The following is a 57,671-nucleotide window of genomic DNA, read 5'->3' on the forward strand; positions in this document are numbered from 1 at the left end:
CAGGGCGCTGACATCGCGGCGCTGCTGGTCTTCCTCGCGGTGGCGGGGGTGATCTCCCATCTGATCGACGGTCTGCAGGAGGAACGTTCCTCCTGAGCCGCCGCGGCAGCCTTTCCGGGGCCCGCGACGCCTCCACCCACCCGGTCTGACCAGTCCGACAACACTCCCGGCCGCGAGGACCGTCGTACCCTTGGTGGGTGACCGACGCCGTAGCAGCCATCCCAGAAGAAGCAGCCCCGGTCCCGCTCCTCGAGCCGAAGGAGGGGATCCCGCCCGTCGTGGCGGACGAGCAGGCGCTGGCCGCCACCGTCGCCGCCTTCGCGGCGGGCACCGGGCCGGTCGCCGTCGACGCCGAGCGGGCCTCCGGCTACCGCTACGGGCAGCGCGCGTACCTCATCCAGCTGCGCCGCGCCGGCGCCGGCACCGCGCTGATCGACCCGATCGCCTGCCCCGACCTCAGCGCCCTGGGCGACGCCCTCGCCGACACCGAATGGGTGGTGCACGCCGCCACCCAGGACCTGCCGTGCCTGGCCGAGGTCGGCATGAGACCGCGACTGCTGTTCGACACCGAGCTGGCCGGCCGCATCGCGGGCTTCGCCCGGGTCGGCCTCGGGCCGATGACCGAGAGCGTGCTCGGGCTGAGCCTGGCCAAGGAGCACTCGGCGGTCGACTGGTCGACCCGGCCGCTGCCCGAGCCGTGGCTGCGCTACGCCGCCCTGGACGTCGAGGTGCTGGTCGAGCTGCGCGACGCGCTCGAACAGGAGCTGGACGCCCAGGGCAAGCTCGGCTGGGCGACGGAGGAGTTCGCGGCGATCGCCGCCGCGCCCCGCCCGGCCCCGCGCACCGACCCCTGGCGGCGCACCTCGCAGCTGCACAAGGTCCGCCGGCGCCGCCAGCTGGTCGTGGTACGCGAGCTGTGGCTGGCCCGGGACCGGATCGCGCAGGAGCGCGACGTCTCACCCGGCCGGGTGCTGTCGGACGCCGCGATCGTCAACGCCGCGCTGGCCATGCCGCTGAACATCGCCGCCCTGCAGGCCGTCCAGGGCTTCGGGCCGCGGGTGCACCGGCGCCAGCTGGAGCAGTGGCTGGCCGCCGTGCAGCGGGGCCGGGAGGTCCCGGAGAACCAGCTGCCGCCGGCCGCCGCGCCGCACGACGGGCCGCCGCCGCCGCGGGCCTGGGCGGAGAAGGACCCGGTGGCCGCCGCCCGGCTGTCCGGGGCTCGCGCCGCCGTGACCGAACTGGCCGAGCGGCACCACCTGCCGGCCGAGAACCTGATCACCCCGGACCTGGTCCGCCGGGTCTCCTGGGAGCCCCCGGCCGATCCGGGCGCGGACGGCGTGGCCGCCGCGCTGCGCCGGCTCGGCGCCCGGCAGTGGCAGGTCGACCTGGTGGCGCCGGTGCTGGCCGCCGCGTTCGCCGAGGCCGCCGACGCGCAGGCCTGACCGCAACCGCCCGGAGGGGGCGCCGTCCACGGGACGGCGCCCCCTCCGGCGCGTCCGGGCAGGCCCCGCCGGTGGGACGTGTCGCGGGACACACGGGCCGAACCGTCCGAGGGGCCTGGGCAGGTTGGTTACCGACCGGTAGCATGGCGGTGAAGCGGCTCCGCACGGGTCTTCGCCGGCGGCAGCCTGCCCACCTCGAAATGTTGGTCCCTGGGAGGAGAGCCCCCGTGCCTCGTACCGCGAGGGACGTCGTCTTCGTCGATGGCGTCCGCACCCCGTTCGGCAAGGCAGGCCCGAAGGGCATCTACCACGAGACCCGCGCCGACGACCTCGTCGTCAAGTGCATCCGGGAGCTCGTGCGCCGCAACCCGAACCTGCCCGTCGAGCGCATCGACGAGGTCGCGATCGCGGCCACCACGCAGATCGGCGACCAGGGTCTGACCATCGGGCGCACCGCCGCCCTGCTGTCCGGCCTGCCCAAGTCCGTCCCGGGCTACGCGATCGACCGCATGTGCGCCGGCGCGCTGACCGCCGTGACCACCACCGCCGGCGGCATCGCCTTCGGCGCGTACGACGTGGTCGTGGCCGGCGGCGTCGAGCACATGGGCCGCCACCCGATGGGCGAGGGCGTCGACCCGAACCCGCGCTTCGTCTCCGAGAAGCTCGTCGACGAGTCCGCCCTGTTCATGGGCATGACCGCGGAGAACCTGCACGACCGGTTCCCGCACATCACCAAGGAGCGCTGCGACGCCTACGCGGTGCGCTCCCAGGAGAAGGCCGCCAAGGCGTACGCCAACGGCGACATCCAGCCCGACCTGGTGCCGATCTCGATCCGCAACACCAACCCCGAGGTCGGCGAGACCGGCTGGGGCCTGGCCACCGTGGACGAGCCGATGCGCCCGGGCACCACGATGGAGTCGCTCGCCGGCCTGAAGACCCCGTTCCGCCCGCACGGCAACATCACCGCGGGCAACTCGGCCGGTCTGAACGACGGCGCCACCGCCTCGCTGCTGGCCGCCGAGGACGTCGCCGAGGAGCTCGGCCTCCCGGTCAAGATGCGCCTGGTCTCCTACGCCTTCGCGGGCGTCGAGCCCGAGGTCATGGGCATCGGCCCGGTGCCGGCCACCGAGAAGGCGCTGGCCAAGGCCGGTCTGACCATCGACGACATCCAGGCCTTCGAGGTCAACGAGGCCTTCGCCGTCCAGGTGCTGTCCTTCCTGGACCACTACGGCATCGCGGACGACGACGAGCGGGTCAACCCGTTCGGCGGCGCGATCGCCTTCGGCCACCCGCTGGCCTCCTCCGGCGTGCGCCTGATGAACCAGCTGGCCCGCCGCTTCGAGCAGCGCCCGGACGTCCGCTACGGCCTCACCACGATGTGCATCGGCTTCGGCATGGGCGGCACCATCATCTGGGAGAACCCGCACTTCGAGGGTGGTAAGTGACCATGAGCACCACGACTGAGCTGCTCCAGCACGGCGCCGAGCTCTTCCCGGGCGAGGTCGTCACGACCGCGCACGTGCGCCACCTCGACCTGCCGCTGCAGGCCGGCAAGCTGGCCCTGATCACCCTGGACAACGGCTTCGACCACACCAAGCCGACCACCTTCGGCCCGGGCTCGCTGCTCAAGCTGTCCGTCGCGCTGGACCAGGTCGAGGCCGAGGCCGCCGAGGGCAAGATCGTCGGTGTCGCGATCACCGGCAAGCCGTTCATCTTCGCGGTCGGCGCCGACCTCAAGGGCGTCGAGCTGCTCAAGGAGCACGCGGACGCGCTGGCCATCGGCAAGGGCGGCCACGAGGTCTTCAAGCGGATCGCCGCGCTGCCCGTCCCGTCCTTCGCCTTCTACAACGGCGCGGCGATGGGCGGCGGCGTCGAGGTCGGCCTGCACGCCACCTACCGCACCGTCAGCGCGGGCGTCCCGGCGTTCTCGCTGCCCGAGGTCTTCCTGGGCCTCGTCCCCGGCTGGGGCGGCTGCAGCATCCTGCCGAACCTGATCGGCCCCTCGAAGGCGATCAAGGTCATCATCGAGAACTCGATGAACCAGAACAAGCAGCTCCGCGGCAAGGACGTGTTCGAGCTGGGGATCGCCGACGCGATCTTCGAGCCGGCCGACTTCCTGGAGCAGTCGCTGCTGTGGGCCGCCAAGGTCCTCAAGGGCGAGGTCGTCGTCGAGCGCGAGGAGATCGACCGCGGCAAGGCCTGGGACGACGCCGTCGCCTGGGGCCGCCTGGTCGCCGACGCCAAGGTGCACGGCGCCGCGCCGGCCGCCTACAAGGCGCTGGACATCATCGCCCAGGTCAAGGACGCCGACCTGCAGGCCGGCTTCGACGCCGAGGACGCGGCCCTGGCCGACCTCATCATGAGCGGCGAGCTGCGCAGCGGCATCTACGCCTTCAACCTGGTGCAGCGCCGGGCCAAGCGCCCGGTCGGCGCGCCGGACAAGTCGCTGGCCCGCCCGGTCACCAAGGTCGGCGTCGTCGGCGCCGGTCTGATGGCCTCGCAGCTGGCCCTGCTGTTCGCCCGCCGCCTCGAGGTGCCGGTGGTCCTCACCGACATCGACCAGGAGCGCGTCGACAAGGGCGTCGGCTACGTCCACGCCGAGATCGACAAGCTGCTCGGCAAGGGCCGCATCGGCCAGGACAAGGCCAACCGCCTCAAGGGCCTGGTCTCGGGCTCGCTCGACAAGGCCGTGGCCTTCGGCGACGCGGACTTCGTGATCGAGGCCGTGTTCGAGGAGATGGGCGTCAAGCAGGCCGTCTTCGCGGACCTGGAGAACGTGGTCTCGCCGACCTGCGTGCTGGCCACCAACACCTCCTCGCTGTCGGTCACCGAGATGGCCTCGAAGCTGAAGCACCCCGAGCGGGTCGTCGGCTTCCACTTCTTCAACCCCGTCGCGATCCTGCCGCTGCTGGAGATCGTCCGCGGCGAGCAGACCGACGACGCCTCGCTGGCCACCGCCTTCGCCGTGTCGAAGAAGCTGAAGAAGACCTCCGTCCTGTGCAAGGACGCCCCGGCGTTCGTGGTGAACCGGATCCTGACCCGCTTCATGGGCGAGATCCAGAGCATCATCGACGAGGGCACCCCGATCGCCAGCGTCGAGAAGGCCGTCGAGCCGCTCGGCCTGCCGATGTCCCCGATCGTGCTGCTGGAGCTGGTCGGCCCGGCCATCGCCCTGCACGTCTCGGAGACCCTGCGCGGCGCCTTCCCGGAGCGGTTCTCCGTCTCCGAGAACCTCGGCAAGGTGGTCAAGGCCGGCAAGCGCGGCTTCTACACCTGGGTCGACGGCAAGCAGGTCCTCGACCCCGAGGTGCTGGAGCTGCTGTCCTTCGGCGACACGGTCCTCACCGAGGAGCAGGTCCTGAGCCGCGCCCTGGAGGCCGTGGCGCAGGAGATCGGCCTGATGCTGGAGGAGGGTGTCGTCGCCGAGGCGCAGGACATCGACCTCTGCATGATCACCGGCGCCGGCTGGCCCTTCCACCTGGGCGGGATCACCCCGTACCTGGACCGTGAGGGCGTCTCGGAGCGGGTGAACGGCAAGCGCTTCCTCGCCCCCGGCGTGGCCTCGGTGCCCGCGTAGGGCGTAGCGGTACGCACGACGGAGCCCCGGTGACCCGGAAGGGTCACCGGGGCTCCGTCGTGCTCCGGGGTGCCGTGCCGCCGTCGTGCCGGGCCGCCGGGTCCGGGGGCCCGGCCGGGGTCAGCGCTTGAGGCGGTAGACCACGGTGTCGGCGAAGACGCCGACCATCTCGTAGTGGGTGTCCAGCAGGTTCTCGATCCGCGGGACCATCACCGGCTGGTACGGGGCGATGCCCGAGTCGTCCACGACGACCTCGGGGAGGCCGTTGGCGAGCTCCTTGTCGAAGGTCTGCCAGGCGTTGTTGACGCTGAACTGCTCGCCCACGTTGGGGCTGCCGTCCTTGCCGCCGCTGTAGTTGGTCAGGAAGCCGGCCGTCAGGTAGCGGGTGGCGGGCTTGCGGTCGGCCAGCCAGTACAGCTCCGGGTGCATGCCCCAGACCAGCACGGTGTCCTTGGGGGTGGTCTGGGCGGCGACCGCGGTGGCGACCTCGGTGGTGCGGTTGAGCCGCTCCCCCGGCCAGGCCAGCGCCAGGCCCCAGAACACCGTCGAGGCGACCGTGGTGTACACCAGGACGGGCTTCCAGCGCACCGCCGAGGTGGCCACCGCGCCGGTCCCCAGCAGCACCAGCGGCGGGATCAGCTGCAGGTAGTAGTGGCCGAAGAAGTGGAACCCCACGCTGACCGCGACGACCGAGGAGGCCAGCCAGACCCAGAGGTCGGCGGTGGAGCCGTGCTCCTCGCCGGCGACCGGCAGCGGGCGGTGCCGGTACTTGAGCCAGAGCCGGCGCCCGACCGGGAGCAGGAAGCCCAGGCCGGCCGCGACCAGGATGGCCGAGTTGCCGAGCGCCCGGCCGACCATCTGCAGCCAGGCGCCGCCGAAGGAGGCGTAGTCGCCGCTGCCGGTGACCACCCAGAACAGGAAGCCCTTGGGCTTGGTCAGGATGACCGCGACCAGCGCTATCGGCAGCGTGAACCCGAAGGCGATCTTGAACAGGGCGGGCGGCCAGCGCACCCCGCGCCGGCGGGTGTCCTGGAACAGCATCCAGAGCACCGGCAGCAGCACCGCGCCGCCGGTCTGCTTGGTCAGCGAGCAGAGCGCCACCGCGATGCCGGCGGCCAGCCAGCGGCGGCGCTCGGCGTACCGGAAGGCCGCCACCATCGCGGGCAGCATGAAGACCTCGAAGGTCGCCGCCTGGGTGTCCTCCGGGGAGAGCCCGATGGAGACCAGCAGGTAGAGCAGTCCGGCGCCGGCCCCGGCCCGGTTGCCCCACCGGCCGCGGGCGATGGAGGCCAGCAGGATCGCGGTGACCAGGTGGGCGGCCACCGCCAGCGTGCGCAGCGGCCACAGCGAGGCGGAGCCGAACACGGCGAAGCAGGCCTGGTAGAGCCAGGGCAGCAGCGGCGGCTTGCGGTCCACCACGGTGTCGTACAGCACTCCGCCGTCGGCCAGCATCCGGGCCTGGGTGGCCAGGAAGCCCTCGTCGGGGCTCCAGACCGGCCGGGCGAAGGACGGGACGTGGGTGACCAGCGCGACCAGCGCGAGCACCGGCACCAGCCTGGTCCAGTACCCGGCGCGGACTCGGGTCAGGACGCGCTCGGGCAGGCGCTCGGCCACGGCGGCCAGGCGGAGGCGGGTGGGGGTGGACACGGATGACAACCTACCGGGCGGGATCGGCGCGCACGGCGCCGGTCCCGCCATTCGGTGCGATTGTCAGCTTGTCTCGCGACGAACTGTTACAGGCCTACGACAAACGGTCGTCGCCGGAACGGGTGCCGCCCGCCCTCAGGCCTGGACCGGGGCGGCGTCCAGGCTGGCGACCAGGGCCGCCACCTTCGCGGCGATGTCCGGGGCGTTCAGACCGATCTCGGCCAGGATCTCGCCCCGGCTCGCGTGGTCCAGGAACTCCTGCGGGATCCCGAAGTCGCGCACCGGCAGGTCCACGTCCGCGTCGCGCAGCGCCTGGGCGACCGCGGCGCCGACACCGCCCACCCGGCCGTTGTCCTCGATGGTGACGACCACCCGGTGCTCGGCGGCCAGGCCCGGCAGGGCCGGGTCCACCGGCTTGACCCAGCGCGGGTCCACCACGGTGGCGGTGACGCCCTGGGCGGCCAGCAGGTCCGCGACCTCCAGGCTGGTCGGGGCCATCGCACCGACCGAGACCACCAGCACGTCCGCGCGGTGCGTGCCGCCCGGCTCCTCGGCGGCGCGCAGCACGTCCATGCCGCCGATCCGGCCCACCGCCGCGACGGCCGGGCCGACCGTGCCCTTGGAGTAGCGGACCACGGTGGGCGCGTCCTCGACCTCGACGGCCTCGCGCAGCTGGGCGCGGACCTGGTCGGCGTCGCGCGGGGCGGCGAGCCGCAGACCCGGGATGACCTGCAGGATCGACATGTCCCACATGCCGTTGTGCGAGGCGCCGTCCGTCCCGGTGACCCCGGCCCGGTCCAGGACGAAGGTCACGCCCAGCTTGTGCAGCGCCACGTCCATCAGGACCTGGTCGAAGGCCCGGTTGAGGAAGGTCGCGTAGACCGCGAACACCGGGTGCAGCCCGTTGGTGGCCAGGCCGGCGGCGCTGGTGACGGCGTGCTGCTCGGCGATGCCCACGTCGAAGATGCGGTCCGGGAACGCCTTGGCGAACGGGGCCAGGCCGACCGGGTGGAGCATCGCGGCGGTGATCGCGACGATGTCCTCGCGCTCGTGGCCGAGCGCGACCATCTCCTCGCCGAAGACCGAGGTCCAGTCCTTGCCCGAGCTCTTGACCGGCAGGCCGGTGTCCGGGTGGATCACGCCGACCGCGTGGAAGCGGTCCTCGTCGTTGTTCTCGGCGGCGTGGTAGCCGCGGCCCTTCTCGGTCAGGCAGTGCACGATCACCGGGCCGCCGAAGCCGCGCGCCTTGGTGAGCGCGGACTCCAGGGCGGTCAGGTCGTGGCCGTCGATCGGGCCGATGTACTTGAGGCCGAGGTCCTCGAACATGCCCTGCGGGGCGATGAAGTCCTTGAGGCCCTTCTTGGCGCCGTGCAGCGTCTCGAACAGCTGCTGGCCGACCACCGGGGTGCGCTGCAGCGCGTCCTTGCCCCAGGACAGGAAGCGCTCGTAGCCCTGGGTGGTGCGCAGCGTGGCGAGGTGGTTGGCCAGGCCGCCGATGGTCGGGGAGTAGGAGCGCTCGTTGTCGTTGACGACGATGACGACCGGCAGGTCCTTGGCGTCGGCGATGTTGTTCAGCGCCTCCCAGGCCATGCCGCCGGTGAGCGCGCCGTCACCGATGACGGCGACGACCGGGTCGGCCTTGCCCTTGATCCGGTTGGCCTTGGCCAGGCCGTCGGCGTACGAGAGGACGGTGGAGGCGTGCGAGTTCTCGATCACGTCGTGCTCGGACTCGGCGCGCGAGGGGTAGCCGGAGAGGCCGCCGCTCATCTTCAGCCGGGAGAAGTCCTGGCGGCCGGTGAGCAGCTTGTGGACGTAGCTCTGGTGGCCGGTGTCGAAGAGGATGCGGTCGCGCGGCGAGTCGAAGACCCGGTGCAGCGCGATGGTCAGCTCCACCACGCCGAGGTTGGGGCCGAGGTGGCCACCCGTCTTGGCGACCTCGGTCACCAGGAAGGTCCGGATCTCCTCGGCCAGGGCGGCCAGCTGTCCGGGCGTGAGCCGGTCGAGATCGCGCGGTCCCCGAATGCGGGTCAGCAGGGCCACCCGTTCCTCCTCGTTCAGTGTTCGCGGACCGCGGGCGGTCCGAGGGGCTTCGCTGCCCGGTCTGGCGGCAGCCCGACGGTCGCGGCCGGTGCCGACCGGTCGAGTCTAATGTCCGCTTGCCGGACACCGAGCGGCGCGGCCCGTACCACCGATCGGATACCGCCATTCCCCGAGGTCGGCCCGGGGGCGCTCGTCACCGTGGATTGACGGACGGACGTGCGGCCGTGGTTCAGGCACGACCGAGTGCGCCGGACTCGCCCATCTCGCTCATCACCAGCGCCAGCGCGCCGAGCACCTCCGCCCGCCCGCCCAGGGTGCCGGGGACCACCGAGAGCTGGCGGGCCGCGCTCGGGATCGCGTAGCGGGCCACCGAGTCGCGGATCGGGGCGAGCACCAGCTCACCGGCCTCGGCGAGGTCCCCGCCGAGGATCACCCGGCGCGGGTTGAGCAGGTTGCACAGGGTGGCCACGCCGGTGCCGATCTGCCGGCCCGCGTCGGCGATCACCCGGCGGCACCCCAGGTCCCCCTGGTGCGCCAGCTCGACCACCCGCGGCAGGGTGAGGTCCGGGCCGAGCGTGGAGGTGAGCAGGGAGAGCAGGTACCGCGAGCCGACGAAGGTCTCCAGGCAGCCGCGGTTGCCGCAGCGGCAGACCGGCCCGGCCTCGTCCAGGGTGATGTGCCCTATCTCACCGGCGGTTCCGCCCGGGCCCCGGTAGATCTGGCCGTTGACCACCAGGCCTGCGCCGACACCGCTGGCCACCTTGATGTACGCGAGGTCGCTCAGCCCGCGCCCGGCCCCCCAGACCAGCTCGCCCAGGGCACCCAGGTTGGCGTCGTTGTCCACGTGCACCGGCATGCCGAGCCGCTCCGCCAGCTCCCGGCCGGGGGCGATGCCCGTCCAGCCGGGCAGGATCGCGGTGGAGCCCAGCGCGCCCGTCTCCACGTCGATCGGGCCGGGCACGCCGAGGCCGACGCCGATCACCTTGTCCGGGCGGAAGCCGGCCTGCTGGAGCAGCCGCTCCACCATCGCCTCGGCCCGGTCGAAGCCCTGCGCGGCGGAGACGTCCACGTCGATCGGCGCGCTCTCCTCCGCGAGCACCCGGTGCGCCAGGTTCCCGACCGCGACGCGCAGGTGGGTGTGGCCGAAGTCGATCCCCACCACGATGCCGGCGTCCCCGCTGAGCGAGACGCTGCGCGCGCGCCGGCCGCCGGAGGAGGTGTCGGCGACCACGACGGTGCCGCTCTCCTTCAGCTCCCGCACGATGTTGGACACGGTGGCCGCCGAGAGGCCGGTGCCGCGGGCGATCTCGGCCTGGGTCAGCGAGCCGGCCATCCGCACCGCGCGCAGCACCCGCTCCAGGTTCGCCCGGTGCAGGGACGACTGCGAGCCCGGTGTGTCCGTCGACATGATCCACCCTCCCAGGGGGCGGGGGCCCCTCCGTCGGGACGTCCCCTTCAACTCCTGAAGGGTAGGGCCTGTCCCCCGGATCGGCTCGGGGCCGGGCCGATCCGGGGGACGGGGCCGGCCCCGCGGGCACCGCGGTGGCGGCGGAGTGAGCGGCGCGTGGAGGTGTTGCACAGCCTGGACCTGCAGGGACGGGCCACGGCCGTCCTGGCGGCGGCCGAAACCCACTCACCACTACCATGGTGCCCAATCTCACGCGCCCCACCGGACCGCGGACGGTACCGGGCAGGGGAACGCTTCCAGACATGACGGGGAATCAGATGGCAGGGGATCACCCTACGCCGGGGGCCGGCGAAGCGCCGGGCAGCGGCCCGCAGGACAATCGGGGCGTCTCGTTCGGCCGCCCTCCCGGCGGCGTGGACCCGGCCGCCGTGGCGGACCAGATGACGCAGCTCGACGGCGCACCGATCCCGGGCCCGGCCGCACCCGCCGGACCGCCCCCGGCCCAGCCGCCGGCACCGCCCGCGCAGCCGCCGGCCGGCGGCGTCGACTACGCGGCGTACGCGCCCACCGCGGCCGGCTTCCCCAGCCAGGCCCCGCCGCCGGCCGGGGCGCCGGTCGGCCCGTACGACCCCGTCGCCGGGGGCGGCTACCCCGCGCCCGACGCCGGCCAGTCCTACGGCGCCGGCTACGGCTACCCGCAGCAGCAGCCGGGCTACACCTACCCGGGTGCGCCGGCGGTGCCGCCCGCGCCCAAGCAGCGCAACCCCGTGATGCTCTGGGGCGGGATCATCGGCGGCGTCCTGGCGATCGCCATCGTCGCCGCGCTGGTCGTGCTCCTCAAGGGCTCCGACCCGGACCCGGCGCCCAACGCCAACGGGGGCACCACCACCTCCGGCGGCACCACCGGCGGCGTCACCGACGCACCGACCGTCGACGGCACCACCGGCGGCAGCAGCACCGGCGGCGGCGGTGGCGGCAAGGCCAGCTACAACATCGCCTGGAACGCCGCCAAGGCCACCACCGGGGACGGCAGCTCGCAGATGCTCGGCATCTGGGGCACCGACAAGCTCGCGGTGCGCGCCGACAGCACCGGCATCAAGGCCTACAACACCTCGGACGGCAAGGAGGCCTGGACCATCGCCGTCCCGGGCGGCAGCAAGGAGCTGTGCACCGCCTCCTACGCCTCCAACTCCAAGAACATCGCCGCCGTCTCCTTCAACACCGGTGACAGCGACTGCTCCACCATCGGCGCCGTCGACCTCGCCCAGGGCAAGCTGCTCTGGACCGTCAAGGTCTCCAACGACCGGATGTCCTCGCCGACGCTCAGCGTCACCGACAAGGTGGTCGCCATCGGCGGCAACGTCGTCGGCGGCCTGAACATCGACAACGGGGCCGCGGTCTGGCAGTTCCAGCCCCGCGACAAGGACTGCAGCCTGTACGGCCGCGCCGCCGGCAGCCAGATCGCCGTCAGCGACCGCTGCTACGGCGGCTCCGGCCCCAAGTCGCAGCTGGTCGTCGTGGACTCCGACACCGGCAAGACCACCAGCTCGCCGATCACCCTCACCGGCACCATCGAGCGGATCGACAAGGTCGTCCAGGACCAGCCGCTGGTGCTGCTGATGAGCAGCGGCCCCAACGGCGACTACATCCTGCCGTTCGACAAGAGCAACAAGCCCGGCAACCAGATGTCCGTCAAGGAGCCCGGCGCGGACAGCCTGCGCCTCTCCGGCCAGGCCGACGCCTACACCCAGAACGTGGTCAGCGGCACGACCCTGTACGCGCAGATCAGCGGCAGCAAGTCGGGCATCAACGCGTACGACCTGACCACCGGCAAGCGCATCTGGTCCACCGCGAGCAGCAGCTCCAGCAACGACATGCGGCTCGTCTCCGGCACCGACAAGGACGGCAAGGTCCGCGCCATCGTCAGCCAGGGCTACAACAAGCCCGCCCGGCTGGTGACGCTCTCGCCGACCGACGGTTCGATGACCGACCTCGGCACCATGGCGATGCCCGACGGCCTCGACATCGGGATGAGCCTGTCCGAGTACATCCTCTCCAACGACGGCAACGCGGTGTACGCCTTCCGTCGCGGCAGCTCCGACGCGCCGCTGACGAAGTGGAAGAAGTGACGCCGCCGACGCGGGACGCGTGACGCCGCGGAAGCGGAACCGGTGACACCGGGCGGGGCGGGACCGGGCCGACGGCCCGGTCCCGCCCCGCTCGCGCTTTTCCGGGGGCCCGCCCGCCGGGCCGTGGGAGGATTCGCACCATCAGCCTGACGAAGGAGTGCAGCGAGTGCCCGGCACCAACCTGACCCGCGAGGAGGCCCGCACCCGGGCCGACCTCCTCCACGTGGACGCGTACGACATCGAGCTCGACCTGAGCTCGGCCCGCGAAGGAGGCACCTTCCGGTCCACCACCGTGGTCCGGTTCTCCGCCACGACCCCCGGCGCGGACACGTTCATCGACCTCGTCGCCCCCGGCGTCGAGGAGATCACCCTCAACGGCGCGCAGCTCGACCCGGCGAGCTTCGCCGACAGCCGGATCCCGCTGCCCGACCTGGCGGCCGAGAACGAGCTGCGCGTCGTCGCCACCTGCGCCTACACCAACACCGGCGAGGGCCTGCACCGGTTCGTCGACCCGGTCGACGGCGAGACCTACCTGTACACCCAGTTCGAGGTGCCGGACGCCCGCCGCGTCTTCGCCAACTTCGAGCAGCCCGACCTGAAGGCCGCGTTCACCTTCACCGTGACCGCCCCCGCCGGCTGGGTCGTGGTCTCCAACTCGCCCACCCCCACCCCGGTCGGCGACGGCGACACCCGGGTCTGGAGCTTCGAGCCCACCGGCCGCATCTCCAGCTACATCACCGCGCTGATCGCGGGCCCGTACGTCGGCGTCTTCGACAGCTACGAGAACGGCGACCAGAAGGTGCCGCTCGGCGTCTACTGCCGCCCGTCGCTGCGCGAGTTCCTCGACGCCGACGCCATCTTCGCGGTCACCCGCCAGGGCTTCGACTACTTCCAGGAGAAGTTCGACTTCCCCTACCCGTTCGCGAAGTACGACCAGCTCTTCGTCCCGGAGTTCAACGCCGGCGCGATGGAGAACGCGGGCGCCGTCACCTTCCGCGACCAGTACGTGTTCCGGTCCAAGGTGACCGACGCCGCGTACGAGGCCCGCGCCGCGACGATCCTGCACGAGCTCGCCCACATGTGGTTCGGCAACCTCGTCACCATGGAGTGGTGGAACGACCTCTGGCTCAACGAGTCCTTCGCCACCTACGCCGAGGCCGTCTGCCAGGCCGAGGCGCCCGGCTCCCAGTGGCCGCACTCCTGGACCACCTTCGCCAACCAGATGAAGACCTGGGCGTACCGGCAGGACCAGCTGCCGTCCACCCACCCGATCATGGCCGACATCAACGACCTGGAGGACGTCCAGGTCAACTTCGACGGCATCACCTACGCCAAGGGCGCCTCGGTGCTCAAGCAGCTGGTCGCCTACGTCGGCCAGGACGCCTTCTTCCAGGGCGTCCAGGCGTACTTCAAGCGCCACGCCTGGGGCAACACCCGCCTCCCCGACCTGCTCGGCGCCCTCGAGGAGGCCAGCGGCCGCGACCTGCGGACCTGGTCCGCGGCCTGGCTGGAGACCGCCGGCATCAACGTGCTGCGGCCCTCGATCACGCTGAACACCGACGGCGAGATCGAGTCCTTCGCCGTCCTCCAGGAGGCGCCCGCGCTGCCCGCCGGCGCCAAGGGCGAGGCCGTGCTGCGGCCGCACCGCATCGCCATCGGCCTGTACGAGCTCGCCGACGGCGCGCTGGTGCGCACCGACCGCGTCGAGCTCGACGTCGACGGCCCGCGCACCGAGGTGCCCGAGCTCGTCGGGCGGCACCGCCCGGCCGTCGTCCTGCTGAACGACGACGACCTCTCCTACGCCAAGATCCGGCTCGACGAGGACTCCCTCGCCGTCGTCACGGAGCACCTCGGCGGCTTCACCGACTCCCTGCCGCGCGCGCTGTGCTGGGCCTCCGCCTGGGACATGACCCGCGACGGCGAGCTCGCCGCCCGCGACTACCTCGCGCTCGCCCTCTCCGGCATCGGCCGGGAGAGCGACATCGGCGTCGTGCAGTCCGTGCAGCGGCAGGTCAAGCTCGCCCTCGACGCGTACGCCGACCCGCAGTGGCGCGAGGAGGGCACCGCCCGCTGGGCCGCCGCCGCCGAGGAGCACCTGCGCGCCGCCGAGCCCGGCAGCGACCACCAGCTCGCCTGGGCCCGCACCCTCGCCTCCGTCGCCCGCACCGAGGGGCAGCTCGCCCTGCTCACCGGCCTCCTGGACGGCACCGTCGAGATCAAGGGCCTGGCCGTCGACACCGAGCTGCGGTGGACCCTGCTCACCCGGCTCGCCGCCACCGGGCTCGCCGACGAGGCCCGGATCGCGGAGGAGCTGGAGCGCGACAACACCGCGGCCGGCCAGGAGCACGCCGCCACCTGCCGCGCCGCCCGTCCCACCGCCGAGGCCAAGGCCGAGGCCTGGGCCGCCGTCGTCGAGTCGGACACCCTCACCAACTACGTGCAGGAGGCCGTCATCGCCGGCTTCCACCAGGCCGACCAGCGCGAACTGGTCGCCCCGTACGCGGCCAAGTACTTCGCGGCCGTCAAGGAGGTCTGGGAGACCCGCAGTCACGAGATCTCGCAGCGGATCATCGGCGGGCTCTACCCGGCGCTGCAGGTCACCCAGGACACCCTGGACGCGACCGACGCGTGGCTGGCCTCGGCCGAGCCGGCGCCCGCCCTGCGGCGCCAGGTCGTCGAGGCCCGGGCCGGGATCGAGCGCGCGCTCAAGGCGCAGGCCGTCGACACGGCGGCCGGCGGGCGCTGATCCGCGGACGCACAGGAACGCCCGAGGGGGCGCCGGACGGTGTCCGGCGCCCCCTCGAGCGTCGTGCGGTCCTGGTGGACGCGGTGGGTTACTTCTTCTTGGCCTTGCCGTACGGCATGCCGGCGAGCGCGGCGATGATCACGAAGGCGGCGATCGGGAGCAGCACGTACAGACCGATGGTCTGGCCGATGCTCAGGCCGGCACCCGGGTCGTCACCGTCGTCCCGGGTGTAGGCCATGGCGGGCGACGACAGCAGCATCATGAGCGTGACCGTTGCGGAGACCGCGCCGGCTCGCAAAGCGTTCCTCTTGTCCACGTTTCCAACTTACCCGCCGCTTATGCGCCTCCGCGCGTCGGGGTCGGCCCTCCGGGGGGCGGGGGGTGCGCGGGGGCGGCTGACGGCGGGGGTGGCCCTGCGGGCGGCGAGGAGGCGGGCACCGGAGAGGACCGGGCCCGACGAGGTCGGCCCTCCGGGGGGCGGGGGGTGCGCGGGGCGGGTGGGGGTGGGGCGGCCCCCGGGTGGGGCCCGGGGGCGCGGGGGGTCAGACGGTGGGGTGGGGGCTGGGCGGGGCCAGCAGGTGGGCGAGCAGGCGGGCGGCGGGGGTGGCGGCCAGGCGGTCGAGGGTGACCGGGCCGCCCGCGCCGTCCGCGACCGGCAGGCGCCAGTTCGGGTACTGGTCCCAGGTGCCGGGCAGGTTCTGCGGGCGCGGGTCGCCGACGAGGTCCGGCAGCCAGACCCCGATCAGCTCCGCCGGGGTGGCGCGCAGGAAGCGGTACAGCGCCGGCATCGACAGCGGCTCGCCCGGTGCGAGCAGCCCCCGGCCGGTCAGCACCGCGCGCCAGTCCGCCAGCTCGGCGGCCGCCTCCTGCTGTTCCTCGCCGAGCGGGCGGGCCAGCAGGCCGAGCCGGTGGCGCAGCTCGACGTGCTCGCCGGAGAGCCGGGCCGCGGTGCTCGGCAGGTCGTGGGTGGTGAGGGTGGCCAGGCAGCCGGGGCGCCAGCGGTCCGGGGCGAGGACCTCGCCGGCCGCCTGCCAGTCCCGTTCGAACCAGAGCACCGACGTGCCGAGGATCCCGCGCGACGCGAGCTCCTCGCGCACGCCCGGCTCCACCGTGCCGAGGTCCTCGCCGATCACCGCCGTCCCGGCCCGGTGCGCCTCCAGGGCCAGCACCCCGAGCATCGCCTCCGCGTCGTAGCGGACGTAGGCGCCCTCGGTCGGCGGGTGCCCGTCCGGCACCCACCAGAGCCGGAACAGGCCCATCACGTGGTCGATCCGGATCGCCCCGGCGTGCCGGGCCGCGGCGCGCAGCAGTTCCGCGTACGGGGCGTAGCCGGCGGCGGCCAGCGCGTCCGGGCGCCAGGGCGGCAGGCCCCAGTCCTGGCCGTGGGCGTTGAAGGCGTCCGGCGGGGCGCCGACCGAGATGCCGCCGGCCAGCACGTCCTGGAGCGCCCAGGCGTCGGCGCCGTCCGGGTGGACGCCGACGGCCAGGTCGTGGATCAGGCCCACCGGCATGCCGGCCTGCCGTGCGGCCCGCTGGGCGGTGTCGAGCTGCTGGTCGACCTGCCAGGCGAGCCAGCGGTGGAACTCGACGCGCTCGGCCAGCTCCTTGGCGGCCCGCTCGACCTGCGGGCCGTCCGGGTGCCGCAGCCCCTTCGGCCAGCCGTGCCAGTCGGCGCCGTGCTCCTCGGCGAGCGCGTTCCACAGCGCGTGCCGGCGCAGCCACTCGCCCTCGCGGCGCTGGTACGCCTCGTAGGCGGCCTGGCGGCCGGCCCCGCGCGGCACCTCGTGCAGCAGTTCGAGGGCCTCGCGCTTGAGCGCCCAGACGGCGTCCCGGTCGATCAGGCCGTCGTGCACCAGCACCTCGTCGCGCAGCCGGGCGGCGCGGCGGCCGAGCTCCTCCGCCTCGGCGCGCTGGCCGGCCGTCAGGTACCCGTACTCGGGGAGCGCCTCGACGCGCAGGTGCACCGGGTCGGCGAAGCGGCGGGAGGAGGGCCGGTAGGGCGAGGGGTCGGCGGGGGCGGTGGGCAGGGCCTGGTGCAGCGGGTTGATCTGGACGAAGGCGGCGCCGAGGCCGGCGCCCGCCCACTGGGCGAGTTCGGCGAGGTCGCCGAGGTCGCCCATGCCCCAGGAGCGGTCGGAGAGGACGGAGTACAGCTGGGCGAGGAAGCCCCAGCCGCGGCCGGGGAGCGCGGGCAGCCGTTCGGGGGCGACGATCAGCGCGGCCTCGGCCTCGCCCTTGCCCGTCCGGGCCTTCAGGGTATGCCGCCCGAGCGGGAGGTCGGCGGGCAGCCAGTGCGCGTGTCCGCGCGGCAGTTCCCAGACGCCGCCGTCCTCCAGTTCGACGTGCAGCCGGGCGTCGGCGGGCACGTCCAGGGCGGTGCGCCGGCCGGCCCGCACCACGACGCACGGCGGCAGCAACCGGGCCCGCTGGGCGGTGCGGTGACGCTCCAGCGCCTCGTGGACCTGCTCCGGAGTGCCGGCCGCCACCCCCAGGGCCGCCAGCACCGCGACCAGCGTCCGCGCCCCCACGGTCAACCCGCCCGGCCCCGGGTGCCGGGTGTCCACCCCGTACGCCTGCGCCAGTGCCACCAGTTCGGCCGGTGGTGGGGGCGCGTCCTGCGCCGGCACCTTCAGCCCGTCGGCTCCGTCACGGTCGAGATAAGCGGCCACTCGCGGCTCCTGCGATGTCTCGGCAACGCCTGGTCAGGACGACCACAGTCCTACCCGCGTGACGCCCCGACCACCCTGTGCGACACGAGTGGGGAGGCGGAACGGGCGACCGGCACGAGGTGCGCGCGAGGGCTTCACCGAATTCTCCAATCAGGACAAACCCGTCATAGCCGTCGGCGACGTTGACACCGGGTTGGCCAGCTGGTGGGGTTGCGGCGACGTGGTCCAGGCCTGGCGAGGAGGCTCCTGTGCAAGCCCGAGTTTCCGTTGCGGCCGGGCGGCGGCTGCGGCAGCAGTTGGAGCAGGCCCCGGCACTGCGCGAGGTGCTCCACCACCCGGCGGCCCTGGCCGCGCGGCGGGCCACGGCCCGGACGTGCCGTCAACTGGCCCCGAAGACCGCGGACCGGCTGATCGCCGACCTCAAGGGCACCGAGCCGCTGCTGGCCTCGGTGCGGGCCGAACGGGCCGGGCGCGCGGCGGGCCGGCCGGGGCGCCGGACCATGCAGATCGCGGCGGGGGTCGCGGCCGCGGCGGTGTTCGGCGGGATGCTCGCCGGGCCGGTGCCGTCGGCGGCGTACGCGGCGGTGCCGGGGCCGGACGTGGTCAGCACCGCGCCGCAGACCCCGCTGGGGAGCATGACGAACCCGCAGGTGTTCCCTCGCCCGCAGGAGCAGACGGTGGCCGGCAAGGCCGTCGCCGTCCCCGACACGGTGGCGCTGGTGACCGCGCCCAAGGCGGACCGCGGCGCCGTCGACGCCGTCCGGGAGGTGCTGGGCGTCGCCGGCGCGACGACCGTGACCTCGCAGGCCGACGCCGGCACGCCGGCCGCCGGATCGCTGGTGGTGTACGTCGGCGGCGCCGCCGAGGACGCCGACGGCGCGGTGGACGGGGTGCTGCACGACCTGGCCGCCGCGGCCGGCACCGCCGTGCCCTCGACCACGGGGATGCCCACCGGCGGCTACGTGCTGTCGGCCGGTCAGCTGCCCGCCCAGGGCGGCGGCACCTACGGCGTGGTCGTGCTCGCCGGCGCCGACGCCACCGGCACCTTCTACGCGGCGCAGAGCCTGCGCCAGCTGCTCGCCGCCGTCCCGGCCGGGCAGGGGCAGGCGGCCGGCGCCGCCGGGCTCGGCCTGCCCGGGATCACGCTGCGGGACTGGCCGACCGGCGCGCCGGTGCGCGGCACCGCGGAAGCCTTCTACGGCAGCCCGTGGACGGCCCAGCAGCGCCTCGACCAGGTCGACTTCCTCGGCCGCTCCAAGCAGAACTTCTACCTCTACGCGCCCGGCGACGACCCGTTCCGGCTCTCCCGCTGGCGCGACCCCTACCCCGCCGCCCGCGCCGACGAGCTGCGCGAACTGGGCTTCCGGGCCCGCCAGAACCACGTCACCCTCGGCTACGCCATCGACCCGGGGCAGTCGCTCTGCTTCAGCTCCGGCAAGGACGTCGACGCGCTGGTCGCCAAGCTGGACGGGCTGCGCAAGCTCGGCTTCACCGCCTTCCAGCTGCAGTTCCTGGACGTCAGCTACGACGAGTGGCACTGCGACGACGACCGCTCCGCCTACGGCACCGGGCCGGCCGCGGCCGCCAAGGCCCAGGCCGCCCTGGTGGCCAAGGTGAACGACCGGCTGATCGCGCGGAACCCGGGGCTGGCCCCGCTGTCCGTGGTGCCCACCGAGTACCACAAGCAGGGCGCCACGCCGTACCGCAAGGCGCTGGCCGCGGCGCTGCCGGGCGGCGTGCAGGTGGCGTGGAGCGGCGTCGGCGTCATCCCGGAGAAGATCACCGGCGCCCAGGCCGCCGAGACCGGCGACCTGTACGGCCACCCGCTGGTCACCATGGACAACTACCCGGTCAACGACGCCAACCCGGACCGGCTCTTCCTCGGCGCCTACACCGGCCGCGAGCCGGAGGTGGCCACCCGCTCCGCGGTGATGCTGACCGGCGCGATGCAGCAGCCCGTCGCCTCCCGGATAGCCCTCGCCACCGCCGGGGACTTCGCCTGGAACCCGACCGGGTACAAGCCGGAGGAGTCCTGGCAGGCCGCGGTGCGCTCGCTGGCCGGGCCGAACGGCACCAGCGCCACGCCCGTCGGGACGGCGCTGTCCGCCGTCACCGCGCTGGCCGGCAACAGCTCCTCCTCGCCGCTGTCCAAGCAGGAGTCCGGCTACCTGACGCCGCTGCTCGACCGGTTCTGGGCCGCCGCCGAGCCCACCTCGGGCGCCGCCCCCGACCTCGCCAAGCTGATAGAGGCCGCCGCGCCGGTGCGGGACGCCTTCACCGCGATGGCCACCGCCCAGCAGACCCTCTCCGGCACCGAGGCCACCGCCCAGCTGGCCGCCGAGGCCGCGCCCTGGCTCGCCCCGCTGCACGACTACGGGCTGGCCGGACAGGCCGCCCTGGACATGCTGCTGGCCCAGCACGGCGGCGACGGGGCCGCCGCCTGGAAGGCCCGGGTCCAGCTCAACCAGCGGCGCGAACTGCTCGCGCAGAGCCCGGCGACGATCGGTGCGGGCGTGCTCGACCCGTTCCTGGACCGGGCCGTCCGGGCCGCCGACAACTGGGCCGGCGTGGTCGGCGGCGGGGTCACCCCCACCAGCACCATGGGCACCGCGCACGACCACCTGCCCGCGCTGATGACCGACGGCGTGGCCGACACCTTCTACTGGAGCTCCGCTCCCCCACAGCCCGGCGACGCGGTCGGCGTCGACCTGGGCGGCGGCCGCCCGGTCGGCAGCGTCACCGTGCTGATGGGCTCCTGGGGCAGCGGGCAGGACGGCCGGACCGCCGTCGACGACTACATCCGCGACGGCGTGCTGGAGTACTCCACCGGCGAGGGCGGCTGGAAGCAGCTCGCCGTCGTCCGGAACCAGAAGACCGTCAGCGCCCAGCTGCCGGCCGGCGCCGTCGTCCGGGCCGTGCGGCTGCGCGCCACCGCGGCGCAGAAGACCGCCGTCGCCGTCCGCGAGTTCACCGTCACCGCGCCCGAGGACGCGCCCACCAGCGTGACCGGCGGCCCCGCCGCGCTGCCCGGTTCCTCCGCGGCCGCCGTCCTGGACGGCAACCCGGACACCGCGTACCGCGCGGCCAAGGCACCGACCGCGCAGGACGAGCCGCTCACCGTCGAACTGGGCTCGGCCCGGCCGCTCGACCGGCTCACCGTGCTCACCGACCCGAACGTGCACGCCACCGCCACCGTCGCGGTGCGCCGCCAGGACGGCACCTGGGCCGACATCGGCACCGTGCAGCCCGGCTACAACGAGCTGCAGGCCGGCGGGCAGCTCGCCGACGCGTTCCGGCTCACCTGGAAGCCGGGCGGCGACCCGCCGGTCGTCAACCAGGTCATCCCCTGGTACGCCGACGTCCCGGCGGCCCGGCTCAGCCTGACCGACCCGTCCGTGGACGTGGTGACCGGCGCGGCCGCCCCCGCCCAGGCCCGGGCCACCGTCGAGGCCGGCCGGCCCGAGGGCACCAGCGGCGAGCTGCGCACCGAGGTGCCGGCCGCCGCCAAGGGCCTCACCGTGGCCCCCGCGGGCGGGGTCACCGTGCCCCGCGGCGGCCGGGTGGGCGTGCCGCTGCTGGTCAGCGCCGCCCCGGGCACGCCGTCCGGGACGTACCAGGTGCCGGTGCAGTTCGTGGCCGGCACGACCACCGTCAAGCAGGTGCTCCAGGTGCACGTGGTGCCGCCCACCGGCGGTGCCGACCTGGCGCGCGGCGCCAAGGCCACCTCCTCGGGCGACGAGACGGCGGACTTCCCGGTCGCGTCGGTCGTCGACGGCGACCCGAAGACCCGCTGGTCCTCGCCGGCCAAGGACGACGCCTGGGTGCAGCTGGAGCTGCCGCAGGCGACCAGGCTGGGCGCGGCGGTGCTGCACTGGCAGTCCGCGTACGCCTCCTCGTACAAGATCCAGGTCTCGGCGGACGGCAGCACCTGGACGGACGCGGCGACGGTGGACAACGGCAAGGGCGGCGACGAGACCGTGCGGTTCGACGCGCCCGGCGCCCGGTTCGTGCGCATGCAGGGCGTCTCGCGGGCCACCAAGTACGGCTACTCGCTGTGGGGCGTCGAGCTGTACGCCGTCACCACGCCCGGGCAGCCGCAGCCGCCGGTCACACCGCCGGTCCAGCCGGGCGGCACCCCGGCCACCCCCGCGCCGACCCCGACCCCGACGACGACCCCCAGCGCCCCGGCCGCACCGCCGGCGGCCACCCCGAGCGGTACGACGGCGCCGAAGCCGTAGGGTCGGGCCCCTCCGCCCGGCACCGCGCCCGGCCGCCCGGCCGCCCGCAACGCGGCGGGCCGCCGCGCTCCCCGGTGGGGGGCGCGGCGGCCCATGAGGCGTACCGACGGTGTGACGGGCAAGCCCTTGTGGAACGGGATCAGGCGGAGAGCGGCTCGGGCTGCTCGCCGCGGCGGACCGGGGCGGGGTGGGCGGCGTGCGCCCGGCCGAGCGGGACGGTGTGGCCGGGCTCGGTATGGTCGAGGTGTTCGTACTCGCCCCACTGCGGGGCGCGCAGTTGGTCGGCTCCGCCGTACGGCTCCAGGTAGGGCCGCCAGCGCGGGTCCTTGATGCCCGTGCCGATGATCCGCCAGGCGAGTCCGCTGGGCGGGGCGGGCTGGCGTTTCATCCGCCAGCCGAGTTCGGTGAGGTGGCGGTCGGCCTTGGTGTGGTTGCAGCGGCGGCAGGCCGCCACCACGTTGTCCCACCGGTGCTGGCCGCCCCGGCTGCGCGGGATGACGTGGTCGACGCTGGTGGCGGCGGCCCCGCAGTAGACGCAGCGGCCGTGGTCGCGGGCGAACAGCGCCCGGCGGGTGAGCGGGACGGGCCCGCAGAACGGGACCCGGACGAAACGGGTCAGACGGACGACGGACGGCGCCGGGAGGGCGCTGGTGGCGCTGTGCAGAGTGACTCCCGTGTCCTCCAGGCTGACCGCCTTGTGGTTGAGGACCAGGATGAGTGCGCGGCGCATCGATACGACGCCGAGTGGCTCGTAGGACGCGTTGAGGACCAGGACATGCGGCACGGATGCCTCCTTGGACGCCTGCGGCGCGTGGCTCGCGCCGGGACGAGCGGTTGGATCGCACAACTGGTGTGTGATCTCCCCCAGTGTCGCCTTACGCCTTCGTACGGCGCCACCACTCCTGTGTAACGGACCTGACCGGAACTGCGGGTGTGGTCTCTGTCATAGCCGGTATGCCCTGGGGAGGGTCGGGTTGCACCCGGGTGCCGCCGGGGTGCCCCCGGGAGCCCTCCCGGAGGACGACTCGGCCGGTCGGAGCAGCCCCGGGCCCCGGCGGCCGGGGGAGCGCACCGGGGCGTTGACGGGGCGTCCGGGCCGTCCGGTACGCCCTCCGGCGTGTCGGGGCGGGTGCCCGGTGGCGGCTAGGCTAAGCCGGACGGTCCGCGGGCCGCGTGCCGCGGCGCGGGCCCGCCACGCCCCCTGCAGGAAGGTCCCGCACGTGTTCCGCTCCGGCGCCACCGGCCCCGCCGACGCGTCCTCGACGCTCACCACCCCGACGCCGGCCCCCAGCCCGACCGCGCCGCAGCTGCCGCAGCTGGACCTGAGAATCCCGACCAGCGCGCAGGAGGTCAGCGACACCACCAAGCAGGCCGCCAGCTGGTTCGACACGCACTGGCAGGGCTGGCTGGCCGGCGGGGTGCGGATCGTCTTCATCGTGCTGCTGGCCCTGGTGCTGCGGGCCGTGGTGCGCAAGCTGATCACCCAGTTGATAGCCAGGATGGCGCGCTCCCACGAGCACCAGGAGGAGAGCCGGCTCGGCGGGCTGCTGGCGAACACCGGGGTGGTGAACCCGGAGCGGCGCCAGCAGCGCTCGGAGGCGATCGGCTCGGTGCTGCGCAGCGTGGCCTCGTTCACGATCCTGGGCACGGCCGCGCTGATGGTGCTGTCCGCGCTGGGCGTGAACCTGGCCCCGCTGCTGGCGAGCGCCGGTGTGGCCGGTGTGGCGATCGGTTTCGGCGCGCGCAACCTGGTGACGGACTTCCTCTCCGGGGTCTTCATGATCATGGAGGACCAGTACGGCGTCGGCGACGAGATCGACACCGGGGTGGCCACCGGCACGGTCCTGGAGGTCGGCCTGCGGGTGACCAAGCTGCGCGGCGCGAACGGCGAGATCTGGTACATCCGCAACGGCGAGGTCAAGCGGATCGCCAACATGAGCCAGGGCTGGTCGACGGCCTCGGTGGACGTCCAGGTCGGGTACAAGGAGGACCTGCTGCGGGTCGAGGACCTGATCCGGGAGGCCGCCGAGTCGCTGTCCAAGGAGGCTCCGTACGACGAGCTGATCTGGGCGCCGGTGTCGATCCTCGGCCTGGAGTCGGTCGCGGCGGACTCGGTGATGGTCCGGATCGAGGCCCGCACGGCGCCGGGCAAGTCGTCGGTGGTCTCCCGGGCGCTGCGCCAGCGCCTCAAGACCGCCTTCGACCAGGCCGGGATCAAGGTCAAGGAGGAGACCCCGACGGCGGCCGCAGCGGCCGCAGCGGCCGCCGCCGCAGTACCCCCGGCCACCGGTGTGGTGATCGCGCCGGCCTCCGAGCCGGCCCCGCCGTCGGCGCTCAGCGATCCGAACTCGGCCCGGTTCAAGGCGGCCGAGGCGATACCGATGCCGAAGTCCGGCGACTAGCGGCACGCCCCCGGCCTCCGACGGCCGGACCGGAGCCCCGAGCCCCGTTCCACCGCACGCGTTCCCCGGCGGTGGGGCGGGGCTCCGTGCTGTCCGGTAACGCTTCGGCATCCTCCGGCCCGCGGGCCATTGACACCCCGCTGACGGGAACCGTACGGTCCTTCCCAAGCGACTGGAAAGTTTCCTAACAGTTCGCGCGAAGCCCCCGCGGGAGCCACCCGGGAGCGCGCCCGACCAGCCGGAAGAGGAGGATTCGCGGGTGACCAAGACCACGGCCAAGGCCCCCCTCGCCGGCACCCCCAGCCTGCTGCGCGCCATCAACGACCGCGCCGCCCTCGAACTGCTGCTGGCGAACGGCCCGCTCTCCCGCACCCAGATCGGCACCCTGACCGGCCTGTCGAAGCCCACCGCCTCCCAGCTGCTGGCCCGGCTGGAGGCCGCCGGGCTGGTCCTGCCGGTCGGCACCACCGCCGGCGGCCCCGGCCCCAACGCGCAGCTGTACCAGGTGAACCCGGCCGCCGCGCACGTCGCCGGCGTCGACGTCACCAACAGCGGGATCCGGGTCGCCGTCGCCGACATCACCGGCACCACGCTCGCCGAGCACACCGTGCCCACCAAGGGCGTGCCCGCCGCCGAGACCGTCGCCACCGTGGCCGCCGCCGTCGCCGCCGCCGTCCGGGCCGCCGGGCTCCCCGAGGACTGCCTGCGCACCGCCGCGATCGGCGTCGGCGGCGCCCCCGACCCCGTCACCGGCAAGCTGCGCTACGCCTCCCACCTGCCCGGCTGGCACTCGCCGCACCTGGTCGAGGAGCTCTCCGCGGCGATCGGCGCGCCGGTGTCGATCGAGAACGACGTGAACCTCGCCGCCGTCGCCGAACAGGCCTCCGGCGCGGCCCGGGGCTCCGAGGACTTCGTCCTGCTCTGGGCCGGCGCGGGCACCGGCGCCGCGATCGTCATCGCCGGCCGGCTGCACCGCGGATTCACCGGCGGCGCCGGGGAGGTCGGCTACATGCCGGTGCCCGGCTCACCGGTCGAGTGGGACGCGCGCCGCCGCAAGTTCGGCGGGTTCCAGGCCCTGGTCGGCGCACCCGCCGTCCGCGCCCTCGCCCGCGAGCACGGACTCGGCGCACCCACCGCCGAGGAGTCGATCGCCAAGGCCCTGGAGACCCCGGGCGCCGGCGACGCGTTCCTCACCGAGCTGGCCGGCCGGCTCGCCGTCGGGCTGACCGTCATCGTCGCCGTCGTCGACCCCCAGCTGGTGGTCCTCTCCGGCGCGGTGCCCAGCGCGGGCGGGGAACGCCTGCGCGCGCTCGTCGAGGACGAGCTCGCCCGGCTCTCCATCGCCCGGCCCGAAGTCCGCAGCAGCGCCCTGCCCGACTCGCCCGTCCTGCTCGGCGCGCTGCAACGCGCTCTGGCCGACGCCCGCGAGGCGGTCTTCACCACCCACTGACACCGCCCACCGACGCCGCCCCCGGACGCCCACCCACCGACGCCTGCGCACCCGTTGCCCCCCGAACGCCCCCCTGCACCCACCTCTCCCCAACCCCCGAACGCGGGACCAGAGGCAATGACGCCTGCCCGCGCACCCCCAGGAGGACCTCGAAGTGCACCCCACCACCTCCCGCAGAGGCCGCCGCACGCTCGCCGCCGTCACCGGCGGTGCCGTCCTGGCCCTGCTCGCCACCGCCTGCACCGGCAGCAACGACGCGGGCGGCAACGACGACTCGGCCAGCGGCAAGGACGTCACCATCACCTTCTGGCACGGCTGGAGCCAGGACAACGAGGTGAAGGCGATCAACGACAACATCGCCGCCTTCGAGAAGGCCCACCCCAACATCCACGTCAAGGCCGTCGGCAACATCGCCGACGACAAGGTCAACCAGGCCCTGCGGGCCGGCGGCGACGACGCGCCCGACGTGGTCTCCTCCTTCACCACCAACAACGTCGGCATGTTCTGTTCGACCAAGGCCTTCGCCGACCTCAAGCCCCTCCTGGCCAAGAGCGGCATCGACGCCGCCAAGACCTTCCCGGCCGCGATGCTCGACTACACGCAGTTCCAGGGCAACCAGTGCTCCCTGCCGCTGCTCGGCGACGCCTTCGGCCTCTACTACAACAAGAAGGCCTTCGCCGCCGCCGGCATCACCGCTCCGCCGAAGACCTTCAGCGAGTTCGCCGACGCGGCCGCCAAGCTGACCGTCGCCGACGGCGACGGCTACAAGCAGCTCGGGTTCATGCCGCTCTACCACGGCTACGAGTCCACCACCGAGCACTTCCTCGGCCAGTACGGCCCGACGTACTTCGACGCCGCGGGCAAGTCCACCATCGCCTCCGACCCCAAGGTCGGCGCGATGCTCACCTGGCAGAAGGGCCTGGTCGACAAGCTCGGCGGCTACGACAAGCTGGAGAAGTACCGCTCCGCCTTCGGCGAGGAGTTCAGCGCCAAGAACCCCTTCCACACCGGCCAGGTCGCGATGGCCATCGACGGCGAGTGGCGCACCGCCTCGCTCGCCGAGAACAAGCCCGACTTCGACTGGGCCACCGCGCCGTTCCCCGTCCCGGACGACCAGGCCGCCACCTACGGCCGCGGCTACCAGACCGGCACCATCATCGGCATCGCCAGCGGCAGCAAGAAGCAGGCCGCCGCCTGGGAGCTGGTCAAGTACCTGACCACCGACACCGACGCGGTCGTCAACTTCGCCAACGCCATCCACAACGTGCCGAGCACCTTCGACGCGCTCAACTCGCCGAAGCTGATCAGCGACCCGAACTTCAAGACCTTCCTGGACATCGCCAAGAACCCCGGCTCGGGCACCACCCCGGCGAGCGTCAACGGCGGCGGCTACATCGTCTCCCTGCAGAACCTCGGGTACGCCCACGAGTCCGGCAAGCAGGCCGACCTCCAGGCCGGCCTGGCCGCCACCGCCAAGGAGATCGACTCGGCCATCGCCCAGGCCAAGTAGCAGCACCGCCCACGGAGCTCCCATGTCACTCGCGCTCGGCACCCGCAAGGGCACCGGCCCCACCGACCCGGCGGCGCCCTCCACGCAGCACCTGCTGCGCCGGAAGCGCCGCCGGGAGGCGGCCCGCACCCTCGCCTTCCTCTCCCCCTGGCTGATCGGCTTCGCGGTCTTCTTCCTCTACCCGCTGATCTCCACCGTCTACTTCTCCTTCACCAAGTACAACGGCTTCGGCGCCCCCACCCCGAACGGCCTGCAGAACTGGGACTACGTCTTCAACGACCTCCCGGCGTTCTGGCAGGGCCTGCGCAACACCCTGTGGCTGGTCGTCGTCATGGTGGGCCTGCGGGTCGCCTTCGGCCTCGGCATCGGACTGCTGATCACCAAGGTCAAGACCGGTGTCGGCTTCTTCCGCACCGCCTTCTACCTGCCCTACCTGGCACCGCCGGTGGCCGCCACCGTCGCCTTCGCCTTCCTGCTCAACCCCGGCACCGGCCCGGTCAACCACTTCCTCGGGGAGCTGGGGCTGCCGCAGCCCGGGTGGTTCGCCGACCCGAACTGGTCCAAGCCCGCGCTCACCATGCTCGCCATGTGGGGCATCGGCGACCTGATGGTCATCTTCATGGCCTCCCTGCTCGACGTCCCCAGGGAGCAGTACGAGGCGGCCGAACTGGACGGTGCCGGCCCCGTCCAGCGGTTCCGGTACGTCACGCTGCCGAACATCTCCCCGATCATCATGTTCGCGGTGGTCACCGGCGTCATCCAGACCATGCAGTACTACACCCAGGCGATCGTCGCCGGGAAGGTCGCCGGCGGCATCGCGGGCAACTCGGGCCAGCAGTTCGAACCCGGGTTCCCGCAGGGCTCCACCTGGACCCTGCCGCAGATGGTCTACAACCTCGGCTTCCAGCGCTTCAACTACGGCGCGGCGTGCGTCGTCGCCCTGGTGCTGTTCGCCATCTCGATGGCCGTCACCTCGGTCCTGCTCCGCCGCAACTCCGGCTTCACGGCGAGCGATGACTAGGGATCGTCAGACAAGCCCCAGCGCTCGCCGGCAGCAATCGACGGACCCGGCGGACCAGTGAGGACCCGATCATGACTCTCAGCTCCACGCTCACCCAGGCGCCCTCCCCGGCCGGCACCCCCCGCGCCCCCGGCACGGCCGCCGCCCGGGCCGCCCGGCGCCGCGCCCTGCTCAACTGGGTCGCCGTGCACTCCCTGGCCATCGCCGCCGCCCTGTTCTTCCTGCTGCCGTTCGTCTTCGCCTTCCTCACCTCGGTGATGACCGACCAGCAGGCGCTCACCACCGACTACTGGCCCACCTCCTGGGAGTGGGGCAACTACGGCAAGGTCTGGGAGACGCCCGGCTTCCTCACCTGGTGGCGCAACACCCTGCTCTACGCCGGCCTCGGCACCCTGCTGACCGTCGTCTCCAGCCTGCCGGTCGCCTACGCGCTCGCCAAGTTCCGCTTCCGCGGCCGCAACCTCGCCCTGATGGCCGTCATCGCCATGATGATGCTCCCGCCGCAGGTCACCGTCATCCCGATGTACCTGTTCTGGGCCAAGCAGCTCGGCCTCGGCGGCTCGCTCTGGCCGCTGGTCATCCCGATGGCCTTCGGCGACGCCTTCTCGATCTTCCTGCTGCGCCAGTTCCTGCTGACCATCCCCAAGGAGTACATCGAGGCCGCCCGGATCGACGGCTGCGGCGACCTGCGCACCCTGCTCAGGGTCGTCCTGCCGATGGCCAGACCGGCCATCGCCGCCGTCGCGCTGTTCCAGTTCTTCTACTGCTGGAACGACTACTTCGGCCCGCAGATCTACGCCAGCAACAACCACGACGCCTGGACCCTCTCCTACGGCCTGGAGTCCTTCAAGGGCGCCCACCACACCAACTGGAACCTCACCATGGCCGCCACCCTGCTGGTGATGGCGCCGGTGATCGTCCTCTTCTTCTTCGCACAGAAGGCCTTCATCGAAGGCGTGACACTGACAGGGGTCAAGGGCTGATGTCCGCACGCAAGTCCGCGCTCAAGCTGGCCATCGTCGGCGGCGGTTCGACGTACACCCCGGAGCTGATCGACGGCTTCGCCCGGCTGCGCGACACCCTCCCGATCGGCGAACTCGTCCTGATCGACCCGGCCGCCGAACGGCTGGAGCTCATCGGCGGCCTCGCCCGGCGGATCTTCGCCAAGCAGGGCCACCGGGCCACCGTCACCACCACCACCGACGTCGGGACGGGCGTCGCCGACGCCGACGCGGTGCTGCTGCAGCTGCGCGTCGGCGGCCAGGCCGCCCGCGACCGGGACGAGACCTGGCCGCTGGAGTGCGGCTGCGTCGGGCAGGAGACCACCGGCGCGGGCGGGCTCGCCAAGGCCCTGCGCACCGTCCCGGTGGTCCTGGACATCGCCGAGGAGGTCCGCCGGACCAACCCGGACGCCTGGATCGTCGACTTCACCAACCCCGTCGGCATCGTCACCCGCGCCCTGCAGGGCGCAGGCCACAAGGCCGTCGGCCTGTGCAACGTCGCCATCGGCTTCCAGCGCAAGTTCGCGGCGCACCTGGGCGTCGCCCCGGAGCTGATCCGGCTGGACCACGTCGGGCTCAACCACCTGACCTGGGAGCGCGGGGTCACCCTGCTCGACGCGCCGGGCGCGGCCGGCGGGCGCGAGGTGCTGCCCGAACTGCTCCGCGGCTTCGGTAAGGAGATCGCCGCGGACCTCCACCTGCCGCAGCCCCTGGTGGAACGCCTCGGCGTCGTCCCCTCGTACTACCTGCGGTACTTCTACCAGCACGACGCGGTCGTCGAGGAACTGCGGGCCCAGGGCTCGCGGGCCGCCCAGGTCGCCGAGATCGAGCGCCGGCTGCTGGAGATGTACGCCGACCCGGCCCTCGACACCAAGCCCGAGCTGCTCGGCCAGCGCGGCGGCGCCTTCTATTCCGAGGCCGCCGTGCAGCTCATCGCCGCCCTGCTGGGCACCGACGGCGGGACGTCCGTCCAGGTCGTCAACACCCGCAACGACGGCGTGCTGCCGTTCCTGCCCGACGACGCCGTCGTCGAGGTGCCCGCCGAGGTCGGCCCCGACGGCGTCCGCCCGCTGCCCCAGCGCCCGCTCGAACCGCTCTACGCCGGCCTCGTCGCCGCCGTCACCGCCTACGAGCACCTCGCCCTCGACGCCGCCCTGCACGGCGGCCGCGACCGGGTCTTCGACGCCCTGCTCGCCCACCCGCTGGTCGGCCAGATCGAACTCGCCGACCGGCTCACCGATCGGCTGCTCGCCCACAACCGCGAGCACCTCGCCTGGGCCTGACGCCCCGGAGACGGCCCGGCCCGCGAGACGAAGGTGTCGCGGGCCGGGCGGTGCGAGGAGACCGACCACCCCGGCCGGTACACGGCCGGGCACCCCCGGCCGACGACCACGGCCGGGCCACGTACGAGCCGCGGGGACCTGATGACCCACCAGCCCGAACCACTCCTGCCCGGCGTCCTCGCCATCGACGCCGGCAACTCGAAGACCGACGTCGCCCTGATCGGGCTCGACGGCACCGTCCGCGGCACCGCCCGCGGCGGCGGCTTCGCACCCCAGCGGATCGGCGGCGCCGCAGCCGTCGCGGGCCTCGCCCCGCTCGTGCGGGAGGCCGCCGCCGCGGCCGGCCACCCGTCCTGGAACGGCGTCCTCACCAGCCACGTCAGCGCCTGCCTCGCCAACGCCGACCTGCCGGTCGAGGAGGAGGGCCTGCGCAGGGCGCTGGAGGCCCACCCCTGGGGCGCCAGCAACACCGTCGTCAACGACACCTTCGGCCTGCTGCGGGCCGGCACCGACGGCCCGCGCGGCGTCGCCGTGGTCTGCGGCGCAGGCATCAACTGCGTCGGCCTGCTGCCCGACGGCCGCACCGCCCGCTTCCCCGCCCTCGGCGAGCTCACCGGCGACTGGGGCGGCGGCTCCGGCCTCGCCGCCACCAGCATGTGGCACGCCGTGCGCGCCGAGGACGGGCGCGGCGGGCCCACCGCGCTCGCCCCCGCCATCGCCGCGCACTTCGGGCTGCCCAGCGCCGGCGCCGTGGCCGAGGCCGTCCACCTCGGCCAGCTGCCGCCCGACCGGCTGCACGAGATCGTCCGGGTGCTGTTCGAGGTCGCCCGGGACGGGGACGCCGTCGCGCTGGAGCTGATCGACCGGCAGGCCGACGAGATCGTCCGGCTGGCCGTGGTGGCGCTCGGGCGGCTCGACCTGCTCGACAGCCCGGCCCCGGTGGTCCTCGGCGGCGGAGTACTCGCCTCCCGGCAGCCGCTGCTGCTGGACAACCTGACGGCCCGGCTGGCGCGGGCGGCCCCGCTGGCCCGTCCGCGGGTCGTCGTCGCACCGCCGGTGCTGGGCGCCGCGCTGCTGGGGCTCGACCACCTCGGGGCCGGGGCCGGGGCGCAGGCCCGGGTGCGCGAGGCGTACGAGGTGCCGCGGCCGGTGGCCGAGCCGGTGCGCTGAGGCCGGCCGCGGGCCGGCCCGGGGCGGTGGCCGCGTCCCCGCCCCCGCCCTGAGGCGCCCGCCTCCCGAGACCCCGCCCCCGAGACCCCCACCCCCTGAGACCCCCGCCCCCGCCGGATCCGCACGTCCGGCGGGGGCGGGAACCACGCCCCGTGCACCGGGCGTGAGATCTGGGTGACGACGTCCGCCCGCCGCTCGGAGACACTAGTGCCATGGCCGTGCACCGAACCCTCCTCGCCGCCCTGTTGACCTGTTCCGCCGCAGCCGCGACCCTCTCCGCCTGCACCCCCGCCGACTCGGCGCCCACCGTGGCCGCCGCCTCGGCCGCCGCCGTCGCGGACGGCGCGTACGACGACGAGGACGACCAGGACGGGGACCTCGGCGGCCCCGAGCCCACCATGGACACCTCCCCCGCGCCGGTCGTCGAGTGCGCCACCCCGACCCCGACCGAACGCCCGGGCCACACCGTCCTGGTGGTCGTCGCCGTGGAGGGCACGGAGGTCGTCGCCCAGCCCGCGCGCTACCTCTGCGACGAGGCCCGCTACGAGGCCTCCGGCGAACCGGCCCGCTACGGCTTCGCGTCGGCGGGGGTCGAGGCCAGCCTGGTGGACCGGCCGAACGTCGACCCGACGAAGCCGGTGCGGCTGGAGGAGGTGCTCGGCCACCTGGAGGAGTGCCTGGGCGAGCGGGACCCGGGGAGCACCGAGGGCTGCTACGGGAACGCGTACGACGTGGTGCTGGACTCGCACGGCCGGATCATGCGGATCGGGGAGATCGCGGAGCAACCGTGACGGGGCGGCGTGCGGTCTCGGTACGGCAGCGGCGCGCGGTCTGCGTCGCGGTCCTGGTGCGGCAGCCCTGACGGGGCGGTGTGGAGCCGCCACGGCGGCTCGGCGAGCGGTCGGCGTGACGGGCGGAGCGGGGTGGTCGCCGGCGGGCCGGTCCGCCGCCCCGTCCAACTGGTAGACACACCTGCCGGATCGCCCGTCCCTCTGATGAGCTGCGACGCATGGGAGACGACCAGGACGGCCGGCAGCGGTGGATCGTGCTCGCCGTCGGCATGGTCGCGATGATCTCCGGCTGCGCGTTCCAGTTCGGCCTGCCCTACCTGATCCCCGCCCTGCGCGACGAGGGCCTCTCCCTGTCGCAGGCCGGGCTGCTGGCCGCCTGCCCGACCGCCGGGCTGGTCCTGACGCTCACCGCCTGGGGCGCGGCCGCGGACCGGTGGGGCGAGCGGTGGGTCCTGGCCTCCGGCCTCGGCCTCGGCGGGCTGGTGCTGCTGGCCGCGACGACGGTGCACGGGACGGTCGCCCTCGGCGCGTGCTTCCTGCTGGCGGGCGCGGCCGGGGCCTCCGCCCACGCGTCGAGCGGGCGGCTGATCCTCGGCTGGTTCCCGGCCCGGCAGCGCGGCCTCGCGATGGGCCTGCGGCAGACCTCGCTGCCGCTGGGCGTCGCGCTGGCCGCCCTGCTGCTGCCGCCGCTGGCCGCGCACGGACGGGCCACGGCGCTCGCGGTCCTCGGGGCGCTGAGCACGGCCTCGGCGCTGCTGGTCGCGGCGGTGGTCCGCGATCCCGCGCGGCCCGGACCGGGCGCCGGCGGCCGGGCGGCCAATCCGTACCGCACCCCGGTCCTGTGGAGGCTGCACGGGGCGGCCACGCTGCTGGTGGTGCCTCAGTTCACCGTGTCGGTCTTCGCCCTGGTCTTCCTGGTCGACGAACGCGGCTGGTCCCCGTCGACGGCCGGTCCGCTGCTGGCCGGCGTGCAGGTGGCCGGGGCGGGCGCACGGCTCGCGGCCGGGCGGTGGTCCGACCTGGCCGGCAGCCGCACCGGCCCGATGCGGCGGCTGGCGCTCACCGCGGCGGCCGTCCTGGCCGCACTCGCCACCGGGGCGCTCGCGCACTCGGCGGCCGCCACGGCGGCGCTGATGGCCGCCGGGGTGCTGACGGTATCGACCAACGGCCTGTCCTTCACCGCCGTCGCCGAGTACGCGGGCGGCGCCTGGGCGGGCCGGGCGCTCGGGGTGCACACCACCGTGCAGAACGCCGTCGCGGCCGGGGTGGCGCCGACGGCCGGCGCGCTGATCGGGGCCGCGGGGTACGGCTGGGCGTACGGGCTGGCGGCGGTGTTCCCGCTGCTCGCGGTGGCGGTGCTGCCCGGGGCCGGCGGGCGGGGCGGCGAGGCCAGGCCGAGCGGGCCGGACTGCTGACGATCGGGTGGCCGGACGTCGGCCGTCAGCCGTCAGACGTCCGCCGTACGCCGTCAGCCGAGGCCGATGCGGGCGGCGAGCGCGGCGGGTGCCGGGTACGGCCGCTCGGGCGGCAGGAGGCGCTGGGCCCTCGCCGACTGCCCGGTGCGGACCAGCGCGGCGATCCGGTGCACCCGCGGCGTGAGGTCGGTGATGCCGGTGACCCACTCCTCGGCGAAGGTGCGGATCAGCGAGCGGCCGACGCCCACCTGGATGCTGTAGTGGTTGAGAGCGGCCCCGCGCAGCGTCCGCTCCGGATCCCACTGCACGTGCACCTCGGCGCGCCCGAGTCCGGCCGGGTCCGCGGTGGTCGGCACCGCCCGGGCGAGCGCCTCCTCCCAGCCCTCGCGGGTGATCCGGACGGCCAGCACCCGGGTCTGGCCCGGCTTCTGCGCCCAGTTGCTGCGGTGCATCAGCCAGCGGAACGACGGCTTGATCCAGGTCATCCGCCCGAAGGAGAACGGCGGTACGAAGCGCCCGGCAGCCAGCGCCGGTTCGGCGACGGCGGGCGCGTACGCCTGGTACAGCACGATCGTCCGGTCGTCGAAGTCGGCGCGGATCTCGCGCAGCGCGGTCATCGGTTCCTGTCCCCCTCGCCCCCGTGCGGGTGGATCGCAGGCTGCCAGCGGGGCGGGCGCCGCCGCAACGGGATTTGCCGCCGGGGCGCCGGGGCCGGCGTCGGGGGTCCCTTCGCGGCGGCGGGGTCCGGGCCGCGGACGGGGGCGCAGGCCGGGCAAGGAAGGGCCCGAACGTACGCCGGGGCAGGGCCAGGGTCGGGCGCAGGCCCGGGACGGGGGCAGCGCCGTGCGGCGTCCCCGGCCCCGGGCCGGCGTCGTCAGACGGTCACGACGGCCGCCTTGGCCCGGAAGGCGGCGAGGGTGGCGGTGGGCACGCCGCAGGCGGGGAGGAAGGCTTCGGCGCCCCCGTGACGGGTGCGGACGCGGTCGAGGAAGACGGCCATCGCCTCGGCCGGGGCCTCCAGCAGCGGTGCGGGGATGGCGAGTTCACGGCCGGCCGAGTCGGTGACGCGGGCCTTCCGGTCGTTGAGCGCGGTGCGGTGGCGTTCGGCGAGGCCGGCGAAGATCTGCGGGAGGGCGTCGGCGGTGCGGGCGTAGTCGGCCACGATCCGCTCGGCGGGCACGCCGAGGAGGTCCAGCAGCAGGGCGGTCAGCAGGCCGGTGCGGTCCTTGCCGGCGGCGCAGTGGAGCAGGACGGCGCCCGGGCGGGCGGCGGCCTCGACGGCGGCGGCGACGGCCCCGGGGGCGGACTCGGCGAGGAGCACGTACCAGTCGCCGAGGTCGGCGGCGGTGGCCATGGTGCGCATCCGCTCGGTGAGGCCGTCGGTGGCGGGGTTCACCGGGGCGGCGACGACGGCTATCCCGGCGGCCTCGGCGGCGGCCCAGTCGGCGGGGTCGGTCTCGCGGGTGTCGCGCAGGTCGACGACGGTGCGGATGTCGCAGCCGCGCAGCTGGGCGACGGTGGCCTCGTCGGCGGCCGGGAAGGGCTGCGCGGAGCGGAACAGCACCCCGGGGCGGATCCGCCGGCCGTCGGGGTCGCTGAGGACGGCGGGGTCGCGGAAGTTGACCAGGGACATGCGCGGGCCTTTCGGGTGGAGCCGGACGAGGGAAGAGCAGGACATCTAGACGTCTAGATGTCTAGCCCCTCCCCGGGGTGCCGGGCAAGCCGACGCGGACCGCGACACCCCTCCATCCCACTCCCGCGCACGAGTCCCGTCGAACGGAGGGAGGCTTCGTAGGATCGGGCGTATGGCGACGAACCCTCCCGATACCCCGCTCTACCGCCGGCTGGCCCGGCGCCTCCAGGAGCGGATCGACGCCGGCACCTACCCGGCCGGCGCCCGGCTGCCGAGCGAGCCCGAGCTGAGCACCGAGTTCGGGGTGAACCGGCTGACCGTCCGGCAGGCGGTCGCGGAGCTGGAGCGCGCCGCCGTGGTGGAGATCCGGCGGGGCGTGGGCACCTTCGTCCGCCCGCCCGCCGTCCGCGTGTCGATCGCGGTCGACCCGCGCAGCCAGCGGTTCGACCTGGGCAGCGTGCACACCGCGCTGCCCGACGCGCCGGGCGGCGACGGCGAGTTCGTGCTGGGCGCCCCGCCGGTGGCCGGCTCGGCGGAGGACGAGGAGGCAGCCCGGCAGCTGGGGCGCGGCACTGCCGAACTGTCCCGGGTGGACACCGTCATCCGCCTCGGCGGGCGGCCCCGCGCCGCGTGCAGCTACTGGGTGCCGTTCGGCCCGCTCCCGGCCGACCTGGTGCGCCCCGGACGGCCCGGGAACCTCGTGCTGGACCTCGCCCGGGCCGCCGGGGTGAAGCTGGAGTACGACTGGCGGGCCTTCGGGGCGGTCGGCGCGGACCTCACCGACGCCGAGCTGCTGGGCGTCCCGCCGGGCACCGCCCTGCTGGTCCGCGAGGGCGTCAGCTGCACCCCGGACGGCGCGCCGGCGCTCTACGTACGGCGGCGGATCGACGGCAGCAGCGCCCGTTTCGTGCTGCACTTCCGCGAGCCCTGACGGAGGCGGTGGCGGGAGCGGTGAGGCGGGGCCCCGAGCGGGGGTCGGGGCGGCGGGGTCCGCGGGAGCGGCGGGGTCGGGGCGGCGGGGTCCGCGGGAGCGGCGGGGTCGGGGCGGCGGGGTCCGCGGGAGCGGCGGGGTCGGGGTGGCGCGGTTCGCGGGAACGGCGGGTTCGGGGTGGCGGGGTCCGCGGGAACGGCGGGTTCGGGGTGGCGGGGTCCGCGGGAGCGACGGGGTCGGGAACGGCGGCGCGTCCGCTCTCCGGCACGTCCGTCGGCCCTGGCCGCGGCTCCGGCGGCAGCAGACCGGGAGCCCACCCCGCAACGGTTCGGGCCGTATGGATCCTGCTAGGGTTCCGCGCCGGATCATGCCGGATCATCAGGTGTCACGGGGGGCGAAGCACGGCGATGTCCGAAGGGATGGCGCACGACGTACCGGCCGAACTGGCCGAGGTGTACCTCACACTGCTGGCCGACGTCTCCCGCACCGGGAGACTGCTGCGCCGCGACGAGTTGGACCGCCTGCGCGCACTGGGCGAGCACAGCGCCGAGGCCGGGTACGGGCTGCGCGAGCTGGTCTCGCACTGCCTGTCGGCCACCCGGCGGGCCTGGCAGACGCTGCCGGGCATCACCGCCGCGAGCGCCGTCGGCGAGCTGCGGCGGATGGGCGACGCCGTGCTGACCGCCGCCGACGCCGCGCTCGCCGCACTCGGCGAGGGGCACGAGCGCGCGCAGCGCATGGCGGTCCGCCAGGAGGAGGCGGCCCGGCGGGAGTTCATCGACGACCTGCTGTACGGCCGGGCGGACCTCGGCCTGCTGGCCGAGCGCGCGGAGCGGTTCGGGTTGCGGCTCGCAGGCGCCTACACGGTGGCCGTCGCGGTGGGCGACCAGCCGTTCGCCGACGTCCACCCGCTCGTCAACCGGGTGGAACGGGAACTGGTGGGGCGGTTCGGCGAACGGGACGTCCTGCTGGCCAGCAAGGACGGCCGGCTGGTGTGCATCGCCCCGGACTCCGAGCGGGCCGTGCTGGAGGCGTTCGCGGACCTGACGCTGCGCCCCGGCCCCGGCTACCGCCCGGTGCTGCGGGTGGCGACCGGGCGCCGGCACTCGGGGGCGAGCGGGGTCCTGCGCAGCTACGAGGAGGCCCTGGACGCACTGGACTACGCGAGCCGGCTGGACCTCCCGGCACGCCAACTGAAGGCCGAGGAACTGCTGGTGTTCCCAGTGCTGATGCGCGACCGGGCCGCGATGGCCGACCTGGTGCGCAGCGTGCTGGGCCCGCTGAGCGAGGCACGGGGCGGCGCCCGTCCGCTGCTGGAGACCATCGCGGTGCAGGCGGAGGCGGCGTACGTGAACGCGGAGGCGGCCCGCCGGCTGGGACTGAGCGTGCGCACGCTCGGCTACCGGCTGGAACGGATCAAGGCGCTCACCGGGTACGACCCGTCGGACGCGCTGCAGCGCTTCACCCTGGAGACGGCGGCGATGGGGGCCCGGCTTCTCAACTGGCCGGAGGAGCCGCTGTAGCGGGGGCGGCACGGCGGGAACGCGGGGCCGGCGGGCCTCGGGGGCGTCCGCGGCGCGGGGCGGCGGGACCGGGTCGCTGTCGCGGTTCTGCAGCCGTCCTGTTGCCGGGCCGTTCCGGTGGCGGGCGGAACGCTCGTTCCAGGGTGTCAACAGGCCGTAAAGATTGCCGGGTCCTGGCAATGTGCGGACGGCCCGTCCGCTGTCACGATCTCCGTGGCGCCGAGGTGCGGCGCCGTCGGAGAGGTGGGGGGCGTGGCCGGGACGGGGGACTTCTTCGCGGCCGCGCTGGCCTTCCCGACGGCGCTGTTCAGCTTCGCGCTGGTGGTGGTCGTCGGCTACTGGCTGCTGATGCTGCTCGGCGGGCTGGGCTTCCACGCCCCGCACGCGGGGCACGGCAGCGGACACCTCGACGCCGGACACCACCTGGGGGCCGGTCACCACCTCGGGGCCGGTCATGGCGGGCACCTCGGGGCCGGTCATGGCGGGCACGGTGGCGGGGGGCACGCGGCCCACGGGGGGAACGGGGGGCGTGGCGCGCCCGGGGGGAGCGCGGCGCACGGGGGGAACGGGGGCTCCGGCGAGCGGGGCGGACACGACGGGGAGGGACGCGGCGCCCATCACCACGGGGGTGTGCTGGGCGCGCTGGGCCTCGGCGGGGTGCCGGTGACGGTGGCGGTCTCGCTGCTGGTCGCGCTCGCCTGGTTCGTCAGCCTCGCCGGCACCGTCCTCACCTCGGGGGCGCCGGCCCGCGGCGGCGTGTTCGCCGTGGCGCTGGTCGCCTCGTGGGCGGGCACGCGGCTGCTCGTCCGGCCGCTGTCCCGGCTGTTCCCCGAGGACCGCCCGGTGACCCGGGGGGACTTCGTCGGCCGCGTCTGCGTGGTCCGGACCGGCCGGGTGACGACCGGCTTCGGACAGGCCGAGGTGACCGCCTGGGACGGCTCCACCGCGACCGTCCAGGTCCGGACGCTCGGCGACGAGCCCGGGCTGACGGCCGGCCGCACCGCGCTGATCTTCGACTACGACACCGACGGCGAGCACTTCCTGGTGGCGCCGTTCGACCCGGACCTCCCCGACGGGTAGAGCTCCCGGGCTCACGGGCTCACGGGCTCACGGCCTGCGCGGCCCCGGGCCCCCGGGCTCCCGGCCTGCGCGGGCGGGCAGGAGGGCCGGTGCACCGCCCCCCCCCGGCCCGGCCGCCCCCGGACCGCCCGTGCCCCCGTGCCGTTCCGGCCGGCGCCTCCCACCACCCGCACCGCCCGACCACACCGCCCCACCGACCACCTCTCACCTTCGCACCATCTCGTCAAAGGACTCCGTGATGGACACCATCGCCGTGGGTTTCGGCGTTCTCGTCGCCGTCGTCCTGCTCATCGTGCTCGCCCTGCTGCTGTTCGTGGGCCGCCTGTTCCAGAAGGTCGAGCAGGGCAAGGCACTGATCGTCTCCCGGACGAAGAAGGTGGACGTCACGTTCACCGGCGCGATCGTCCTGCCGATCCTGCACAAGGCCGAACTGATGGACATCACCGCCAAGACGGTCGAGATCCACCGGGCCGGCCGGGACGGGCTGATCTGCCGGGACAACATCCGGGCCGACATCCGGATCTCGTTCTTCGTGCGCGTCAACAAGACCGTCGAGGACGTCGTCAAGGTCGCGCAGTCGATCGGCACCGTCCGGGCGAGCGACCCGGCCGCCATCCAGGACTTCTTCGCCGCCAAGTTCGCCGAGGCCCTGAAGACCGTCGGCAAGCAACTGGACTTCACCGACCTCTACACCCACCGGCACGAGTTCCGGGACCAGATCATCGCGGTCATCGGCACCGACCTCAACGGCTACACCCTCGAGGACGCGGCCATCGACCACCTCGAGCAGACCCCGATGAGCCAGCTGGACGCCGACAACATCCTGGACGCCCAGGGCATCCGCAAGATCACCGAGCTGACCGCGATCGAGCACGTGCGCACCAACGAGTACCAGCGCACCGAGGAGAAGGAGATCACCCGGCAGAACGTGGACGCCCGGGAGACCGTCCTGGAACTCGAACGCCGCCAGGCCGACGCCGAGATCCGCCAGCGCCGCGAGATCGAGACGCTGCGGGCCAAGGAGGACGCGGTGATCGCCCGGGTGCAGGAGGAGGAGCGGCTGAACGCCCAGACCGCGTTCCTGCGCACCGAGGAGCTGCTCGGCGTGCAGCGGGAGAACCAGGCCCGCGAGGTCGCGGTGGCGCAGAAGAACCGCGAGCGGGTGATCGCCGTGGAGAACGAGCGGATCGAGAAGGACCGCCTGCTGGAGGTCATCGGCCGCGACCGGGAGACCGAACTCGCCTCGATGGCCAAGCAGAAGGAGGTCGAGTCCCGCCGGCGGGAGGTCGCCGACGTGGTCCGCGAGCGGGTCGCGGTGGAGCGGACCGTCGCCGAGCAGGAGGAGGCCGTCAAGACGCTGCGCGCCACCGAGGAGGCGGAGCGCGTGCGCAAGGCCGTGGTCATCCAGGCCGAGGCGGAGGCGCAGGAGCGGCTCGTCAAGGACATCAAGGCCGCCGAGGCCGCGGAGCAGGCCGCCTCGCACAAGGCCCGCGAGGCCCTGGTGATGGCCGAGGCCCGTCAGCAGGCCGCCGAACTGGACGCGACCGCCAAGATCCGGATGGCCGAGGGCATCCGGGCGGAGGCCGCCGCCGAGGGTCTGGCCCAGGTGCAGGTGCGCGAGCAGGAGGCCGCCGCGGTGGAGAAGGTCGGCCGCGCCGAGGCCGTCGTCCAGACCGAGAAGGCGAAGGCCGCCGCCCTGGAGGTCGGCGCCAGGCTGAAGGCGGAGGCCGAGGGCCTGACCGAGAAGGCCGCGGCGATGGCCAAGCTCGACGAGGCCTCGCGCGGGCACGAGGAGTACCGGCTGCGGCTCGCGGCCGAGAAGGACGTCCGGCTGGCCGGGCTCGACGCCCAGCGGCAGATCGCCGAGGCCCAGGCGGCGCTGGTCGCGGCCGGCCTCGAGAAGGCCAAGATCGACATCGTGGGCGGGGACGGGGTGTTCTTCGACCGCCTGGTGCAGTCGGTGACGGCCGCCAAGAGCGTCGACGCCTTCGTCGGCCACTCGCAGACCGCCCAGGCGCTCGCCGCCCCCTGGCTGGACGGCAGCGCCAGCTTCACCGAGGACCTGACCAGGGTGCTCTCCTCGGTCTCCACCGCGGATGTGCAGAACCTGACGGTGTCCGCGCTGCTGATGCGCATGATCGGCTCGGGCGGCGGCGAGCAGGCCGGACAGCTGCGCCAGCTGCTGTCCTCCGCTCAGAAGCTCGGCCTCGCCGAGACCCCGGTCGGGTCGCTGGCGGCGGTCAACGGCAGCAGGTGAACCACCGGTGCGGGGGGGGGTGCGGCCGGCGACGGACGGCCGCACCGCACCCCACCCGCGCCGGCACCGGCACCGGCACCAGCACCAGCACCAGCACCAGCACCAGCACCGCTTCGCGCGGCACCCGCACCCGCACCCGCACCCGCACGCACCGCACGTACCGCACCATCGCGACGCACGAGACCGAGGAACTGACGTGGACCCCCTCGACGCCCGGCCGGACGCCGGCACCTACGAGGTCCTGCGCGGCCGGCTCGCCCGGTCTGCCGCCGAACTCGCCGACCGGGCCCAGGCGTTGAACGCCCGCCGGGTGGCGGAGTTCGGCGGCGGCCTGCTCCGGCTCACCGGCACCGGCCGCCTCACCACCGAGCGGGAGCGCCTCCCGCAGGACCTCACCGCCACCGGCGGGCTGCTGCTGCTCGGCACCCGGCCGGGCGGCGGCTCCCCCGACCCTGCGCCCGGCTCCCCGGCGTCCCCCGGCTCCCCGGCGTCCCCCGGGTCCCCGGTTTCCGCCGCATCGCCGTCCGACGCGGAGAGCCCCGCGGGCACCGGTGGGCCGGGCGGCACGGCCGGCGGCCTCGCCGACGTCCTCAGCCTCCACCACCCCGACCTCACCCCCGCCCGCGTCGAGGGCACCCTGCTGGACGACCCGCGCCTGCGCCAGGACCTCGCCGACCTGCGCCGCTACTTCCGCGACGCCCGGCTGGAACGGCTCCGCCCGGTCGGCGGCCGGCTGCTCGCCGTCTTCCGCACCGGCCCCGCCGCGAGCGACGTCCGGGCCCTGCGCTGGCAGCTCGCCGACCACGGCTGGCCCGTCTACCAGGACGGCCGCGGCGAACGCGACCACACCCCCGCCGACGGACAACAGCTCGCCTGGACCGCCCTCACCCGCGACGACCAGCTGCCCGGCGCCCCCGGCAGCCCGCCCCGCGCCGACCTCGGCGGCGATCTGCGGATCGGCGTCGACGGCGGCCGGCTGACCCTCGGCACCCCCGACGGCCGGGACCTGCACCACGAGCCGCTCACGGAGACCCTGCAGACCCTCGCCGACGCGCAGATCGCCCACACCCGGCTCGGCCCCCTGCTGCTGGTGCGCGTGCGCCCCTACCAGGAGCACACCGTCCGGCACCTCGTCTGCCACCTGCCCACCGGCCGGATCACCCGCATCGACGCGCTCGGCCAGGCCTGCCTGCGGCTGCCCGCCGACCAGGGCGTCGCCTTCCCCGGCGGCCACCACCTCGCCGACGGCACCGTCCGCACCTTCGACCAGCCCGTCGACGGCCTGGCCTACGAACGCACCCTCGTCTCGCCCAACGGCGAGGACGTGCTGTACGAGTTCCGCTCCCCCGCCGACGGCCGCACCCTGCTCCAGCCGTACAACAGCGTCCGCCAGGACACCGCCGCCCCCCTGCCCTGCCAGGGGTACGCGCTGCTCCCCGACGGCACCCTGATCGCGCTGCGACCGGCCGAGGGCGGCCCCACCCGGCTGCACCCCGTCCAGCTGTGGCAGACCCCGTTCACCAGCGAGCAGTACGCCGCCGCCCAGCCGCCCGGCACCGGGCCGCTCGCCCGCATCGGCAACGCCGACCTCGTCCGCGGCCTCGCCGACTGCCTCTCGCTGGCCCGGCTGGCCGCCGCCGGCGCCGACACCCCCGCCGGGCACCAGGCCGTCCTCGCCGCCTGCACCCGCACCGCCGACCGGCACCACTGGCTCGGCCAGCCCGGCCTCGGCGACCTCGCCGCGCCGCTCGCCGAGATCCGCGACACCGCCCGGCAGGTCATCGCCGAGTACGAGGCCGTCGCCGAACTCACCGCGCACGCCGCCCGGCAGACCGACGAGTGCGCCGAACACGTCGAGGGCCTGCTGCGCACCGCCCGCGGCGAGACCCTCGCCGACGCCACCGAATGGGTCGACCGGCTCGCCGGGCTGCGCCGTGCCCAGGGCCGGGTCGAGGCCCTGCGCGACCAGCCCCGCACCGACCCCGACCGGATCGACGCGCTCGCCGCCCACCTCGCCGAAGGCCTGGCCGAAGCCGCCGCCCGCGCCGTCGACCGGCTCGCCGAACCCGACGCCTTCGCCCCGCACCGGCGGCGCGCCGACGAACTCGCCGACCGGTGCGCCGTCATCGCCACCGCCGCCGAGGCCGACCCGCTGGCCGCGCGGCTCACGGAACAGGGCGAGACGCTGCAGACCGTCTCGGAACTCGTCGGCACCCTCGACCTGGCCGACGCCACCACCCGCACCGCCATCCTCGACCGGCTCGCCGACGTCCTCGGCCTGCTCAACCGCGCCCGCGCCACCCTCACCGTCCGCCGCCGCGAACTGCGCACCCGCGAGGCCGCCGCCGAGTTCGCCGCCGAAACCGCCCTGCTCGCCCAGGCCACCACCGCCGCGCTCGCCGCCGCCGACACCCCCGAGGACTGCGACGACCAGCTCGGCCGGCTCCTGCTGCGGATCGAGCAGCTGGAGACCCGCTTCGCCGACGCCGACCCCGCCCTGGGCGAACAGCTCACCGAGCGGCGCACCGCCGTCCACGACGCCCTCACCGCCCGCCGCCAGCACCTGCTCGACGAACGGGCCCGCCGCGCCGACCGGCTCGCCGCCTCCGCCGAGCGCGTCCTCGACACCCTGCACCGCCGGCTGTCCGCCCTGGACGCTCCCGCCGAGATCGACGCGGCCCTCGCCGCCGATCCGACCGCCGTCAAACTCCGCTACCTCGCCGCCCAGTTGACCGCGCTCGGCGACCGCGTCCGGGCCGAGGAGCTGACCGGACGGCTGCGCGCCGCCCGCAGCCGCGCCCACCGCGCGCTGCGCGACCGGGCCGAACTCGCCGGCGACGGCCCCGGCACCCTGCGGCTGGGCCGCCACCTGTTCGCCGTCACCACCCACCGACCCGAACTCACCCTCGTCCCCTGGCGCGGCCGCCCCGCCTTCACCCTCACCGGCACCGACTACCGCTCCCCCGTCACCGACCCCGCCTTCGCCGCCACCGAGCGGTACTGGGACCGGCCGCTGCCCTCCGAGACGCCCGCGCTCTACCGGGCCGAGTACCTCGCCGCGAGCCTGCTGCTGGCGGCCGAGGCGGGTGGGGCCGGTGGGGCGGGCGGGCTCGGCGGCCCTGGTGCGCTGGACGGGTCGGGCGGGTCGGGCGGGTCGGGCGTGTTGGGCGGGCTCGACGGGCCGAAGGGCCTGGGCGGGTCGGGCGGGCCGAACGGGCTGGACGCGCTCCGGGCGGAGGGCGACCTGCTGGAGGTGGTCCGCCGCGCCGTCGAACGGCGGCCCGACGAGGGCTACCAGCGCGGCGTGCACGACCACGACGCGGCGCTGCTGCTGCGCACCCTGCTGGAACTCCACGCCGAGGCGGGCCTGTTGCGCCACCCGGCGGCCGCCCGGGCAGCCGCGCAGCTGTACTGGGCGCACGGAGCCGACCAGCGGCAGCGACTGGTGTGGCACACGCGGGCCCGGTCGCTCGGCCTCGCCCGCCAGGCCTTCGGCGCCGTCCCGGCCCTGGACGCGCTCGCCGCCGAACTCGACTCCGCCGTAGCCGACTTCGCGGCCGAGGTGCTGCCCGGGGCCCGCCCCGGCGGCCAGCCCGCGGGCGGCGCTGGCGACCCAGCCGGTGCCGGCCCCTATCTGGTGGCCGAACTCGCCTCCGCAGAACCGGCGTTCGCGCTATCGCCCGGGGCGTCCGCCCTGCTCGACAAGTTCCGCGCCGCACCCGAGTCGGCCGGCCTCACCGAGGCCCTCGCCGCCCTCCCCGACGAGCCCGAGCTCCTCCCCGCCCGTCGCCAACTCGCCCGGGCCTGGCTGGATTCCGGCAGCGCCGACGCCGACCCGGCCGACCTCGCCGAGGCCACCGCCGTCCTCCTCTGCCCCGACCTGCCGCGCCGCCCCGCCGACGGCGCCGTCACCGCCCGGCCCACCGGACTCCTCGGCGACCACCCCCGCGTCAGCGCCGGCGCCCTCGACCTCCGTCTCGACGAACTCCTCGCCCGGGTGGCCGAGTTCGAGCGGGACGACGCCCCCGGGTACCGCGCCTACCAACGCCTGCGCGGCGATCTGCTCGCCACCGAGCACGCCCGGCTACGGCTCGACCAGTACCGCCCGGCCCCGCTCGACGGCTTCGTCCGCAACCGGCTCATCGACGAGGTCTACCTGCCGCTGGTCGGCGACAACCTCGCCAAGCAGCTCGGCACCGCGACCGGGGGCCCCGTCGACCGCAGCGGCCTGCTCCTCCTGGTCTCCCCGCCCGGCTACGGCAAGACCACCCTCGTCGAGTACCTCGCCGAACGGCTCGGCCTGCTGCTGGTCACCGTCAGCGGCCCCGCACTCGGCCACCGGGTCACCTCCCTCGACCCCGCCGAGGCCCCCGACGCCACCTCCCGGCGCGAGCTCGAGAAGCTCAACTTCGCCCTCCACGCGGGCAGCAACGTGCTGCTCTACGTCGACGACGTCCAGCACACCTCGCCCGAGTTCCTGCAGCGCTTCATCCCGCTCTGCGACGCCCAGCGCAGGATCGACGGCGTCTGGGACGGCGAGGCCCGCGAGTGGGACCTGCGCGGCAAGCGCTTCGCCGTCGTCATGGCCGCCAACCCGTACACCGAGTCCGGCCGGCTCTTCCGACTGCCCGACATGCTCGCCAACCGCGCCGACGTCTGGAACCTCGGCGACGTCATCGCCGGGCGCGACGACCTCTTCGCCCTCAGCTTCGTCGAGAACGCCCTCCCCGCCAACCCCCACCTCGCCCCGCTCGCCACCGCCGACCGCGCCGACCTCGACACCCTGCTCGCCCGCGCGGCCGGCACCCCCGGCGCCTCCCCCGGCACCCTCACCGGCTCCTGGCCCGCCGCCGAGGTCGAACGGATGACCGCCACCCTCGCCGGCCTGCTCCACCTGCGCGCCACCGTCCTCGACGTCAACCGCGCCTACCTCGCCTCCGCCGCCCAGGACGACCGCACCCGCACCGAGCCGCCGTTCCTCCTGCAGGGCTCCTACCGCACCATGACCGGACTCGCCCAGCGCCTCGACCCGGCCCTCACCCGCCCCGAACTCGACGCCCTGCTCACCGACCACTACCGCGCCGAGGCCCAGCCCCTCGGCGCCGACGCCGAGGCCCAGCTCCTCAAACTCGCCGCCCTCCGCGGCCGGCTCACCGAGCCCCAGGCGGCCCGTTGGGAGGAGCTGCGGCGCCCCTGGCAGCAGTGACGGCGACGACCGACCCAGGACGGCGTCCGCCAGCTCCGGCCACAGGTCGCGCTCGGGTGCCGCCGACTCGAACATGTGGTTCGACCCGCGCAGGCGCTCGTAGGAGGCGATCAGCAGGTGCGCGATCCGGTCGGTCTCCGCCGGCAGCCGGTCGTGGATGAGGTCCGTCCACCCGACCGGGTGCGGTCCGGCCAGGATGCCCCGCCGCGGATCGAAGTAGCCGCCCTCCTTCCGGGACTCCTCCCGCACGACGAGGAGGCGCGGACACCGCGCGAGGTCGTCCCGGGGTACGAGAGGGTCGAGGCGATGGGCGGCTTCGTCACACAGTTCGCGGATCCGGTCGCGATCTTCCCCGGCGACGATGGCGACCCGGAGGACCGCCCGGGCCGGCACCTCCGGCGGCAGCTCGCGGGCGAGGTGGGCGATCGGGACCAGCCGCTGGAATCCGTCGATGCACTGGACTCCCGCGAGGCCGAGTCGGCCCTCGCCGCCGCGGCGGCCCGGCGCCCGGCGGAGGCTCTCCACCCCGAGGACGACGGGCGGCCCGACCACGCCGGCCTCCTCGGGCCGCAGTCGGAGTGTGGCCGCGAAGTCCCGGTTCCCCGCGCTCTCCGACCGGTGGCCCCGCCGGCTCCCCGACACGACCGCCGCATCGGGCATGTCGGCGAGCGCCATCAGTTCGGTCGCCTCGATCGGCGCGACCCGGCGACCGTCGATCGCCACGACGTGGCGCGCCTTGGTGATGTGGCGGTCGGGAGCCGCTCGGGTGTCCGCCGCCGGCGAGAGACCCGGCCGGGCGCCGAGCGGCACGTGGTTGTCGTTCATGGCCGGTTCACGGCTGGTTCATGGCCGGTTCGTTGCCGGTTCGTGGCGGTTCAAGGCCGCGCGGCCAGGGAGGTTGCGGCGCCCGCGGGTCTCACCCCGGGCCGAACAGACCAGTCTCGTGATCAGCTGGTCCTACGACCGCACTATCGCGCCCCGCGAGCCCTCCGCGCGTGGCGCGACCGGATGGAACCGCGGCCCGCGGCTAGCTTGACCGCATGGGCGCTCAGGAACTCGATCTCACCGGGCTGCGCCGGGTCTACGGGCGCACCGGCAGCCGGCTCTTCTACACCCGGGTGGCCAGGAACGCCCGCCACTGGGGGTGGACGGAACCGGGGCAGTCGAAGTGGCGGCTGTGGCGGGCCCAGCGGCAGCTGGAGGACGTGCTCGGCCGCAAGCTGGCACTGCCGGCCGGCGCCTCGGTGCTCGACGCCGGGTGCGGGGCGGGGGTGGTGGCACGGGCCATGGCGGACCGGTTCGGGCTCGCCGTGACCGGCGTCGACGTCCTCGACATCCACCTCGCCGAGGCCCGCCGGCTCAGCGCCCGGGCCGCGGGCGGGGGCGGAGCCGGGGCCAGGGCCGGAGCCAGGGCCGCTGCTCCGCCGTCGTTCTCCTGGGGCGACTACCACCGACTCCCCTTCGAGGACGACACCTTCGACGGCGCGTACTCGATGGAGACGCTCGTCCACTCCTACGACCCGCCGCGCGCGCTGGCCGAGTTCCACCGGGTGCTGCGCCCGGGCGGGCGGCTGGTGCTGCTCGGCCCGATGAGCACCGTTCCGCTGGACGAACTCACCCCGCAGGCCCGCTCGGTGCTCGAACCGTACCTGGACGCCATGGTGTTCCCCGGCGCGAAGATCTACCACGCCCGCAACATGCCGCAGCTGCTCGCCGACGCCGGCTTCGAGGTCGAGGAGGCGCTGGACGCGACGCCGTACTACGAGCCCACCTCGGAGGCGGTGTACGCGTACTTCCGCCTGCCGTGGGCGGTGCTGCGTCGGGTGGGCGATCCGGCGCGCTGGCTCAACCTCCGCTCCACGGTGGAGATGTACGCGGTCCGGGAGTACATCGCCTGGTACGTGCACACCGCCGTCAAACCGGCCGCCCGCCCGGCCACCGGGCCGCGGGCCGTACCGGCCGGACCAGTGGTCGGCCCGGATCCCGCGGGGTAGCCGGCCCGGGAGACGTGCCCGGCAGGACCCGAGCCGAAGAGGTGACCGATGGCCCAGCGCGCCGACCGCCCCGCCCCGCTGCCGTACCCGAGCGGCTGGTTCTGCGTCGGCCGCGTACGGGACCTGCCGCCCGGGCGGGTGCGCACGGCCCGGCTGATGGGCGAGGACGTGGTGCTGTACCGGACCGGGCGGGGCGTGGTGCGCGCGATCGGGCCGCACTGCCCGCACCTGGGCGCGCACTTCGGGGCGGGCGGAACCGTCCGCGGCGAGGAACTGGTCTGCCCGTTCCACGGCTTCGCCTTCGGCCTGGACGGCTCCTGCACCGGCGCGCCGGACGGCGCCCTGCTGCGGGCCGGACTGACCGGACGCCACCTGTGCGAACGCGACGGCGCACTGTTCGTCTGGAGCGGACCCGACGACGGGCCGCCCACCTGGCAGCTGCCGCCGCCGGTGGGGGTGCGGCCGCGCGCGTGGTGGAGCGGCGAAGTGCTCTCCCACCCGCAGGAGGTGATGGAGAACAGCGTGGACTTCCGGCACGTCGCCGTGCTGCACGGGCTGGACACCCGGGAGACGGCGCCGCCCGAGGTCGACGGACCGCTGTTCACCGTCCACCAGCGCACCACCACCCGGTTCCCCGGGCTGGGGGCGGTCGCCCTGGACCAGCCGGTGACGCTGGCGGGGCTCGGGATGATGCGGCTGGTCGCCGAACTGCCGGAGCTGGGGGCCACGTTGCGGGTGTGGGTGCTGCCGACGCCGGTCGGGCCCTGGCGGACCAGGGTGCGGTTCGCGGTCGCGACCGGCTCCACCGGTGGCACGGCGGGCACGGTCGACCTCACCGGTGGGGCCTCCGGCCCGTTCTCCGGTCTGGTCTCCGGGGCTGCCGACCGACTGGCCTCCTGGGTGGCGCTGCAGGCCTCCGTACGGATCATCAAGCAGGACCGGCCGGTCCTGGCCCACAAGCGGTACCTGGCACAGCCGCGGCTCGTCCCCGGGGAACGGTCTATCGGGCTGTTCCGTCGTTGGGCCCGGCAGTTCTACCCGGATCTCGCCCCGGAAGCCGACCCGGAAGCAGAGCGCTCAGGCTGAGGGCCGCTCCTGCTGCCGGTCACCCGTACCCGCCCGGCTCGGCGAGCGCCTCCCACACCGGATCCGGCAACCCGGGGACCGTCCGCCCCTCGGCCCGCCACGCCCGTGCCAGTTCGGCATAGATGGGCGCGTCCGGCTCGAACTGCAGCGAGCTCTCAGCGTCCTGCAGGAACGTTTCTTCGACCGGCTCCCGTCGAGACGCCGGCATCACCCCAAAACCACTCACACCCACCCAACGCACCCCACCCACACCGGGACACGGCGGTGTCAACCCCACGGCCCCGGCATCAACCCCGCCACGGGCCCAAATTGCTACGCGGGGGGGGAATTATGTAGACCGGTCTACAGGAATGGGCCCGCAGCCGCGCTGGCGTAGGAAGTCGACCCAGCCGACTTCCTACGCGCTCTGGCCCATCTTCGACCCAGCAACAGTGACTATGTAGACCGACCGACATATTCGCTTTCATCCCGCCCGGTCGCAGGCAAGAGCGCGAGAAGTCGGCCGGTCCGACTTCTCGCGCCCACCGTGCGACGCACGGGCTCAGCCCTCTACCCCATGAGCAATGAATCTGTAGACCGGCCTACATATTCGTTGAGGCCGCCCCACCCGCCCGGGCTCGCCTACTTCCGGCGAGAGGCTGCCAGGAGGTCCGGGACGGTGGCGAGCTTCACCCGGGGGCGGCCCTCGGCTTCTCCCCGGGCGCGTTCCGCACGGTCCACCGCGCGCAGCTCCCTGAGGCCGACGGCGTCGGGGCGGCGGCGGTGGACGAGGCGGTCGAGGTCCTTGCGGGTCCCCGCCGGGGCGGCCAGCACCCGGGCCGCGGCGTCGTCGAGGAGCGCGTCCACGGTCTCGCGGGCGCAGGCCCGGTTGGCGCCGATCCCGCCGGACGGTCCGCGCTTGGCCCAACCGACCACGTACGTCCCCGGCACGGGCCGCCCCGTCGCCGGGTCGACGACCCGGCCGCCCTGGTGCGCGACGGTCGCCGTCCGCTCGTCGAAGGGCAGGCCCGGCACCGGCACGCCCCGGTGACCGATGGACCGCACGACCAGTCCGGCCCGGAGGACATCCGTCTCCCCGGTGGGCTCGGCCCGGTCGCCGGCCGCCATGGTGGTCCGGACGACACTCACGGCCTCGACCCGCCCGCGCCCGACCGCCCCGGCAGCACCGACCACACCGACCGCCCCGGAAGCGCCGGCACCTCCGGGCCGTACCGCTGCGACCGACCCGTCCGCCTCCGCCGCCCCGCTCAGGGCGGTCGGCGCGGACAGGAAGCGCAGCACGATCCGGCGCCCCGGCCGCGGTGCGTCGCCTCCGTCGAACGGCACCAGCGGCAGCCCGGCCAGCAGTGCGGCCTGCGAGTCCGGCGCCGCCGTCTCGATCGCCGCCCGCACCTCCGGGTGGTCCTCGACCACCACCTCGACGCCCGGCAGGCGCCGCAGCGCGAGGAACTCCGCCCTGGTCCACGCGGCCTGTCCGGGCCCGCGCCGGGCGAGCAGCACGACCTCCCGCACCCGGCTGCGGCGCAGCGCGGCGAGGGCGTGGTCGGCGATGTCGGTGGCGGCGAGCCGGTCCGGGTCGGTGAGCAGGATGCGGGCGATGTCGACGGCGACGTTCCCGTTGCCGACGACCACGGCCCGTTCGGCGGTCAGGTCCACGGCGTCGGCCGGCACCGTCGGCTCGGCGTTGTACCAGCCGACGAAGGTGGTCGCGGGCAGGCTTCCGGGCAGGTCCTCGCCGGGGATGCCGAGCCGCCGGTCGGCGGCCGCGCCGACCGCGTAGACGACGGCGTGGTGGTGGGCGGCGAGTTCCTCGTGGGTGAGGTCCGTGCCGACCTCCACGTTGAGGTGCATCCGCAGCCTGGGGTCGTGGAAGACGCTGGCGAAGCTCTCCGCGATCCGCTTGGTGGACTGGTGGTCGGGCGCGACGCCGTGGCGCAGCAGGCCGCCGGTGACGGGCAGCCGGTCGATCATGGTGATCTCGGCGCCGGTGCTGCGCAGCAGCTCCTGCGCGGTGTAGCCGGCGGAGGGCCCGGTGCCGACGATGGCGACGCGCAGGGTGCCGAGGCCGTCGGGGAGACTGCGCGGGAAGGTCGGCGCGCCCCAGGCGTGGTCGCTGGGGTGGTCGCGGTACCAGTCCCGGTTGAGGTCGCCGAACACGGTGTCGGGGCCGCGCAGCCGGTCGACGGGGAACACCGCGTCGACCGGGCAGGCGTCCGCGCAGGCACCGCAGTCGATGCACGCGGCGGGGTCGATGAACAGCATGTCGGTGGTGCCGAACTCCGGTTCGTCCGGGGTCGGGTGGATGCAGTTGACCGGGCAGACGGAGACGCAGGAGGCGTCGTTGCAGCAGGTCTGGGTGATCGCGTAGGCCATGGCGCGGGTGGGGTCCTCGCTGCGCGGTGGTGGGGTGGGCGGGCGCCCGGGTCGACGGACTGACGGAACGTCAGAGCATGTTCACCCGGCGGTAGATGGCGGCCGACCGGGCGGTGATCAGGCCGGTCTCCGCGAGGAAGGCCATCAGGTGGCGGGAGCTGGTGCGCATCATCGCCTTGCGGTGTTCGTTGGCCCGCGCCTCGGCGAGCGCCCGTTCGACGTCGAGCCCGGCGGCCCGGTAGACGCCGGGGTGGACCATGCTGCTGACGATGACGTACGCGCCGACGGCGATCCCGGTGGCCGAGGCGCGCCGGCGGCCGGGGCCGGCGTGGCGCATGCGTTCGCGAATCTCCTGCCGGGCGAACTTCATGTGCCGTGACTCCTCGACCACGTGGATCCGGGAGGTGCCGCGGACGATCTCCAGGACGTTCTCGCCGCGCATCCAGTCGCGCTGCATGACGTCGAGCACCTCCTCCGCCACCAGGATTCCCCCGTAGGCGAGTTCGCCCTTCGCGAGCGCCTTGAAGGCACGCCCGGCCTGGGCGATCAGCTTGTTGGGCCGGTAGGCGGGGACGCCCATCTTCTCGCAGGCGCGGGCGAACATGATCGAGTGCCGGCACTCGTCGGCGATCTCGGTGAGGGCGAACTGGAACTCGGCACTGGCCGGGTTCTTGAGGTACTGGTCGCGCAGCACCATCTGCTGGAGGATCATCTCGAACCAGATCCCGGTGTTCATGATCGAGCAGACCTCGTGCCGGGTGAGGGTGACCCGCTGCTGCTCGGTCATCTCGTCCCACAACCTGGTGCCGTAGAGGGTGCTCCACTCCGGGTTGAGGCCGTAGTGCTCGTCCGGGAGGGGCGCGTCCCAGTCGATCTCGGTCGAGGGGTCGTAGGAGAGGGTGGCGGCGGACTCCAGCAGCCGCTTCGAGACGTCGTCGTCGGCCGCGGTGTGCGCGTGCGAGCGGTCGGGACGACCGACGGGCGCCCCGGTCGTCGCGTCGACCGACGCACCGGCCGTTGCTCCGGTGGTCCCGCCCGTGGTCGCTCCGGTCGTCGCGTCGGTGAGAGCCATGGCTGCCTCCAGGGGCCTGCTCCTGCGGGTGCCCGCTCACCCGCTTATTAGACGGACAGTACAATAAGAGCCCGTTCCCGAGAACCCCCTGCGCAGCACCCGACAGGTGCACGCCCCTGCGGGCGCGCGGCCACCGACGAGCGCCCTGGCACGACAGGCAGCCGAAACGCCGGACGGGGCCCGCCGAAACCTCCGACGAGCCCCGTCCGGGTGTCACATCCAGGGGCCGGATCCGGGCGTCACATCCAGGCGCCGGATCCGTGCGCACACGCGCTACCCGGCACCCAACGCCTTCCGCAGCGCCTCCGCCGCCTCGGCCGTCGCCTCGCGGAACCGGTGGCCGACGCCGATGTAGTTGGCGTACCCGTGGATGAGGTCCGGCTGGCGGCTCAGCCGCACCGCCACCCCCGCCGCCCGCAGCGCCTCCGCGTACGCCTCGCCCTCGTCCCGCAGCGGGTCGAAGCCCGCCGTGCCGACGTACGCGGGCGGCAGGCCGGCGAGGTCACCCAGGTCCGCGGCGAGCAGCGGCGACAGGCGCGGATCGGTGCGGTCCGCGGGCTCGGGCACGTACTGGTCCAGGAACCAGTCCATGTCCGCGTCGGTCAGGAAGAAGCCGTCACCGAAGAGTTCGCGCGAGGGCCGCCGCACCGAGGCGTCGACGGCCGGGTACAGCAGGAGCTGGAACACCGGCGCCGGACCGCCGCGGCGCACCGCCGACTGCGCGGTGACGGCCGCCAGGTTCCCGCCCGCGCTGTCCCCGCCGATCGCGATCCGCTCCGGGTCCGCGCCCAGGTCGGCCGCCTTCGCGTACGCGTAGTCGAACGCGGCCAGCGCGTCGTCCACCGCCGCCGGGAACACCTGCTCGGGCGCCAGCCGGTACTCCACCGACAGCACCCGCACCCGCGCCCGCTGCGCCAGGAACCGCGCGACGTGGTCGTGGCTCGCCCGGCTTCCGACCACCCACCCGCCACCGTGCAGGTACACCAGCAGGCCCGAACCGGCCGCCAGACCGCCGGGCGTGTACAGCGTGGCCGCCAACTCGCCCTGTTCCTGCGGGATCCCGATGCTCCGGACGGCCACCGGCTCGATCGTGGCACCGCCCACCAGGTGGCGCGCGTGCTCCATGGCGGTTCGCGAGGGCCCGACGCCGCCGGGCATCACCAGGGCGGCCTTCGACATCCGCTGCAGCTTGAGTATCAGCTGCGCGTCCAGCGCCAGCGTCTGCCCGTCCCGCACCACCGGCGGGCCTGCGATCGCCCGCCGCAGCCGCTCCGGCAGCGCGTACGCGGCCCGGACGACGGCGGACTGGATCCGGACGGGGGGTGGAATCGTCATCGCTTCTGCCTCCTGGGGCCGCTCCCGGAGCCCCTCGACCGGGGACCCTGACCGGGAGCCCATGATGGGGCCGACCCAGCGGCGTTGGAAGCCTCCTCGACGCTCCCTGTGCCGCTCCTCGATCCGGCGGGCGGGTCCGGCGAGCGATCTGGCGTGCGGTCCGGCCGACCCTGTCGCCCCTGCTGCCCCTGCTGCCCCGGTCGTCCGCGCCCGACCGGCCGAGGCAGGCGGGCACCCCCGTTTCAGTCGCCGCGGGGTAGCCCGCAGGGCGGCTGCACAGGAAGTCGACCGGTCCGACTTCCTGTGCAGGCATGCAGGGCCGCACCACGCCCGTGCGTGGTGCGGGAGAAAAATCAGTAGACCGACCTACATATTCACGCCCGGCACTCACAAGCCTCCGCCCCCGAGCCAAAAGTCGGCCAGGCCGACTTCCTGCGACGACACGCAAGCACACGCAAGCATGGGCAGGGCGGGACGCAGGGCGGATAGCAGGAATAGGTAGACCGACCGACATATTTCTTGCCACTGGTCCCGGTTCACCGGGCCCCCGCCCGCAGCTCCCTGCGAAGGAAGTCGACCTGATCGACTTCCTTCGCAGAGTGGGCGCCTGCCGCCGTCCGGCCAGGGTGAGGTGAGGTCGGACCGGAGCAGCATCAGGCCAACACCGGGCCAGCGCCGGCCCGCCCTCCCCCCTCAGCGGAACGCCGTCGCGTTGCGCCGGGCCCAGGCGGCGAAGGAGCCGGCCGGGCGGCCGAGGAGGCGTTCGACGTCGGGGCTGGGCCGCCGCTCCTCCGGGGTGGGCGCACCGAGGATGGCCAGGGTGCCCTCGACGACGGGCAGCGGCATCACGGCCGCCAATTGCACCCGGGCCTCGTCCGGGGTCTGCTCCCGGAAGTCGACGGTCTCGCCGATCGCCTCGCCGATGGCCGCAGCCCGCTCGCGCGGGGTGACGGGCGCCGGCCCGGTGAGCACGTACGTGGCGCCGCGGTGCCCGTCCTCCCGCAGCACCACGGCCGCGACCGCCGCCACGTCGTCGGGGTCGACGAACGGGAGGCCGACGTCCCCGAAGGGTGCGGCGGCGACCAGGTGGTTGCGGATCGGCTCGACCCAGGCGAGGGCGTTCGAGGCCAGGCCGCCGGCGCGCAGCACCGTCCACTCCAGTCCGCTCGCGGCGAGCGCCGACTCGAAGGCCGCGGGGTGACCGTAGGCATCCGGCCGGGTGCCGACGCCCTGCGAGGAGAGGAGGACGACCCTGCGGACGCCGGCGTCGGCGGCCTGCTTGAGCAGTCCGTCCGGGTCGGGGCCGGCGACCAGCAGGAACAGCGCGTCGGCACCGTCCAGCGCGGGCCGCACGGCCGACGGGTCGGCGAGGTCGGCGGCGTGGTGTCGGACGCCGGGCGGAAGGGCGACCTTCGGGGCGTGGCGCGAGACGGCCGTGACCTGCTCGCCCGCCGCCAGCAGGTACCGCACCAGGGCGCGGCCGACGTTTCCGGTGGCTCCGGTGACAACGATCATGACGGTTCCCCCACATTCATGAGTTAGTTGGCTGACTCAGTTCTGTTGCGGTCCCGACCGTAGCGCGCCGCGGGGAGCGCTGTCTATAGTGAGTTGGGTGACTGACTCACTAGCGTCGAAGGGCTCCTCCCGAGCCGCCGCCGCGGCCGCCAAGCGCCGCCGCCTCACGGCCGCCGCCGCCCGGGTGCTGCACGAGAAGGGCGTCGAGCGGACCGCCATCGCCGACATCGCCCAGGCCGCCGGCGTCCCGGTCGGCAACGTGTACTACTACTTCAAAACCAAGGACGACCTGGTCGAGGCCGCTCTCGCCGAGCACACCGCCCACGTCACGATCCTCACCGACGACCTCGACCGGATCCCCGACCCCCGCGCCCGGCTCAAGGGCCTCGTCGACGCCTGGGTCGCCCAGCGCGAAACAGCCGCCCGCTACGGCTGCCCCACCGGCACCCTCGCCGTCGAGCTGGACAAGCGCGACCCGGAGCCCTCCGGCGGCCTCGACCGGGCCGCCGCGCAGGTCATCCGCCGTCTACTGGACTGGGCGGCCGAGCAGTTCCGCGAACTCGGCGTCCCGGACCCGGACGGCCACGCCGTCACCCTCGTCGCCGGCTACCAGGGCATGTCCCTGCTCGCCAACGCCCTGCGCGACCCTGACCTGATGACCCGTGAGGGCGACCGGCTACTCGCCTGGCTCGACTCGCTCGGCGACTGAGCCCCGGGCGGCGCCTACCCGGCGTGGCCCGGTACGCGCCCACCAGCCGCGCGGACAACTCGGCCTTCTCCCGAACCGCACCGGAACCCGCACCGTGGCCCACGCCGGACCCACTCCGGGGCCCCGTCACCGGCTATCCGGCCAGGAAGTCGGCCAGCAGAGGGAGGAGGACGTCCGGACGCTCGAGGTACAGGTCGTGTCCCGTCCCGGGGACGGTCGCGGCCGTGGGTTCCGGCCCGGGGCGCCCGGCCAGCATGCCCTCGACGTCCGGTGTGGGGATGATTCCGGACTGCGCGAGCACCACCAGCGTCGAGCAGTCGATGCGTTCCCACTCGTCCCGGACGAGCGCCGGGCGCACTCCGCCGGCGAGGCGACGAGCACGTGCCGCTCGAAGCGCGGCGACCAGCCGTCGACGCGCCCGTTCCAGGCCCGCCGCCCAGCCCTCCCTCGCCGGCCCGCCGCCGACGAAGTCCGCCGCCGACTCCGGCGAGGGGAACGGCAGCAGCCAGGAGTCCGGCGACTCACCGATCCGCTCCTGCACGCCGGCCCCCGAGCAGCCCGGCCTGCGTCGGCCGTGTACGCGGCCCGCGACACGTCCCCCCGGCCAGCCGCGCAGCAGTACGACGGGTACGCCGTCGCCGCCCCAGTCCCGGCAGGGCAGCCGGACACCGCCCCCGCGACACCACGCGCCCCGCGCATCCAATAGCGAAACCCGGCCCGACCGCACCGCGACAGGCCGCAGGCGCCCCGACCCGCATCACCGCCCGTCAGGCCCCGCGCCCGCCAACCGCTGCGCCCGCCCGAGGAGGTACCGGCGTTCGGGGCCGCTCGCCGTACGGGAGGCGGCCTCCCGGTACGCCTGCGCGGCGGCCGCCGGATCGTCGCCGCGCAGCTCCGACAGGTGGGCGCGGACGGCGAGCAGCCGGTGGTGCCTGGTCAGCCGCTTGTCGGCCGCCAGCTCCGCGAGCAGGTCGAGACCGGCGGCCGGTCCGTGGACCATCGCCACCGCCACCGCCCG

Annotated in this window: 38 protein-coding genes (1 of these 38 running past the window's edge); 23 read left to right on the forward strand and 15 right to left on the reverse strand. The window is 74.5% G+C overall.

Translation table 11 applies throughout. From position 1 onward, the window contains the following. Window positions 1–197: 197 nt before the first annotated feature. From AB0N04_RS20045 to AB0N04_RS20055, 3 genes are all read left to right on the forward strand, one after another. Window positions 198–1,442, forward strand: a complete 1,245-nt coding sequence (locus AB0N04_RS20045) for an HRDC domain-containing protein (RefSeq protein ID WP_360215817.1) — start codon at window positions 198–200, stop codon at window positions 1,440–1,442. Window positions 1,443–1,669: 227 nt separating this feature from the next. After that, window positions 1,670–2,887, forward strand: a complete 1,218-nt coding sequence (locus AB0N04_RS20050) for an acetyl-CoA C-acyltransferase (RefSeq protein ID WP_360215820.1) — start codon at window positions 1,670–1,672, stop codon at window positions 2,885–2,887. Between the two features lie 2 nt (window positions 2,888–2,889). Continuing rightward, window positions 2,890–5,019, forward strand: a complete 2,130-nt coding sequence (locus tag AB0N04_RS20055; RefSeq protein WP_360215823.1) for a 3-hydroxyacyl-CoA dehydrogenase NAD-binding domain-containing protein — start codon at window positions 2,890–2,892, stop codon at window positions 5,017–5,019. A 120-nt stretch (window positions 5,020–5,139) separates the two neighbouring features. On the opposite strand, the gene AB0N04_RS20060 is transcribed toward AB0N04_RS20055, so the two are convergent. From AB0N04_RS20060 to AB0N04_RS20070, 3 genes are all read right to left on the reverse strand, one after another. After that, window positions 5,140–6,666 (reverse strand): glycosyltransferase family 39 protein, encoded by a 1,527-nt coding sequence (locus tag AB0N04_RS20060; RefSeq protein ID WP_360215826.1) that lies wholly within the window; start codon window positions 6,664–6,666, stop codon window positions 5,140–5,142. 135 nt (window positions 6,667–6,801) lie between these two features. Beyond that, on the reverse strand, window positions 6,802–8,706 hold the full coding sequence (gene dxs / locus AB0N04_RS20065) for a 1-deoxy-D-xylulose-5-phosphate synthase (protein WP_360215829.1): 1,905 nt from the start codon (window positions 8,704–8,706) through the stop codon (window positions 6,802–6,804). A 229-nt stretch (window positions 8,707–8,935) separates the two neighbouring features. Beyond that, on the reverse strand, window positions 8,936–10,114 hold the full coding sequence (locus AB0N04_RS20070) for an ROK family transcriptional regulator (protein WP_360215832.1): 1,179 nt from the start codon (window positions 10,112–10,114) through the stop codon (window positions 8,936–8,938). 440 nt (window positions 10,115–10,554) lie between these two features. Here AB0N04_RS20070 and AB0N04_RS20075 point away from each other — a divergent pair, with 440 nt between their 5' ends. After that, window positions 10,555–12,243, forward strand: coding sequence for a PQQ-binding-like beta-propeller repeat protein (locus AB0N04_RS20075; protein WP_360215835.1), 1,689 nt, complete (start codon window positions 10,555–10,557; stop codon window positions 12,241–12,243). Window positions 12,244–12,409: 166 nt separating this feature from the next. Further along, window positions 12,410–14,989, forward strand: a complete 2,580-nt coding sequence (gene pepN, locus AB0N04_RS20080; protein ID WP_360215838.1) for an aminopeptidase N — start codon at window positions 12,410–12,412, stop codon at window positions 14,987–14,989. Between the two features lie 88 nt (window positions 14,990–15,077). On the opposite strand, the gene AB0N04_RS20085 is transcribed toward pepN, so the two are convergent. Both AB0N04_RS20085 and malQ read right to left on the reverse strand, forming a co-directional pair. Further along, the gene (locus AB0N04_RS20085) at window positions 15,078–15,251 is read right to left on the reverse strand and encodes a hypothetical protein (RefSeq protein WP_360215841.1); all 174 of its coding nucleotides are present in this window, start codon (window positions 15,249–15,251) and stop codon (window positions 15,078–15,080) included. A 280-nt stretch (window positions 15,252–15,531) separates the two neighbouring features. Then, a complete protein-coding gene (malQ, locus tag AB0N04_RS20090) occupies window positions 15,532–17,616 on the reverse strand; it encodes a 4-alpha-glucanotransferase (protein ID WP_360215936.1) in 2,085 nt (694 codons plus the stop codon). 290 nt (window positions 17,617–17,906) lie between these two features. Here malQ and AB0N04_RS20095 point away from each other — a divergent pair, with 290 nt between their 5' ends. After that, complete coding sequence (locus AB0N04_RS20095) at window positions 17,907–21,896, forward strand: beta-N-acetylglucosaminidase domain-containing protein (RefSeq protein ID WP_360215844.1); 3,990 nt, start codon at window positions 17,907–17,909, stop codon at window positions 21,894–21,896. 139 nt (window positions 21,897–22,035) lie between these two features. Here AB0N04_RS20095 and AB0N04_RS20100 read toward each other — a convergent pair whose 3' ends face one another. Next, window positions 22,036–22,680 carry an HNH endonuclease gene (locus AB0N04_RS20100; RefSeq protein ID WP_360215847.1) on the reverse strand — a complete coding sequence of 215 codons (645 nt, stop codon included), beginning with the start codon at window positions 22,678–22,680 and terminating at the stop codon, window positions 22,036–22,038. Between the two features lie 436 nt (window positions 22,681–23,116). Between AB0N04_RS20100 and AB0N04_RS20105 the strand changes: the two genes are divergently transcribed. From AB0N04_RS20105 to AB0N04_RS20145, 9 genes are all read left to right on the forward strand, one after another. Further along, the gene (locus AB0N04_RS20105) at window positions 23,117–24,298 is read left to right on the forward strand and encodes a mechanosensitive ion channel family protein (protein WP_360215850.1); all 1,182 of its coding nucleotides are present in this window, start codon (window positions 23,117–23,119) and stop codon (window positions 24,296–24,298) included. Window positions 24,299–24,557: 259 nt separating this feature from the next. Then, complete coding sequence (locus AB0N04_RS20110; protein ID WP_360215853.1) at window positions 24,558–25,748, forward strand: ROK family transcriptional regulator; 1,191 nt, start codon at window positions 24,558–24,560, stop codon at window positions 25,746–25,748. Window positions 25,749–25,902: 154 nt separating this feature from the next. Further along, the gene (locus tag AB0N04_RS20115; protein ID WP_360215856.1) at window positions 25,903–27,258 is read left to right on the forward strand and encodes an ABC transporter substrate-binding protein; all 1,356 of its coding nucleotides are present in this window, start codon (window positions 25,903–25,905) and stop codon (window positions 27,256–27,258) included. A gap of 22 nt (window positions 27,259–27,280) precedes the next feature. After that, window positions 27,281–28,279, forward strand: a complete 999-nt coding sequence (locus AB0N04_RS20120) for a sugar ABC transporter permease (protein ID WP_360215859.1) — start codon at window positions 27,281–27,283, stop codon at window positions 28,277–28,279. A 71-nt stretch (window positions 28,280–28,350) separates the two neighbouring features. Next, window positions 28,351–29,262, forward strand: a complete 912-nt coding sequence (locus AB0N04_RS20125) for a carbohydrate ABC transporter permease (RefSeq protein WP_360215862.1) — start codon at window positions 28,351–28,353, stop codon at window positions 29,260–29,262. After that, entirely contained in the window at window positions 29,262–30,563 is a 1,302-nt protein-coding gene (locus AB0N04_RS20130) for a 6-phospho-beta-glucosidase (RefSeq protein ID WP_360215865.1), read from the forward strand. Before AB0N04_RS20125 ends, AB0N04_RS20130 begins: the two co-directional genes overlap by 1 nt. Before the next feature lie 141 nt (window positions 30,564–30,704). Further along, window positions 30,705–31,733 (forward strand): BadF/BadG/BcrA/BcrD ATPase family protein, encoded by a 1,029-nt coding sequence (locus tag AB0N04_RS20135; RefSeq protein WP_360215867.1) that lies wholly within the window; start codon window positions 30,705–30,707, stop codon window positions 31,731–31,733. A 212-nt stretch (window positions 31,734–31,945) separates the two neighbouring features. Beyond that, entirely contained in the window at window positions 31,946–32,524 is a 579-nt protein-coding gene (locus AB0N04_RS20140) for a hypothetical protein (protein WP_360215870.1), read from the forward strand. A 218-nt stretch (window positions 32,525–32,742) separates the two neighbouring features. Then, window positions 32,743–33,939 (forward strand): MFS transporter, encoded by a 1,197-nt coding sequence (locus tag AB0N04_RS20145; protein ID WP_360215873.1) that lies wholly within the window; start codon window positions 32,743–32,745, stop codon window positions 33,937–33,939. Window positions 33,940–33,992: 53 nt separating this feature from the next. On the opposite strand, the gene AB0N04_RS20150 is transcribed toward AB0N04_RS20145, so the two are convergent. Both AB0N04_RS20150 and AB0N04_RS20155 read right to left on the reverse strand, forming a co-directional pair. Beyond that, window positions 33,993–34,556, reverse strand: coding sequence for a DUF4291 domain-containing protein (locus tag AB0N04_RS20150; protein WP_360215876.1), 564 nt, complete (start codon window positions 34,554–34,556; stop codon window positions 33,993–33,995). A gap of 257 nt (window positions 34,557–34,813) precedes the next feature. Then, the gene (locus AB0N04_RS20155) at window positions 34,814–35,572 is read right to left on the reverse strand and encodes a tyrosine-protein phosphatase (RefSeq protein WP_360215879.1); all 759 of its coding nucleotides are present in this window, start codon (window positions 35,570–35,572) and stop codon (window positions 34,814–34,816) included. A gap of 172 nt (window positions 35,573–35,744) precedes the next feature. Here AB0N04_RS20155 and AB0N04_RS20160 point away from each other — a divergent pair, with 172 nt between their 5' ends. From AB0N04_RS20160 to AB0N04_RS20190, 7 genes are all read left to right on the forward strand, one after another. Next, the gene (locus AB0N04_RS20160; RefSeq protein ID WP_360215882.1) at window positions 35,745–36,503 is read left to right on the forward strand and encodes a GntR family transcriptional regulator; all 759 of its coding nucleotides are present in this window, start codon (window positions 35,745–35,747) and stop codon (window positions 36,501–36,503) included. A 407-nt stretch (window positions 36,504–36,910) separates the two neighbouring features. Beyond that, window positions 36,911–38,026: a helix-turn-helix domain-containing protein gene (locus AB0N04_RS20165; protein WP_360215885.1), complete on the forward strand. Its 1,116-nt coding sequence runs from the start codon at window positions 36,911–36,913 to the stop codon at window positions 38,024–38,026. A 252-nt stretch (window positions 38,027–38,278) separates the two neighbouring features. After that, window positions 38,279–39,106, forward strand: coding sequence for a hypothetical protein (locus AB0N04_RS20170; RefSeq protein ID WP_363364962.1), 828 nt, complete (start codon window positions 38,279–38,281; stop codon window positions 39,104–39,106). A gap of 238 nt (window positions 39,107–39,344) precedes the next feature. Further along, window positions 39,345–41,363, forward strand: coding sequence for a flotillin family protein (locus AB0N04_RS20175; protein ID WP_360215891.1), 2,019 nt, complete (start codon window positions 39,345–39,347; stop codon window positions 41,361–41,363). A gap of 196 nt (window positions 41,364–41,559) precedes the next feature. Further along, window positions 41,560–46,569, forward strand: a complete 5,010-nt coding sequence (locus AB0N04_RS20180; RefSeq protein WP_360215894.1) for a DNA repair ATPase — start codon at window positions 41,560–41,562, stop codon at window positions 46,567–46,569. A gap of 1,040 nt (window positions 46,570–47,609) precedes the next feature. After that, on the forward strand, window positions 47,610–48,563 hold the full coding sequence (locus AB0N04_RS20185) for a methyltransferase domain-containing protein (protein ID WP_360215897.1): 954 nt from the start codon (window positions 47,610–47,612) through the stop codon (window positions 48,561–48,563). A 48-nt stretch (window positions 48,564–48,611) separates the two neighbouring features. Next, entirely contained in the window at window positions 48,612–49,649 is a 1,038-nt protein-coding gene (locus AB0N04_RS20190) for a Rieske 2Fe-2S domain-containing protein (RefSeq protein WP_360215900.1), read from the forward strand. Window positions 49,650–49,668: 19 nt separating this feature from the next. Here the strand turns inward: AB0N04_RS20190 and AB0N04_RS20195 are convergent, their stop codons facing one another. The 5 genes from AB0N04_RS20195 to AB0N04_RS20215 form a co-directional block, all read right to left on the reverse strand. Then, a complete protein-coding gene (locus AB0N04_RS20195; protein ID WP_360215903.1) occupies window positions 49,669–49,857 on the reverse strand; it encodes a hypothetical protein in 189 nt (62 codons plus the stop codon). Between the two features lie 413 nt (window positions 49,858–50,270). After that, the gene (locus tag AB0N04_RS20200) at window positions 50,271–52,022 is read right to left on the reverse strand and encodes an FAD-dependent oxidoreductase (RefSeq protein WP_360215906.1); all 1,752 of its coding nucleotides are present in this window, start codon (window positions 52,020–52,022) and stop codon (window positions 50,271–50,273) included. 70 nt (window positions 52,023–52,092) lie between these two features. Beyond that, window positions 52,093–53,094, reverse strand: coding sequence for a diiron oxygenase (locus tag AB0N04_RS20205; RefSeq protein WP_360215909.1), 1,002 nt, complete (start codon window positions 53,092–53,094; stop codon window positions 52,093–52,095). A 273-nt stretch (window positions 53,095–53,367) separates the two neighbouring features. After that, window positions 53,368–54,429: an alpha/beta hydrolase gene (locus AB0N04_RS20210; protein WP_360215912.1), complete on the reverse strand. Its 1,062-nt coding sequence runs from the start codon at window positions 54,427–54,429 to the stop codon at window positions 53,368–53,370. Window positions 54,430–55,122: 693 nt separating this feature from the next. Next, window positions 55,123–55,944, reverse strand: a complete 822-nt coding sequence (locus tag AB0N04_RS20215) for an NAD(P)H-binding protein (protein ID WP_360215915.1) — start codon at window positions 55,942–55,944, stop codon at window positions 55,123–55,125. A gap of 97 nt (window positions 55,945–56,041) precedes the next feature. On the opposite strand from AB0N04_RS20215, the gene AB0N04_RS20220 reads away from it, so the two are divergent. Further along, window positions 56,042–56,653, forward strand: a complete 612-nt coding sequence (locus AB0N04_RS20220; RefSeq protein ID WP_360215918.1) for a TetR/AcrR family transcriptional regulator — start codon at window positions 56,042–56,044, stop codon at window positions 56,651–56,653. 133 nt (window positions 56,654–56,786) lie between these two features. Here the strand turns inward: AB0N04_RS20220 and AB0N04_RS20225 are convergent, their stop codons facing one another. Continuing rightward, the gene (locus AB0N04_RS20225) at window positions 56,787–57,194 is read right to left on the reverse strand and encodes an alpha/beta hydrolase (RefSeq protein WP_360215921.1); all 408 of its coding nucleotides are present in this window, start codon (window positions 57,192–57,194) and stop codon (window positions 56,787–56,789) included. Window positions 57,195–57,410: 216 nt separating this feature from the next. Continuing rightward, a protein-coding gene (locus AB0N04_RS20230) for a DUF6596 domain-containing protein (protein WP_360215924.1) crosses the window boundary here: on the reverse strand, window positions 57,411–57,671 show its 3' portion. 1,044 nt of this gene lie beyond the right edge of the window; 261 of the gene's 1,305 nt are visible here — the last part of the coding sequence; the start codon falls outside the window, past its right edge; it ends in the stop codon at window positions 57,411–57,413.

Origin of the sequence: Kitasatospora sp. NPDC051702 (genome assembly GCF_040681575.1) — a bacterium.
GTDB lineage: Bacteria > Actinomycetota > Actinomycetes > Streptomycetales > Streptomycetaceae > Kitasatospora.

What these genes read in the sequence shown, in the direction of transcription:
- AB0N04_RS20175 (WP_360215891.1), top strand. Translation starts at nt 39,345, where the DNA reads ATGGACACCATCGCCGTGGGTTTCGGCGTTCTCGTCGCCGTCGTCCTG.
- AB0N04_RS20150 (WP_360215876.1), bottom strand. Translation starts at nt 34,556, where the DNA reads ATGACCGCGCTGCGCGAGATCCGCGCCGACTTCGACGACCGGACGATC.
- AB0N04_RS20120 (WP_360215859.1), top strand. Translation starts at nt 27,281, where the DNA reads ATGTCACTCGCGCTCGGCACCCGCAAGGGCACCGGCCCCACCGACCCG.
- AB0N04_RS20200 (WP_360215906.1), bottom strand. Translation starts at nt 52,022, where the DNA reads ATGGCCTACGCGATCACCCAGACCTGCTGCAACGACGCCTCCTGCGTC.
- AB0N04_RS20205 (WP_360215909.1), bottom strand. Translation starts at nt 53,094, where the DNA reads ATGGCTCTCACCGACGCGACGACCGGAGCGACCACGGGCGGGACCACC.
- AB0N04_RS20055 (WP_360215823.1), top strand. Translation starts at nt 2,890, where the DNA reads ATGAGCACCACGACTGAGCTGCTCCAGCACGGCGCCGAGCTCTTCCCG.
- AB0N04_RS20155 (WP_360215879.1), bottom strand. Translation starts at nt 35,572, where the DNA reads ATGTCCCTGGTCAACTTCCGCGACCCCGCCGTCCTCAGCGACCCCGAC.
- AB0N04_RS20210 (WP_360215912.1), bottom strand. Translation starts at nt 54,429, where the DNA reads ATGACGATTCCACCCCCCGTCCGGATCCAGTCCGCCGTCGTCCGGGCC.
- AB0N04_RS20215 (WP_360215915.1), bottom strand. Translation starts at nt 55,944, where the DNA reads ATGATCGTTGTCACCGGAGCCACCGGAAACGTCGGCCGCGCCCTGGTG.
- AB0N04_RS20160 (WP_360215882.1), top strand. Translation starts at nt 35,745, where the DNA reads ATGGCGACGAACCCTCCCGATACCCCGCTCTACCGCCGGCTGGCCCGG.
- AB0N04_RS20070 (WP_360215832.1), bottom strand. Translation starts at nt 10,114, where the DNA reads ATGTCGACGGACACACCGGGCTCGCAGTCGTCCCTGCACCGGGCGAAC.
- AB0N04_RS20165 (WP_360215885.1), top strand. Translation starts at nt 36,911, where the DNA reads ATGTCCGAAGGGATGGCGCACGACGTACCGGCCGAACTGGCCGAGGTG.
- AB0N04_RS20195 (WP_360215903.1), bottom strand. Translation starts at nt 49,857, where the DNA reads ATGCCGGCGTCTCGACGGGAGCCGGTCGAAGAAACGTTCCTGCAGGAC.
- AB0N04_RS20075 (WP_360215835.1), top strand. Translation starts at nt 10,555, where the DNA reads ATGACGCAGCTCGACGGCGCACCGATCCCGGGCCCGGCCGCACCCGCC.
- AB0N04_RS20140 (WP_360215870.1), top strand. Translation starts at nt 31,946, where the DNA reads ATGGCCGTGCACCGAACCCTCCTCGCCGCCCTGTTGACCTGTTCCGCC.
- AB0N04_RS20135 (WP_360215867.1), top strand. Translation starts at nt 30,705, where the DNA reads ATGACCCACCAGCCCGAACCACTCCTGCCCGGCGTCCTCGCCATCGAC.
- AB0N04_RS20190 (WP_360215900.1), top strand. Translation starts at nt 48,612, where the DNA reads ATGGCCCAGCGCGCCGACCGCCCCGCCCCGCTGCCGTACCCGAGCGGC.
- AB0N04_RS20130 (WP_360215865.1), top strand. Translation starts at nt 29,262, where the DNA reads ATGTCCGCACGCAAGTCCGCGCTCAAGCTGGCCATCGTCGGCGGCGGT.
- AB0N04_RS20085 (WP_360215841.1), bottom strand. Translation starts at nt 15,251, where the DNA reads ATGATGCTGCTGTCGTCGCCCGCCATGGCCTACACCCGGGACGACGGT.
- AB0N04_RS20125 (WP_360215862.1), top strand. Translation starts at nt 28,351, where the DNA reads ATGACTCTCAGCTCCACGCTCACCCAGGCGCCCTCCCCGGCCGGCACC.
- AB0N04_RS20185 (WP_360215897.1), top strand. Translation starts at nt 47,610, where the DNA reads ATGGGCGCTCAGGAACTCGATCTCACCGGGCTGCGCCGGGTCTACGGG.
- AB0N04_RS20145 (WP_360215873.1), top strand. Translation starts at nt 32,743, where the DNA reads ATGGGAGACGACCAGGACGGCCGGCAGCGGTGGATCGTGCTCGCCGTC.